Here is a 50,235-nt window from a genome sequence, read left to right on the forward strand (position 1 = left end):
ACCACCAGCGACTGGCCACGGCGCATGTCGCCCGCCGTGAACACCTTGTCGACCGACGTGTAGTACGCCTTGTCGCCTTCGGTCGAGGCGCGCACGTTGCCGCGCGCATCCTTGTCCACGCCGAACGCCTCGAGCACCGGCGAAACCGGCTGCGTGAAGCCCATCGCGAGCAGCACGAGGTCGGCCTTCATTTCGAATTCCGAGCCCGGCACTTCGACCATCTTGCCGTCCTTCCACTCGACGCGCGCGGCGATCAGCTTCTCGACCTTGCCGTTCTTGCCTTCGAGACGCTTGGTCGCGACAGCCCAGTCACGCGAGCAGCCTTCCTCGTGCGACGACGAGGTGCGCAGCTTGACCGGCCAGTACGGCCACACGAGCGGCTTGTTCTCGACTTCCGGCGGCTGCGGCAGCAGTTCGAACTGCGTGACGCTCTTCGCGCCATGACGATTCGACGTGCCCACGCAGTCCGAGCCCGTATCGCCGCCGCCGATCACGACGACGTGCTTGCCCTTCGCCACCAGCTGGTCCGCCAGCTTGTCGCCCGCGTTGACCTTGTTCTGCTGCGGCAGGAACTCCATCGCGTAGTACACGCCTTCGAGTTCGCGGCCCGGCACCGGCAGATCGCGCGGCGTTTCCGAACCGCCTGCGATCACCACGGCGTCGAACTGGTCCTTCAGCTCGTCCGGCGAAATGGTTTCCTTCGCCGTGTTGCCGATGTAAGCCGGCAGCTCGCCCTTGCCGATGAACACGCTGGTGCGGAACGTCACGCCTTCGGCTTCCATCTGGCGCATGCGGCGGTCGATCAGCCACTTTTCCAGCTTGAAGTCGGGGATGCCGTAGCGCAGCAGGCCACCGACGCGGTCGTTCTTTTCGAACACGGTTACGTCGTGACCGGCGCGCGCCAGTTGCTGCGCCGTGGCCAGACCCGCGGGGCCCGAACCGACGACCGCGACCTTCTTGCCCGTCTTGTGCTTCGCGACTTGCGGCGCAACCCAGCCTTCGGCCCAGGCCTTGTCGATGATCGCGTGCTCGATCGACTTGATGCCGACCGGGTCGTTGTTGATGCCGAGCGTACACGCCGCTTCGCAGGGCGCCGGGCAGATGCGGCCCGTGAACTCGGGGAAGTTGTTGGTCGAGTGCAGGACGTCGATCGCGCTCTTCCAGTCCTGGCGGAACACGAGGTCGTTGAAGTCCGGAATGATGTTGTTGACCGGGCAGCCGTTGTTGCAGAACGGGATGCCGCAGTCCATGCAGCGAGCGCCCTGGACCTTCGCGTCGGCGTCCGTAAGCGCCGCGACGAATTCCTTGTAGTGCTTCACACGCGTGAGCGGTGCTTCGTACGCCTCATGCTGGCGCTCGAACTCGAGAAAACCGGTTGCCTTACCCATGTGGTTCTCGTCTATCTAATCTATTCAGTGAGGGGGACCGCGCCCGCCGCCGCATCAGGTGCGCGGCGGGCGAATCATCGTCTTGGAGTCGTCTTCGCGGGATTAAGCGGCCAGTTCTTCCTGGTTCGCCTTCTTCGCGCCGATTTCGCCCAGTGCGCGCTTGTATTCCGTCGGGAACACCTTCACGAACTGGCGGCGTGCCGCGTCCCAGTTTTCCAGCAGCGCCTTTGCACGCGGCGAGCCGGTGAACTGGAAGTGACGCTCGACGAGTCCCTTGAGCAGCGCTTCGTCGGTCTGGCCGGCGTGCCACAGTGCGCGGTCGACCGTGCGTTCCTGCTCGGCCTGTTGCAGCACCGGTTCGAGCGTGACCATCGCCTTGTTGCACTTGCCGGCGAACGTGCCTTCCGGATCGAACACGTAGGCGATACCGCCCGACATGCCCGCCGCGAAGTTACGGCCCGTTTCGCCGAGCACGACCACCGTGCCGCCCGTCATGTATTCGCAGCCGTGGTCGCCCGTGCCTTCGACGATCGCCGTCGCGCCCGAGTTACGCACCGCGAAACGCTCGCCCGCCACGCCACGCAGGAAGGCTTCGCCTTCGAGCGCGCCGTACATCACCGTGTTGCCGCAGATGATGTTTTCTTCGGACTTGCCGCGGAAGTCGTTGGTCGGACGGATGATGATGCGGCCGCCCGAGAGACCCTTGCCCACGTAGTCGTTGCCGTCGCCGACGAGATCCAGCGTGATGCCGCGTGCGAGGAACGCGCCGAAGCTCTGACCCGCCGTGCCCTTGAGCTGGATGTGGATCGAGTCTTCCGGCAGGCCGTCGTGGCCGTACTGCTTCGCCACCACGCCCGAGAGCATCGCGCCGACCGTACGGTTGACGTTGCGCACCGGCTGGATGAACGAGACGTGCTCGCCCTTCTCGATCGCGGCCTTCGCCTTCTCGATCAGCGTGTGATCGAGCGCGCGGTCCAGACCGTGATCCTGCGTGTCGACGTGCTTGCGTGCCACTTCGTCGCCGACTTGCGGCTGATAGAACACGCGCGAGAAGTCGAGACCCTTCGCCTTCCAGTGTTCCACGCCACGGCGCGTGTCGAGCAGATCCGCGCGGCCAACCAGATCGTCGAACTTGCGGATGCCGAGTTGCGCCATGATTTCGCGCACTTCTTCAGCGATGAAGAAGAAGAAGTTGACGACGTGCTCGGGCTGGCCCGAGAACTTCGCGCGCAGCACCGGATCTTGCGTCGCGACGCCGACCGGGCAGGTGTTCAGATGGCACTTGCGCATCATGATGCAGCCCTGCACGACGAGCGGCGCCGTCGCGAAGCCGAATTCGTCGGCGCCGAGCAGCGCGCCGATCACCACGTCGCGGCCCGTCTTCATCTGACCGTCGGCCTGCACGCGGATACGGCCGCGCAGCTGGTTCAGCACCAGGGTTTGCTGCGTTTCCGCGAGACCGAGTTCCCACGGCGTGCCGGCGTGCTTGAGCGACGACAGCGGCGAAGCGCCCGTGCCGCCGTCGTGGCCCGCGATCACGACGTGGTCGGCCTTGGCCTTCGCCACGCCTGCCGCCACCGTGCCCACGCCCACTTCCGACACCAGCTTCACCGAAATCGACGACACCGGGTTCACGTTCTTCAGATCGTGAATCAGCTGCGCCAGATCTTCGATCGAGTAGATGTCATGGTGCGGCGGCGGCGAGATGAGGCCCACGCCCGGCACCGAGTAACGCAGCTTGCCGATGTATTCCGACACCTTGTGGCCCGGCAGCTGACCGCCTTCGCCCGGCTTCGCGCCCTGCGCCATCTTGATCTGGATCTGGTCCGCCGACGACAGGTATTCCGCCGACACGCCGAAGCGGCCCGACGCGACCTGCTTGATCTTCGAACGCAGCGAGTCGCCATCCTTCAGCGGGATGTCCTTGACGACTTCCGGCCCGATGATCGACTGCATCGTGTCGCCGTTCTTGATCGGAATGCCGCGCAGTTCGTTGCGATAACGCTTCTCGTCTTCGCCGCCTTCACCCGTGTTCGACTTGCCGCCGATGCGGTTCATCGCGACCGCCAGCGTGGCGTGCGCTTCCGTCGAGATCGAGCCGAGCGACATCGCGCCCGTGGCGAAGCGCTTGACGATTTCCTTGGCCGGCTCGACGTCGTCGATCGAGATCGCGCGCGCCGGGTCGAGGCGGAATTCGAACAGACCGCGGAAGGTCATGTGGCGCTTGGTCTGATCGTTGATCAGGTGCGCGTATTCCTTGTACGTCTGATACGAGTTGCTGCGCGCCGAGTGCTGGAGCTTGGCGATCGCGTCCGGCGTCCACATGTGGTCTTCGCCGCGCACGCGGTACGCGTACTCGCCGCCCGCGTCGAGCATGTTCGCGAGGATCGGGTTGTCGCCGAACGCGTCGCGGTGCATGCGGATCGCTTCTTCCGCGACGTCGAACAGGCCGATGCCGCCGACCTTCGAGGCCGTGCCCTTGAAGTACTTGGCGATCAGTTCGTCGGCGAGGCCGACTGCTTCGAAGATCTGCGCGCCCGTGTACGACATGTACGTGGAGATGCCCATCTTCGACATCACCTTGAGCAGGCCCTTGCCCACTGCCTTGGTGAAGTTGTAGACCGCCTTGTCCGCCGACAGGTCGCCCTTCAGGCCCTGCGCCATCTGCGCGAGCGTTTCCATCGCGAGGTACGGGTGAACGGCTTCCGCGCCGAAGCCCGCGAGCAGCGCGAAGTGGTGCGTTTCACGCGCCGAACCCGTTTCCACGACGAGACCCGTGCTCGTGCGCAGACCGTGCTGCACGAGGTGCGAGTGGATCGCCGAGGTGGCGAGCAGCGCGGGAATAGCGACGTTGTCGCGGTCCGCGCGGCGGTCCGACACGATCAGGATGTTGTAGCCCGACTTGACTGCGTCGACGGCTTCCGCGCACAGCGACGCGAGGCGCGCCTCGATGCCTTCCTTGCCCCACGACACCGGATAGCAGATGTTCAGCTCGTAGCTGCTGAACTTGCCGCCCGTGTACTGCTCGATCGCGCGGATCTTCGCGATGTCCTTGAAGTCGAGCACCGGCTGCGACACTTCGAGACGCATCGGCGGGTTGATGTTGTTGGTGTCGAGCAGGTTCGGCTTCGGGCCGATGAACGACACGAGCGACATCACCATGTTTTCGCGGATCGGGTCGATCGGCGGGTTGGTGACCTGCGCGAACAGCTGCTTGAAGTAGTTGTAGAGCGTCTTGTTCTTGTTGGACATGACCGCCAGCGGCGAGTCGTTGCCCATCGAACCGACAGCCTCTTCACCCGACATCGCCATCGGCGCCATCAGGAACTTCAGGTCTTCCTGCGTGTAGCCGAACGCCTGCTGACGGTCGAGCAGCGCGGCGGCTTCGGCGCGCGCGGTCGCGACGTCTTCCGCCTTCGGCTCGATCTCGTCGAGCTTGATGCGCACGGCGTCGATCCAGCTCTTGTACGGCTTGGCGTTGGCGAGGTTGTCCTTCAGTTCCTTGTCGTCGATGATGCGGCCGTGTTCCATGTCGATCAGGAACATCTTGCCCGGCTGCAGACGCCACTTCTTGACGATCTTCGACTCGGGGATCGGCAGCGTGCCGGCTTCCGACGCCATGATGACCAGGTCGTCGTCGGTGACGATGTAGCGCGCCGGACGCAGACCGTTACGGTCGAGCGTCGCGCCGATCTGGCGGCCGTCGGTGAAGGCGATCGCGGCGGGGCCGTCCCACGGCTCCATCATCGCTGCGTGGTATTCGTAGAACGCCTTGCGGTTCTCGTCCATCAGCGTGTGCTGTTCCCAGGCTTCCGGGATCATCATCATCATCGCGTGGACGAGCGGGTAACCGGCCATCACCAGCAGTTCGAGGCAGTTGTCGAACGATGCCGTGTCCGACTGGCCCGGATAGATCAGCGGCCAGAGCTTGGGCAGGTCGTCGCCGAGGACGTGCGAGGCGATCGCGCCGGTACGGGCGTTCAGCCAGTTCACGTTGCCCTTCACGGTGTTGATTTCACCGTTGTGGGCAATCATGCGGTACGGGTGAGCCAGTTCCCACGCCGGGAACGTGTTGGTTGAGAAGCGCTGGTGCACGAGCGCCAGTGCCGACACCACGCGCTCGTCTTGCAGGTCGCGGTAGTACACGCCGACCTGACCGGCCAGCAGCAGGCCCTTGTAGACGACCGTGCGCGCCGAGCACGACGGCACGAAGTATTCCTTGCCGTGCTTGAGCTTGAGCGCCTGGATGCGGTGGCTCGCGGTCTTGCGGATGATGTACAGCTTGCGCTCGAGCGCGTCCGTGACCATCACGTCCTTGCCGCGGCCGATGAAGATCTGGCGGATCAGCGGCTCGCTGGCCTTGACCGTGGGCGAGATCGGCATGGCGTGATCGACCGGCACGTCGCGCCAGCCGAGCACCACCTGGCCTTCGGCGCGCACCGTGCGCTCGAGTTCCTGTTCGCAGGCGAGACGCGAAGCGTGTTCCTTCGGCAGGAAGATCATGCCGACGCCATATTCGCCAGCCGGCGGCAACGTCACGCCTTGCTTGGCCATTTCCTCGCGGTAGAACGCGTCCGGAATCTGGATCAGGATGCCCGCGCCGTCGCCCATCAGCGGATCGGCGCCGACGGCGCCCCGATGGTCGAGGTTTTCGAGAATCTTCAGCCCTTGCTGAATGATTTCGTGACTTTTCTTGCCCTTGATATGGGCGACGAAGCCGACGCCGCATGCGTCGTGTTCGTTTTGCGGGTCATAGAGACCTTGCGCGGCGGGCACCGCGGCGCGCTGCTGGTGATCGTTCATGGGGACACCGTCCTAGAGGGGCCAGGGGAATGGCCGTTGATTCCGTACTTTGTTTTCCCGCCGCTTGCGTGACCGCTGTACGGCGTTGCGCGGGCGATGCTGGCTTCCCGCGTTGTGCGTCCAGGAGAGCCGAAAGGCGAATATACGCGACGAATCAAGGGCATGCAAATAAAACCGTGTGGTTAGACCCCAATTATCAAGTTGGTGCATTGCACCGTAATTTTATTGGTGCCATATCAAAATCTGACAAAAGAAAACGGCGCTCGCGGACGCCGTTTTCAGAAGTAAGTCGTTGATCCGTAATGGATCGATTGCGGGTTCAGTGCGTACCGGTGCCCGGTTTGCGCTCCTCGTGCGCCGACGACGGACTGGAGACGCTACCGCTGCCCGACGCCGGCGAGGTGCCGGAATGGCCGGCAGAACCACCCGGATTTGTACCTGGCGTTGCGCCGGAACCACTGCTTCCGTGCGTGCCGCCGTGGCTGCCGGCGTGGTCGGAGCCCGTCGATCCCGAATTAGGGACCGATTGATGCTCGCCCGCAGCCGAAGCCGGACCGCCGGCCTGACCACTCGCGGCGGGCGCCGACGTGGCCGCGGCGGGCACCGCCGTCCCGGCAGCGCCGAGCGCACCCGATGCACCCGATGCAGCGCCCGCAGGCGTCGCTCCCGGCGCTTCGCGCACCTTGCGCGGCCGACCGCGCGGCAACGGCGAAACGCGCCGGTTGGCCGTACGCCCCGCCCATTCGCGATACGTGTCGCCGCCGAGCACCCAGCCCTTGAGCGTCGCCTGCATCAGCTGATTGGTTTCGCGCTCGTCGAGCGACTGCTCGCAGAGTTCGCGATACGCGCGCTGCCGCTCGAACGGCGTGTTGCCGAGCGCCCAGTACAGCGGATGGTCGGTGATCAGACTGTCGACGGTGAGCCCGATGTGATGCCGGTAGCTCGACCAGCGGTAATCCTCCGGCGCCGCGACAAGGTGATTGCGCACCGGCGCGAGTTCGACCACGCGGCTCGCGAGCAGGAAGAAACGCTCGCCCTCGATGACGGTCGCTCGGTAGCGCCCTTCCCACAACGTGCCGCGCCGCGCGTAACGCCGGTTGAAGTGCGCGACGTAACGCCGGCCGACCGCCTGCATCGCCTTGGGAAGGCTCGATTCGTCGGAGGGAGTGACGAGCAGCTGCACCGCGCCGGGCATCAAGACCCACGCATGCACCGCCAGGTGGTGATCGCGCGCCGCTGCCTTCAGGCAGTCGATGAACAGTTCGTAGTCCTGGTCGTCGACGAAAGCGGGCTGCTGATCCAGTCCGCGCAGAATCACATGCTGCGGCTGGTCAGGAACATAAAGACGTGCAAGCCGTGCCATGCTCGATTTTCCTGGTACGTTGGTGAATACCCGCATGCCCGCCAGGCCGCGCCGGCGCTCGCTCTCGCGGGCATGCGGCTCGGGCGGAAAGCGCGCGGCGCTTAGGGAGAAACTTCTAACGACTGCATATGGTTTGTTGCAAACGTTGTGTACATAATGTGCGGGCCTTTAATGGAGGAGCACATATGAAATTAAAACAGGCGCTGGTAGCGATTTTCGCGGTCGCCGGCATGTCGGGGGCATACGCGCAATCGGCCAACACGTTCTACGTAACAACGGGGTGGTTCCGTCTCATGCCGCAAGACTCGAGCGATCCGCTCAAGATCGACAGCGTGGGCGGCACAACGGTCAACCAGGCTTTCCCGGGCACCGGCGCTAGCGTCGGCTCCGCGGACACGCTGGGCTTCTCGCTCGGTTACTTCATCACCGACAGCCTCGCGACCGAAGCCGAGCTTGGCATTCCGCCGAAGTTCGACATCTCGGGTGGCGGCAGCCTCAACCAGTTCGGCAAGGTTGGCTCTGCACGCCAGTGGAGCCCGGCGCTGCTTCTTAAGTACTACTTCAACAAACCGGACGCCAAATTCCGTCCGTACCTCGGCCTCGGCGCGACCTACGTCTGGTTCTCCGACGCGAAGATCACCAACGCCGCGTTCGAACAAAGCGTACTTGGGGGTCCGACCAGCGTTTCGACGAATCGTTCCTGGGCGCCCGTATTTAACGTCGGCTTCAACTACAACTTCACAAAGCACTGGTTCGCCGGTTTCTCGCTGTCGTACATCCCCGTCAACGTGACGGCGACGTACACGAGCACCACCGAACTCGGCACCACGCGCAAGGCGGAATCGAAGATCCACCTGAATCCGCTCGTGACGTACCTGAAGGTCGGCTACATGTTCTGAGCGCCGTTCGGTGCGACAGGCAACACCAGCAAGATCGGCAAGACAGGCGACATCGGCAACAACGCCGGCATGCGTGGAAACATCCACGGAAAAGTCAGCGGAAACATCAGCAACGTTTGCAACGTATGCAGCAGCTCTCCGTCCCGCCGTTACGGCGTCCGACGGAGAGCGGCATGCTTCAGCCGTGTCTCGCCTCCCACGCATCTCCCCTCCTACGCCAGCACCAGATGTTCCTGACAATTCGATTGGCTTTTCTTGATTCTATGCCTCTCGGAAAAAGCGTGCTGTCCCCGTAATCATTTATCTGCACCCCGCCGCAACAGGATGCCGCCGAGCCCCGCCGGACGGGCCTGTGCGTCGATTCGACCGGACACGCTCGCGCGCCGGGCACCGGATTTGCGCAATACTTCGACTCCAGCCCTCGACCGCGCAGCCCTTTTTCGTGCACGCGGCGCGAGCCTCTTACCTGTTTTCCAAGACGGAGCCATTCATGAGCGCATTTCCGAACACGCGTGACGCCCTCGGAGAATCCTGGACGCGCACGGGCCGCCACGCGCGCCGCATCGCGCGACGCGGCCGCAGCGCGGCGTCCGATATCGCAGACGAGCTGCGTGACCTGCTCGCCGAACTGGAAACCACGCTAGGCGACGGCACCCAGGCCGACGCCGCGGCGTTGCGCGCGGACGTTCGCAAACGCCTCGACGCCGCGCGCGAGCGACTCGAAGTGGCGCGCGCCGCCACGCGCGAGCGCGCCGGCCAGGCGATGGATAACGCCGACGACTACGTGCACGCCAACCCGTGGCAAGCGATTGCGATCGTGGGCGGCGTGGCGCTGGTCGCGGGCGCGATTCTCGCGCGCTGCCGCTAGGCGGGCCGGGCCGCACGAACCTGAGAGCACGGCGCCACGTGCATGACCTGCAACGCGCGCCGCGACAGACTGCGCAACGACAGCGAAATAGCTGGAATAGTTGTCGGATAAGTGCGCAGTGAACACGCCCTGACGATGCTCGCCAGGCGCCCGGCGTTTCGGGCGTCAGTCGAGCGCGTGCGGGCCGATCAGATCGATGCGGTCCGTGCAAACGGTATCGACGCCCCAGCGCACTAGGCGCTGCGCGGTGTCGAGGTCGTTCACCGTATAGGCGAGGATAAACAGGCCCGCTTCCTTGATGCGGGCCACGAGCGCTTCGTCGAGATGACGATAGCTCGCGTGCAGCGAGACACAGCCGAGCGCGGCCGTCTGCTCGCGCCAGTCGTCGGGCACACGCTCGACCAGCAAGCCGCGCGGCACATCCGGCGCGGCCTCGCGCGCCGCTATCAGGGCTTCGACCGAGAACGACGACAGCAGCGGCGGCAACGCGCCCGCCGCCATCGGCTTCGCCCACAGACGCGCGGTTTCGGCGGCGACGAGACGACCCGTTTGCGCATCGCGCCCCGGACACGGCTTGATCTCCACATTCGCCGCGAGCCCTTCCTCGCGGCAGCACTGCGCGGCTTCCGCGAGCGTGGGCATGTGCTCGTCCTCGAAACGCGCGTCGAGCCAGCTGCCCGCATCGAACGCCGCGATCTGCCGATAACGCAGTTGCGCCGCCGCGCCCTGCCCGTTCGAGGTGCGATCGAGCGTGTCGTCGTGCAGCAGGAACGTGACGTCGTCGGCGGAAAGTTTGACGTCGAACTCCGCCATCGTATGCCCGAAAGCCGCGCCGACGCACAGCCCGGCGAGCGTGTTCTCCGGCGCGAGCGTGCCGCCGCCGCGATGCGCGACCACGCGCGGATAAGGCCAGGTTTTCATCGGTTGCATGCGTGTGCTCGGTGCGGTTTGCGCGGGGCGCGGTCGTTCGTCAGACGTCGTCGGCGACGACAAACAGACGGCGGTATTCCTTCAGCGCGTAGCGATCGGTCATGCCCGCGATGTAATGCGCGATCTGACGCGGCTGCGTGGTCTCGTCGTGCATCTGGTACGCGGGCGGCAGCAGGCGCGGATCGTCGGTGAACGCGTCGAAAAGTCCCTTCACGACGCGCCGCGCCTTGTTCGCCATGCGCATCACGCGATAGTGGCGATACAGGTTGCGATAGAGAAAACGCTTGAGCGCGGCCGCCTGCGTCGCGACGCGTTCGCTGTGCGCGACGAGCGGCGGCGCGGCGCGCACTTCGTCGAGCGAGCGCGGCGCGTGCTCGGCGAGATTGCGGCTCGTCTGCCCGATCAAATCGACGATCAGCGTATTGATGATGCGCCGCACGGTCTCGTGAATCAGCCGCCGCCCGTCGATCTGCGGATACTCGGCGCGCGCGGCCTCGTAATGGGTCTGCCAGAGTTCGACTTCGGCGAGCTGCTCGATCGTCAGGAGACCGGAACGCAGCCCGTCGTCGACGTCGTGATTGTTGTAGGCGATTTCGTCGGCGATATTCGCGATTTGCGCCTCGATGGACGGCTGGCGTCCGAGCAGGAAGCGCTCGCCCAGTTCGCCCAGACGCCGCGCGTTCTCGCGCGAGCAATGCTTGAGAATGCCCTCGCGCGTCTCGAAACAGAGATTGAGGCCGTCGAACGCGCCGTAGTGCTCCTCCAGTTCGTCGACGACCGCGAGACTTTGCAGGTTGTGCTCGAAGCCGCCGTGCTCGCCCATGCACTCGTTGAGCGCGTCCTGGCCCGCATGGCCGAACGGCGTATGACCGAGGTCGTGCGCAAGCGAAATCGCCTCGACGAGATCCTCGTTCACGCGCAGTTGCCGCGCGACCGAACGCGCGATCTGCGCGACTTCGAGGCTGTGCGTCAGCCGCGTGCGGAACAGATCGCCTTCGTGATTCACGAAGACCTGGGTCTTGTATTCGAGCCGGCGAAACGCCGTGGAATGGACGATGCGGTCGCGGTCGCGCTGGAATTCGCTGCGCGCGGCGGGCGGCGCTTCGGCGTGACGGCGGCCGCGCGACTGCGAGGCGTGTGCCGCGTAAGGGGCAAGCCCCGCGTCGGGCGAGGCGCTCAGCGCGTCGGCGAAAGGCGCGCCAGGATTGCTGCGGGTGTCGCTCAACGGTTCCTCCGCAAGGATCGCGACGCGTGCGCCGGACGACACGTCAATCGAGTCGCCAGCCGCGTCGCAGGAAAAGCCGCCACGGCGGCGCGAGCCGCGCGCGGCGACGCGCTCAGCGCGCGACGGTGGCGGCCAGCGTGGCCTGCACGGCTTCGTCGGGCGCGCGGCCGATATGCGTTTCGCCGAAGCGCTTGAGCAGGATGAACTTGATCGCGCCGCCCTCGGCCTTCTTGTCGACCTGCATCAGATCGACGTAACGCTCAGCGCCGAGCGCCGGCGCGACGACCGGCAGATGCGCGGCTTCCACCACGCGCACGAGCCGCTCGCGCGAAGCCTCGTCGAGCATGCCGACGCGCACCGACAGATCGGCCGCCATCACCATGCCGCAGCCCACGGCCTCGCCGTGCAGCCACTCCCCGTAACCGAGGCCCGCTTCAATCGCGTGACCGAAGGTGTGGCCGAAATTGAGAATCGCGCGCAGACCGCCTTCGCGTTCGTCGGCGGCGACCACCGACGCCTTGATCTCGCACGAGCGCTTGACCGCGTGCGCGAGCGCCTCGGGCTCGCAGCGGTTGAGCGCTTCGACGTTCGCTTCGATCCACTCGAAGAATTCGGCGTCGGCGATCGCGCCCGTCTTGATGACTTCGGCCACGCCCGCCGCCAGCTCGCGCGGCGGCAGCGTGCGCAGCGCGCCGATGTCGGCGATCACGGCTTGCGGCTGGTAGAACGCGCCGATCATGTTCTTGCCGAGCGGATGATTGATGCCAGTCTTGCCGCCGACCGACGAATCGACCTGCGAGAGCAGCGTCGTGGGCACCTGGATGAACGGCACGCCGCGCATGTAGCAGGCCGCCGCGAAACCGGTCATGTCGCCCGTCACGCCGCCGCCGAGTGCGATCAGCGTAGTCTTGCGGTCGGCGCGCGACGTGAGCAGCGCGTCGAAGATCTGATTGAGCGTTTCCCAGTTCTTGTGCGCCTCGCCGTCGGGCAGCACGACCGTGTTGACGTCCTTGCCGAGCGGCGCGAGCGCGGCGCGCAGCGTCTCGCCGTAAAGCGGATCGACGACGGTATTGGTGACGATCGTCACCGACTTGCCGGCGATGTGCGGCGCGAACAGCGCCGTCTGGCCGATGAGGTCGGAGCCGATGTGGATGGGGTAGGCGCGGTCGCCCAGTTCGACGTTGACGGTAATCATGCCAGGCAATAGTTCAGTGATGAGGCGCTGATGGGGAACGCGGGCGACTTGCGTGACGCGCTACTACTCGCGCGCCGGCGCGCGCAGCACGCCGGCCATGTCGAGCTGCATCAGCACCATGTTGACGAGCCCGTTGACCGAAGGCCGGCCGGTCTCGATCACGAAATCGGCGACCTCGCGGTAGAGCGGATCGCGTTGCTCGTAGAGCGCTTCGAGTCGCCCTTTCGGGTCTTCGGTCTGCAGCAGCGGGCGATTCTTGTCGCGCCGCGTGCGCAGCCACAGATCGTGCGGGTGGGCGCGCAGATACACGACGAAACCGCGCTCCTTGAGCGCCGCGCGGTTTTCCGGGCGCAGCACGGCGCCGCCGCCGGTCGCGAGCACGATGCCCTCGCGCGCGCTCAGCTCGTCGATCATCTGCGCTTCGCGGTCGCGAAAGCCCGCTTCACCTTCCATTTCGAAGATCACGGGGATGCGCGCGCCGGTGCGCGCTTCGACCTCGTGATCGGAATCGAAAAACGGACGCTCAAGCCGGCGCGCGACCGCCCGGCCCACGGTCGTCTTCCCGGCGCCCATGAGCCCTACGAAAAATACATTGGCGTTAGCGTCCCGCACTTGCAGCGTTTCCTACGAAAGGTTGGTGCCGCAGCTTACTGGCAAAGCAGCGGCGTTGTCGAGCCTGCGGGCCGCACGATCCGGCCCCGAAGCGGATAAACCCGCTTTTTCGCGCGAATTTCCGCCGATTTGGGGCCGGTTCGTGCGCGATCTGCGCACGCGACACGATCCGCGTGGGGCCGCCGCAAACCGGAGGAAGGCTCAGTGCGATCACCGCGCGATCACCGCGTAGTCACCCGCGTAGTCACCCGCGTAGTCACCCGCGTAGTCACCCGCGTGGTCACCCGCGTGGTCACCCGCGTGGTCACCCGCGTGGTCACCCGCGTAGTCACCCGCGTAGTCACCCGCGTGGTCACCCGCGTGGTCACCCGTTAATCGCCGGTGACCACGCGCGGCGTGATGAACACCACCAGTTCGCTGCGTTTGTCCCAATGCGCGCGATGCGAAAAAAGCGCGCCCAAAAGCGGTATTTTGCCCAGGAGCGGCACGCGCGTCACATCATCGCGGTCGTCGGTCGCATCGATCCCCCCGATCGAGACCGTCCCGCCATCCTCGATTTCGACGCGCGTCTGCACATGTTTCGTGTTGATCGCGGGCCCCGCGGCGGTCTGCTCGCCCACGCTGTCCTTCGCGACGTCGAGGTCGAGAATCACGCGGCCGTCCGGCGTGATCTGCGGCTCGACCTCCAGTTTCAGGCTTGCGCGCCGAAACTGCACGCCCGATACACCTTGCCCGACCTTGGCCTGATACGGCAGCTCGGTGCCCTGCTCGACCACAGCCTTGGTGCGATCCGCCGTCACCACGCGCGGACTCGACACCACGCGCCCGCGCCCCTGCGCCTCCAGCGCGCTCAATTCGATGTCGAGCAGCCGGGTCGCGCGGGCGGCGAGCAACGTCAGGCCGAGTTGCGCGGCCGCGAAACCGTTGATCGCTCCCGCCCCCAGATCATAGAGCGTGCCGTCGGCGGCGCTGCCGCGCACGCCGCGCGCCGTGCCTTCGACCGCGTTCGGCGTCACGCCGAGCCGCACGCCCAGTTCGCGCGACAAGCCCTCGTCGCCTTCGACGATACGCGCTTCGATCAGCACCTGTCGCGCGGGCGCGTCCAGCCGCCGGATCAGGTCGGCGATCTGATCGAGCCGCCCCGCCAGATCGGTGACGAACAGCAGGTTCGTGCGCGCGTCCGCGACTGCCGCGCCGCGTTTGGACAGCGCGCGCTGCGTGCCGGAACCGCTCAACAGCCGCCGCAGATCCTCGGCGCGCGCGTAGTGCAGCTCGAACGCACGGCTCGCGAGCGGTTCGAGCTCGGCGGCGCGCGCATGCGCCTCGAAACGCAGCCGCTCGCGCGCGGCGAGATCCGCGGCGGGCGCGACCCAAAGCACGCCGCCGTGCCGCTCCATCGCGAGGCCGTTCGACTCCAGCAGCAGATCGAAGGCCGCGCGCCACGGCACGCGGTCGAGGCGTAGCGTGATCTGGCCGCGCACGCGCTCGCTCGCGACGATGTTCAGCCGCGTGAACTGCGCGAAGGCATGCAGCACGGCGGTAAGTTCCGCGCGCTGGAAGTTGAGCGAGATCGGACGGTCGGGCGGCAGGCCGTCGCTCCCGGACGCTGTGTCGGCAAGACGCGACGGCGCGGGCAGCGGCACCGGCGGCCCTTCGAGCGGCTCGGGCGCGGCGGCGGGCACTGCGGTGGGCACTGCGTCCGCGCCATTCGTGGACGGCGGCGCGGCCGGTCGCTCGTCAGCAGGATCGGCAGGCGTGTCCTGCGTCGTCGAAAATGGGTTGGCGGTCCAGCCCGCGGGCGCGTCGGCCTGCTCGCCTTCGGGCAAGGGCGGCACTTCGTGGCGCGCGATCATCTGCGCCGCCGTACGCCACGCGGGCGTCGGCAACGGTGGCGGCGCCGGCGGCAACGCGGCGTGCGCGCCCAGCGCGAACGCGAGCATCGGCCACGCAAGCGAGCGGGATAGCGGCTGAATTGAGCGAACGCGTTTCATCGGTGCGCCTCCGCCCAGTTCAGCACCTGCGTCGCGCCCTCGACGGACAGGACGACCCGCTCCGGACCCACGCCCGTCACGCGTCCGCCCGCGAGCGGCGCGCCTGGCTGAACGGCGAGCGTGCCGTCGGCGGTTTCGATCAGCGCGAGCACGCGTCCACGCTCGCTCAGCGTGCCGACGAGCCGCAGCGCGCCATCGCCCTGCACGCCCGACGCAGCGCCGCCGCCCGCTGCGAGCGCAAACCGGCTCGCGAACGGATCGCGCGCGGCATCGGTCCGTTCTTCGATTGCGGCGACTTCGGCGACGTCGGCCGCTTCGATCGCGACGGCGGGCAAACCGCCGAAAACGTGCAGCGTGGCCGCGATGGCAAGCGCGCTGCCGTTGCGCCGAACGACGATGTCCGCAGGCACCGCGAGTTCGGGCCACTCGGCGAGGCCTGCGAGAAAGGCGCGAAGCTGGGCGAAACCGCCCCGTGCCGCAAGTTTGGTCGCGCGGAACGCCTGCGCTTTCGCGCCGCCCGGCGCGGCAGGTTCCAGCGCGATCAAGACAAGTCCGGCGTCTGCCGCCAGCCGGGAAACGCTGCGGATGTCGTCGGCGCTCGTGTTCGCTTGCTCCGATTCCGCCGATCCCGTCAGTCTTGCGTCGCGCGGCCAGCCTTCGGCTTCGCGGCGCAGCGCGGGCAATCGCGCGAGCGTCCGCCGGGCGTCCGCGAGCCGCGCCTCGCCTTGGGCCAGCGCGCTTCGGGCCGCCTGCGCGCCGCCGGCATCGGTGAGAAAACACGCGATACCGCTCAGCAACGCGGCAAGCATCGCGAGCGTCGCGGCGACCAGCGCGCGCCGTCTTCGCGTCCATGTGTGTAGCGGCCGCCAGCCGCGCAACGTCGACATGGCGTTCATTTCGCCTCCTTCGCCGGCGCAGTCGAGACCGAATCCGAAGCCGGTGCAGTCGCGCCTTTCCAGACGAGCCGCGCAGCCACGCGAATCGGCTCGACGCGATGCGGGACGCTCGCGCCTGATCCACCGCGCGAACGTGCGCCGCCCGCCTCCTGCGCGCGCTTCATCTCCTGCACGCTCACGGCCTCGACCTCGGGCAGCGCGCGCAGGCGTTCGAGCCACGCCGCCGCCGCGATCTCGTCGGCGGCGTTGGCCAGCAACTCGGTGGCGTCGCCGTGCTGGGCCAGTTGTTCGAGCGCGACGCCTTCGGTGCGCGCCCGCGCCAGGCCGTCGACGAGCGCGAACAACCGCTGGAAAGGGCGCGCCCGCTCGCGCGCTTCACTCGAGGCAAGCTGCCGCGCGCGTGTCTCCCGAGCGAGCCGTTGCGCCTCGGCGAGCGGCGCGCCCAGTTGCGCGAGTTGCCGCTCCAGCGCCGCGTGCCGCGTCGCCAGGCGTGTCTGCTCGACGTGCTGCCAGCCCGCGACCGCGCAGCCGCACACGCCACCTAAAACCGCCGCCGCGAGCCATTCGAGCGCGCGACGCCGACGCACGCGCCGCACCGCCCCCGGCCGCCACGGCAGTAGATTGAAACCCTCGCGCGCGCCAGCCATCTTCGCGCGCCGCCTCATTCGCTCACCCCACGCAGTGCGAGGCCGAAGGCGACCACGCACGACGGGTCGTGCAGCAGGCCGACGTCGAGCGGTTGTTCGGTGTCGGCATCGGCGAGTGGCGCGCATTCGAACGGCAGCACCGGACTGCCGAGCACGTCGCCAATATCCGCGAGCGAAAACTGCACGCCCGCCAGCATCGAGAGATCGCCCGACACCAGCGTGCAGCCGACCTGCGCGCCGCTCGCCAGATCGCGCAACGCCTCGACGAGATCGGCGTACTCGAGCGCGGGAAAACGCATGCGGCGGGTGACGGATTCGTCGGCGACGAGCCAGCCGTGAATGCCGTCGGCGCCGATCCAGAGCGCGGCCCAGGTCTCGTGCGGCGGCAACTCGAACGCCGCCGCGTGGCGCATCGCACGCAGCGCCGCGTGCGCTTCGTCGTCCAGCGCGCAGAGCGTGATGCCCGCCATCGCCGCGCACTCGATACGCGTTTCGAGATGCGCGCGCGCCGTGGCCGCGATCGTCACGCGCGCCTCGCGCAGCACAGCCGTGCCGAGGGCCGACGCACCCGACGCACCCGACGAGCCAGGCGAATCGGGCGAATCGGGCGAATCGCACGAGCCGAGCGAATAGATGGACCCGAACGGACCCACCTGCCAGTCGACCGCCAGCTCATGCCGCTCGATGCCCGCCACGCGCTCGGCCTCGGCCAGCACCAGCGGTTCGAGCTCCGTATAAAGCCCCGACACGTCCGCGCGCCACGCAGGCGACCCGGCCTCCGGCACGAGCCGCGCGAGCGGCACCGTGGCCAGCAGCGTCGCGCCCGTGGGCAAGGCCATCGCACAGCGCAGACCGGCCTGGGCGCACGCCCGAGGCAGCCCGCCGAACAGCGCGCGCAACGCCGCCGCCAGCGCCGTGCGGTCAGCGATCTCCGCGCCCGACAGCACCTCGCGCCCCAGCGGCGCACGCGCCAGCCACTCGATGCGCAGCGGACCGCCGCCGAACAGCGGCTCGCTGAGCACGACCAGCGTGATGCCGCGCGCGCTCACGTCGACGCCAGCGGCATGACGGCGAGCATTCAACAACAGCGGATTGAGCAGGCTCATCGCATTTCTCCCGTGTGCTTTGCGCCGCGAACCGTTCGTGGCGCGTTGCTGGGATTGTGCGAAGCGTCCGCTCGCGCGAACACTCGGCCAGATGGCCAATCTCGCAGCGAATCCGATCGGGATGCTTCTCCGCGCCATGAGACGCGGCTAGAGTGAGCACTCTGTCGTGCGTCATCTGTCCCGCTAGCGTCCGCCCTGCACCTGCGCCATACACCGGCCGAGACGCTGCACGACCCGCCTCAAGCCGTGCGTAAGCTTTCCGAAAGCACGCGAGGCGGGCGGCTATAATCGCGGGACTGTTTTTCCGGTAACCGTATGCAAGACGTCCAGCCTCCCTCGTCCGCTCCGTCCACCCCGCCGGAGCCGCCCGCCTCGACCCGGCGCAAGCGGCCCTGGTGGGTCAAGCTGCTGATCGGTTTTGTCGTGCTGATCGCGGGCGCCGCCGCGTGCGTCGCGCTCGTGCTCGGCTACGCGCTGATCGTCGCCACGCCGAATCTGCCGTCGCTCGAGGCGCTCACTGACTACCGGCCCAAGGTGCCGCTGCGCATCTACACGCGCGACCACGTGCTGATCGGCGAATTCGGCGAGGAGCGGCGCGACATCGTCCATTTCCAGGACGTGCCGGACAATCTGAAGAAAGCCATCCTCGCCATCGAAGACGCGCGCTTCTACGAGCACGGCGGCGTCGACCTCACGGGCATCGCGCGCGCGGGCTTCGTCGCCCTGACGAACGGCCATGCGTCGCAGGGCGCGAGCACGATCACCATGCAGGTGGCGCGCAACTTCTTCCTGTCGAGCGAAAAGACCTATACGCGCAAGATCTACGAAATGCTGCTCGCCTACAAGATCGAGTCGAAGCTCTCGAAGGACCAGATCCTCGAGGTCTACATGAACCAGATCTATCTGGGGCAGCGCGCCTACGGCTTCGCGAGCGCCGCGCGCGTGTACTTCGGCAAGGATCTGAAGGACCTCACGCTCGCCGAATGCGCGATGCTCGCGGGGCTGCCGAAGGCGCCGTCGGCGTATAACCCGGTCGTCAATCCGAAGCGCGCGAAGGTGCGTCAGGAATACATCCTCGAACGCATGCTGGAGCTGCATTACATCACCCAGCAGCAGTACGACGACGCCGCCGCGCAACCGCTCGTCGTGAAGGGCCAGGGCAAGGAATTCAGCGTGCACGCGGAGTACGTGGCGGAAATGGTGCGTCAGATGATGTACGCGCAGTACCACGAAGAGGCCTACACGCGTGGTCTGAACGTGGTCACGACCATCGATTCCGCCGACCAGGACGTGGCCTACCGCGCGCTGCGCAAGGGGCTGATGGATTACGAGCGGCGTCACGGCTATCGCGGCCCGGAAGCTTTCATCGACCTGCCCGCCGACGCCGACGACCGCGAACAGGCCATCGACGACGCTTTGATCGAGCATCCGGACAACGGCGAACTCGTGGCGGCCGTGGTCACCTCGGCGAGCCCGAAGGAAGTGCAGGCCACCTTCATGGACGGCAACACGGCCAGCATCACCGGCGACGGCCTGCGCTTCGCGCAGTACAACCTCTCCGCGCGCGCGCAGCCGAGCCAGAAGATCCGCCCGGGCGCGATCATCCGCGTGGCGCGCAACAACGCGGGCGAATGGTCGATTACGCAGTTGCCGCAGATCGAGGGCGCGTTCGTCTCGGTGGTGCCGCAGGACGGCGCGATCCGCGCGCTGGTGGGCGGCTTCGACTTCAACAAGAACAAGTTCAACCACGTCACGCAGGCGTGGCGTCAGCCGGGTTCGAGCTTCAAGCCGTTCATCTATTCGGCGTCGCTCGACAAGGGGCTCGGGCCGGCCACGATCATCAACGACGCGCCGCTCTTCTTCAGCGCGGCGGAAACCGGCGGCCAGGCGTGGGAGCCGAAGAACTACGGCGGCGGCTTCGACGGCCCCATGACCATGCGCACGGCGCTCATGAAGTCGAAGAACCTCGTGTCGATCCGCATCCTCAACCACATCGGCACGAAGTACGCGCAGCAGTACATCACGCACTTCGGCTTCGACGCCGAGCGTCATCCGGCCTATCTGCCGATGGCGCTGGGCGCCGGCCTCGTCACGCCGCTGCAGATGGCGGGCGGTTACGCCGTGTTCGCGAACGGCGGCTATCGCGTGAATCCGTATCTGATCGCCGAAGTCACCGATCAGCGCGGCATGGTGGTCGCGCAGGCGCAGCCGCTCGTCGCGGAGCAGAACGCGCCGCGCGCGATCGATCCGCGCAACGCCTACATCATGAACAGCCTGCTGCAGAGCGTGGCGCAGCGCGGCACGGGCGCGAAGTCGAACGTCCTCAAGCGCACCGACCTCGGCGGCAAGACCGGTACGACCAACGATTCGCGCGACGCCTGGTTCGCGGGCTACCAGCACACGCTCGCGGCCATCGCGTGGATCGGCTACGACAATCCGCGCAGCCTCGGGGACCGCGAAACCGGCGGCGGCCTTTCGCTGCCCGTGTGGATCGACTACATGCAGAAAGCGCTCAACGGCGTGCCCGAGTACAAGATGCCGATGCCCGACGGCATCGTCACGCTCGGCGACGAGCTGTATTACGCCGACGCCACGCCGGGCCACGGTTTCGTTTCCACCGTGGGCATCAGCCAGGCGGCGCTCGACGCGGCGGCGAGCGGCGAACAGGGCGCGCAGGGTTCGTCCGAGAGCGAGCCCGCGCACGTCAACGCGCAGGAGAAGGAAGACATCATGAATCTGTTCCGCAAGCACTGATTCACCGATGCTGCAAACGCAAAACGGGCACCCGAGGGGTGCCCGTTTTTCATGCTGCGGCCGCGTTAGCGGGACTTCACGGCGTGAACGTCACCGTCTCGCCCGCCTGCTCCGTCGCGTACGCGGTGAGCGCCGAGAAGAACTCGGTGCCCGTGCGCGTGTCGAGCCATTGCTCGTCGATGAAGCGGTAATGGAAACCGCCCGCTTTCGCCGCGATCCAGATCTCCTTCATCGGCGGCTGCAGATTCACGATGATCTTCGAGCGGTTCTCGAATTCGAGTGTCAGAACGTTGCCGCTGCGCTCGAGCTCGATATCGGCTCCGCTCGCGTCGACACCGCGCTCGACGGCCGCCAGCACGGCCTCCGCGCGGCTCAGGTAGTCACTATCTGCCATGCTAAACTCCAGCGGTTAATCATTCAGGGACAATTATGCGTGTCAATTCCAGGATGCGCGCACTGGCATCCCGCATCTCGGCGTCCGGCGCGATTCTAACGGCTTTCGCGATCGGCGCCGCGTCACTCGCGGGTTGCGGCCAGAAAGGGCCGCTCTACATGCCCACGGTGCCGCCGCTCCCGCAGAAACCGAATTTCGAAACGCAGCCCGACGACAACGCGCAAACCCTGCCGAACGCGGCCTCGGGCGCGCAGGCCGGCTCGGTGCCCGATACCACCGGCACGCCGCTGTCGCTGTCGACCGACCCTGAACTGAATTCCGCGCCCGCGGCCGCCAGCGGCGCGCAAGCGGCCTCGGCCGCCGCGCCCGCTCAATAGCACCGACTCAACCAGACGCTCGCATGACCCAGCCCGCTTTTCATCGTGTCGACGGCACGCTTTTCGTCGAAGGCATGTCCGCCGCCGACCTCGCCGCGCAGTACGGCACCCCGCTCTACGTCTACTCGCGCGCCGCGCTCAGCAGCGCATGGCACGCCTACGCCGACGCCTGCGCGGGCCGCCGCGCGAGCGTGCACGTCGCCGTGAAGGCCAACAGCAATCTCGCCGTGCTGAACGTATTCGCGCGCGAAGGCGCGGGCTTCGACATCGTGTCGGGCGGCGAACTGGCGCGCGTGCTGGCCGCCGGCGGCAAGGCGCAGAACACGGTGTTCTCGGGCGTGGGCAAGCATGCCGACGAAATGCGCGTCGCGCTCGAAGCGGGCGTGAAGTGCTTCAACGTCGAATCGATTCCCGAACTCGACCGCCTGAACGCCGTCGCGGGCGAACTGGGCAAGAAGGCGCCGGTCTCGCTGCGCGTGAACCCGGACGTCGACGCAAAAACGCATCCGTACATTTCCACGGGCCTGAAGTCGAACAAGTTCGGCATCGCCTTCGAAGACGCGCGCGCCACCTATCGCGCGGCCGCGGCCATGCCGAATCTGCAGGTCGTGGGCATCGACTGCCATATCGGCTCGCAGATCACCGAAGTCGCGCCGTATCTCGACGCCATCGACAAGGTGCTCGAACTCGTCGACCAGATCGAGTCGGACGGCATCGCAATTCATCACATCGACGTGGGCGGCGGTCTCGGCATCCGCTACGACGATGAAACGCCGCCGGACATCGGCGCGTTCGTGCGCACCGTGCTCGACCGCATCGAGGCGCATGGCGCGAAGACCGGCAAGTCGCGCGAAGTCTGGTTCGAGCCGGGCCGCTCGCTGGTCGGCAATGCAGGCATCCTGCTGACGACCGTCGAATTCCTCAAGCCCGGCGCGGAAAAGAACTTCGCGATCGTCGACGCGGCCATGAACGATCTGGCACGCCCCGCGATGTACGAGGCGTATCACGCGATCGAGACGGTCGCAACGCCGGCGGGCGAAGCCAAAACGTGGGACATCGTCGGTCCGGTGTGCGAGAGCGGCGACTGGCTGGGCCGCGAACGCACGCTCGCGATCGAGCCGGGCGACGTGCTGGCGATCCGCTCGGCGGGCGCGTACGGCTTCGCGATGAGCTCGAACTACAACACGCGTCCGCGTGCCGCCGAAATCATGGTCGACGGTGCTCGCACGCACGTCGCGCGCGAGCGCGAAACGGTGCCGCAACTGTTCGCGGGCGAGCATCTGCTGCCGGATTGATTGGACTGACCTGATCGTCGGGCTGTGTTGCCGACCGCATGAAACGAAAAAGCGACGCCGCGTGCGTCGCTTTTTTATTGCGCGGGCGGAGAACCCACGGCGCTCAAGCGGCGCGCGTCGGCCCGCCCGCCTTGAAGCGCGCGACTAGCCACGCGCCGATCCGCCAGCCGAGCAGCACGAGCATGATCGCGCCGTAGAGCTTCGGCAGCGCGAGATCGTGCTTGCCGGCCTTCATCCACCAGAAATGCAGAATCGCGAGCACGCCGATCGCATAGATCAGCCGGTGCAGCGTCTGCCAGCGGCGGCCGAGCTTGCGCGCCATCGCGCGCGTCGAGGTGACGGCAAGCGGAATCAGCAGCACGAAGGCCGCGAAACCCACCGTGATGAAGGGCCGCTTGCCGACGTCCTTGAGCATCGCGGCCACGTCGAACCATTTGTCGAACCAGATATAAGTCGTGAAGTGCAGCGCCGCGTAGAAAAACGCGTAGAGGCCCAGCATGCGCCGCAAGCGCACGAGCGCGGTCCAGCCCGTGAGACGGCGCAGCGGCGTGACGGCCAGCGTGATGCAGAGGAACACGAGCGTCCAGAGTCCCGTCGAGCGCGTGATGAATTCGATCGGATTCGCGCCCAGCCGGTCGGTGAAGCCGAACAGCACGATACGCGCGAGCGGATACAGCGAAGCGACGAACACCGCGCCCTTCAGCCATGGCAGCCAGCGCGGACCGCTCGCGGCGCGTGCTTTCGCCTGCGCGGACGGCGCGCCGCCGACACGTCGCCCGGTCGCGTCCGTCGCTTCGTTGGCCTCGCGGGTCGAATTCACATTGTGCTCCATCGCATGCTCAGAAGTTCTTGCGCAGATCCATGCCCTGATACATCGACGCCACCAGATCGCCGTAGCCGTTGTACATCAGCGTCTTGCGCTTGGGCGTGAAAAAGCCGTCCTCGCCGATCCGCCGCTCGGTCGCCTGGCTCCAGCGCGGGTGATCGACGTTCGGATTCACGTTCGAAAAGAAGCCGTACTCGTTGGACGCGTAGGTGTTCCAGCTCGTCGGCGGCTGCTTCTCGACGAAGCGGATCTTCACCAGCGACTTCGCGCTCTTGAAGCCGTACTTCCACGGAATCACCACGCGCACCGGCGCGCCGTTCTGGTTCGGCAGCACCTGCCCGTAGAGCCCGACGGTGAGCAGCGTGAGCGGATTCATCGCTTCGTCCATGCGCAGGCCTTCGGAATACGGCCAGTCGAGAATCGGCTCGGCGAGGCCCGGCATCTGCGAGCGGTCGGCGAGCGTGATGAATTGCACGTATTTCGCGTTGCCGGTCGGCTGCGCACGCTTGACCAGCTCGGACAGCGAAATGCCGATCCACGGAATCACCATCGACCAGCCTTCCACGCAGCGGTGGCGGTACACGCGCTCCTCAAGCGGCGCGATCTTGAGGATGTCGTCGATGTCCCAGACCTTCGCGTTCTTCACCTCGCCTTCCACGCTCACCTTCCACGGACGCGGACGCAGCGTGCCGGCGTTCTGCGCCGGATCGCCCTTGTCGGTGCCGAACTCGTAGAAGTTGTTATAGGTCGTCACGTCCTTGTACGGCGTGGCCTTGTCGGGCGCGACGAACTTCGGGTTGGTCTTCGCGGCCAGCTTGATCGCTTTCGGGTCGCCCGGCGCGTATTCCGCGAACGCCTCGCGCGCGCCACCCAACAAGCCGAACGCGCCGACACCGCCCGTCATGCCGCCAAGCGCCAGCGCGCCGGCCGCCTTCATCACTCGCCGGCGCTGTTCGAACACCTTTTGCGGCGTGATCTCGCTTGCGGCGATGTCGTCGCCGGTGAGGATGATCCTGCTGCTGCGCTTCGTCCACATGATGTTGCCCTCGTCTGCTTTCCACCGCCTGCCTGGGTGTTTCCTGACTGTCGACCGGCTCCGCACACGATGGTTCGGAGCCCTGTAACACGGCAAACGCACGCGCCGCGCAATCCTTCCCATCCGACGAAAAAAAACCGCCGGAGCGCGTGGCGTCCGGCGGTGAGTTCGTTGTGCGGCGCAGACCGGTTACAGCTTGCCGTAACTATGCAGCCCCGAGAGGAACATGTTCACGCCGAGGAACGCGAAGGTCGTGACCAGCAGGCCCGTGAGCGCCCACCAGGCAGCCACGCCGCCGCGCAGGCCCTTCATGAGGCGCATGTGCAGCCAGGCAGCGTAGTTCAGCCAGACGATCAGCGCCCAGGTTTCCTTCGGGTCCCAGCTCCAGTAGCCGCCCCATGCCTGCGCGGCCCACAGCGCGCCGAGAATCGTGGCGATGGTGAAGAACGCGAAGCCGACGGCGATCGACTTGTACATGACGTCGTCGAGCACCTCCAGCGCGGGCAGGCGGTCCGCCAGCATGCCGCGCTCCTTCATGATGTAGGCCACGCCCACCATCGCCGACAACGCGAAGCTGCCGTAGCCGATGAAGTTCGCCGGCACGTGGATCTTCATCCACCAGCTTTGCAGCGCGGGCACGAGCGGCTGGATCTGCTGCGCGTCGCGCGAGATCGAGTACCACATCAGGAAGCCCACGGCCGCGCTGATCACGAGCAGCACGAAGGCGCCGAGCGCGCGCGTGTTGTAGTGCTTTTCGTAATACAGGTAGAACAGCGCCGTGATCAGGCTGAACAGCACGAACACTTCGTAGAGGTTCGAGATGGGAATATGGCCGACGTCCGCGCCGATCAGGTAGGACTCGTACCAGCGCACCATCAGACCCGTGAAGCCCATCAACACGGCCGCCCAGGTCAGCTTCGAGCCGATCGAGCCGCCCGAGGGCGAGCGCGAGAGCAGGCCGATCCAGTAGAACAGCGTGGCGAGCACGAACAGCGCGCTCATCCACAGAATGGCCGACTGGCTGGAGAGGAAGTACTTGAGGAAGAACGCCTGGTCGGCGCGCGCGAGGTCGCCCTGATAGATCTGGATCGCGCCGATCGACATCACGGCGATGCCCGCCATCAGCAGACGCGCCGGTTTCCAGCGCCAGCCGAGCACGACGAGCGCCGGCACCGTGCCGCACATCACGAGCTTGTCGTAGTAGTTCATGTGCGCGTGGTAGCGCGACAGCGCGAAGCCCGCGCCCGCCACCAGCACCAGCGCGAACAGCCAGTCGACCAGCGTCAGGCGGCGCAGGAAGGGGCGTTCGTCGAAGAAGTCGTCGGCGGGCAAATCGTGCGCCGCCGTCTGCACCGCGGCGCGGTCTGCGCGGCGGGCCTTTGCGGATGAGGAAACCTGAGTCAAGTCCATGGGCTTACCGGTGTTGATCGTGAATGTCCGTGAAGCGCGCGCAAAACGTGAAAAGCGCGCAAGGATCGCGAGGATCAAGGTGCACGGTCCGTCCCGCCTTCGTTTGCGTTGCGGTCCGCCTTGGCGTGAGCGTCGGCGTCGGCAGAGTCTTCGGCGGCCTGCGCTTTCGCGCCGAGCGCGCGCGCGACAGCTTCGCGGGTACGGGCAAATTCCTTCTCGAAGTCGAGTGTACGGCGCGCGGTTGACATCGCCATGATGACGTTCACGCCGCCGCCTGCTTCGCCATTCCGGTCCTTCAGCCAGAACCACAGACGCCGCTCGCGCACGTAGAACATCGAGAAGATGCCGAGCACGAGCAACAGGCTGCCAAGATACACGACTTTTTTGCCCGGTGCGCGCGTCAACTGAAATACCGAAGCTTGCACCTGCTTGAATGAATCGAGCTGTAGATAGACAGGCGATCCATACAGAAAGCTGTCGGATACCGCGTTGATCGCGTCCTGAACGAAGCGCGCCGAGTCGGCGTCCGGCTTCAGATCGGGCTCGCCGGCCTGCTCGCGCGCGAGCTGCCAGAGATCCCACGTCGCGCCTTCGAGCATGCGCAGCAAGAGGCCCGCGGCCTTCTCCTGCTGGTCTTTCGGCACCGACTTGTCGATGAACGCCGCCACCGCCTGGAAGCCGCCCTGCTGCGCTTTCGGCGCGGCCTGGGTCGAATCGTCGGCGCCCGCGAACAGGGTCAGCACGCGCAGCGCGCTGTCTTCGAGGTGCTGCTGAAGCTCGCGATTCGCTTCGGGGACCGAACGCAGGGCGAAGCGGTGCGCCGCCTGGGCGCGCAGCGCCGGGTCCTCGTAGGCCGCGCGCAGCATCATCCATTCCTTCATGGTGCCGCCGCTGTCGGCCGGAATGCGCAGGTAACGGAACGGATCGTCGGGGTTCTCGCGCATGCCCGCGAGGAACATGCGCTCGCCGTTCACGTCGACGGGCAGCATATAGTTGTTGTACTCGCGCGCCTGGCCGTCCTTGTCGCGCACCTTGTATTGCACCGACGGCCCGACGTTATGCAGATCGAGCGGCTTCGAACTCTTCGCGCCCGAACCGAGGCGCTCGTCGAACGCTTCCTTGAGCGTCTGGTGCGCGACGCCGCGCGCGTCGGTCTGACCGCTGCCGTTCGAGATGTTCTCGACGTTGATGGCGCGGAAATCGGCGAACTCGATGGTCTGGCCGTCCACGCCCGGCACGCTTTGGCCCGCGGGCAGTTTGAGCGGCGCCGAGTTGCCGATCGTGCCGCCGAACGGGAAACTCTTCGCGCTCGCACCGTTCATCGGCCAGGCGGTCATCTGCATCTGCGAGCCGCCGTCCTGGAAGCTCGACTGGTAGATCGACACGCCGTCGTACGTGAACGGCTCGTTCACCTCGATGCGCGCCGGAATGCGCTTGCCGGTCTGGTGATCGATCACGACGATGTCGCTCGCGAACAGCTTGGGCATGCCGGTCGAGTAGTAGTCGACGATGAACTTGTTGAGCTGGATCGAGAACGGCAGGTCCTGAATCAGCGAGCCGTCGGGCTGGTTCAGGATGGCCGTGGAAACGAACTGGCCTTCGGGCACCCACGCGTAGCCGCGGAAGGTGGGGTTCGAGGCCGAGAGGCGATGTTCGGCCGAGATGTCGTTGATGACCGCGTTGCTGCGGATCGGCGATTTGTCGAACAGCCACATCTGGAATTTGATCGGCAGGTTGCTGTCGAGCAGGCCGCCGATGCAGATCACCACAATCGCGAGGTGGGCGAAGATATAGCCGATCTTCGTGAGCGCGCCGCGCTTGGCCGCGATCAGCGTGGCGCCGTCGGTCTCGCGCGTGACGAAGCGGTAGCCGAGGCGGCCCGCCAGCTTGCTGAGCGTGGCGGCGGTGTGCTCGCGCGTCGCGCCGTCGAGCGCGAACTCGCCCTTGTGGTGGAAGGCGCGCAGGCTGCCTTCGCGCACCTTGTCCTTCCAGCTTTTCATGTCGGCGATCATCTTCGGGCCGTTGCGGATCACGCACAGCGAGATCGACACGACGAGAAAGCCGAGGATCGTCATGAACCACCACGCGCTGTAGACCGTGTAGAGGCTCAGCGAGCGGAAGATGTCGGCCCAGAACGGGCCGAACTGATTCACATAGTTGGGATAGGGGTCGTCCTGCGTGAGCACCGTGCCGATGATGCTCGCGATGGCCAGCACGACCAGCAGCGCAATGGCAAAACGCATCGAACTGAGCAGCTCGATGGCGCTTCTCACCGCCTTCTGGCGGACATTCAACTGCAGACCCTGCGTGGTGACGCTCATTCAAACTCCGCTTCGAGTGCGCACGACGTGCGCGCTTACAGCAAAAAAGGGTGCAGGACCGCCGCATGCGCGCGGTGCCCACACCCTTTTCTTGTTCTTCGACTCCGGCGAAACGGTCAATGCAGACCGGCCGCGTAATCCGCCACCGCCTTGATTTCGTCGTCCGACAGACGGTGCGAGATCGTGTGCATCGGCTCGTTGTTGTTGCGCGTGCCCTGCTGGAAAGCGGTGAGCTGCGTAACGAGATACTCCGACCACTGGCCCGACAGTCGCGGATACTGGATCGGAATGCCCTGCCCGGTCGGGCCGTGGCAGGCAGCGCAGGCGGGCACGCCTTTGTCGGCGATACCGCCGCGCCAGATCTTCTGGCCGAGCGGCACGGTCTTCGCGTCGTGGGCGAAACCGGGCTTGGGCGTCTGCGACGCGAACCAGGCGGCGACGTTGATCATATCCTGATCGGACAGCGCCGATGCGAAGCCCGCCATAATCGCATTATTTCGCACGGGGGGCTTGCCGCCGGGTTGCGGCTTGAAATCCTTGAGCTGTTTGACGAGGTAGTCGGCGTGCTGGCCGGCGAGCTTCGGATAGGCGCCGCCCGCACTGTTGCCATCGGCCGCGTGACAGGCCGCGCACACCTGCGCCGCGATCGCCTGCCCCCGCGCAAGGTCTGGTTTCGCCGGGGTTGCCGGGTCCGCCGCCATCGCTATCATCGACACCCCTGCTGCAAGACCTGCCGTTATCGTAACAATCGCAAAATTGAGTACTTTCAGGGACTTGCACAGTCGATTCATTCGCGCACCTTGTTTCGTCTTGTGGGAATCAGGTTCTGCAATGTACGACAGCGACCGATCTCGCTCGAAAGGCCCGCGCCGGCCTCACGGGTATTCAGTAAACCGTCGCATTGTACAATAGCGCGCAAGGCGCAACCGCGCCAATCGGGCCTCTCCCCGATATCTCAATATCGTTCCCGGGCGCCTCCGGGCGAGGCAGGCCAGCCGCCTCGTTATTTCATAATGTGGTCCTACAGATGGCCTTCCTGCTGCATCAAGCCCGTTTCTTCACGACGGTGAATCACCTGCGCGACCTGCCCGCCACGGCGCGGCCGGAAGTGGCGTTCGCCGGCCGCTCGAACGCGGGCAAATCGACCGCGATCAATCTGCTGTGCAACCAGAAGCGCCTCGCCTTCGCGTCGAAGACGCCTGGCCGCACGCAGCACATCAACTATTTCTCGGTGGGTCCGGCCGACGAACCGTCCGGCTATCTGGTCGACCTGCCCGGCTACGGCTATGCGGAAGTGCCGGAAGCGGCGAAGCAGCACTGGCAGCATCTGCTGTCGGTCTATCTGCAAACGCGCGCGCAACTGAGCGGTCTCGTGCTGATGATGGACGCGCGCCGCCCACTGACCGAACTGGACCGCCGCATGATCGAGTGGTTTGCGCCCACCGGTAAGCCGATTCACGCACTCCTGACGAAATGCGACAAATTGACGCGTCAGGAGAGCGTGCTCGCGCTGCGTTCGACGAACAAGGCGTTCGACGAATACCGGCAACAGGGCTATCAGGGCAAGCTGAGCGCGCAGCTCTTTTCGGCGCTCAAGCGTGTGGGGCTCGATGAGGCCCATGCCGTCATCGAAAGCTGGATCGTGCCCCCGGACAACGCGGCCGAGGCCGGCGAAACCGCCCCCAAAGCCGGCGCGTAAGCGCGTATCGGTCACTTCGTCGTTCCGGCGCAAGCCCCGCGCATCAATGCCGCGGGGCGCGCCGCCGCCATCCGGCGGCACCCTCCCGAACTTTCTTCGTGCCAACGTGCGGCAGCCCACACAAGGTCTGCCCGCAACCGCATGCGCGACGTCGAAAATATGCGCAATGCACGATTCTGGCTGCGCATAAAAAAACCCGCCGTAATTGCCGGCGGGCTAAACAGCCTTATCGAAAAACGACAGGCACCCGCTCAGGGAGGAGAAGCGGGGAGTCTGGCGCAAGGCGCCTCGCTCGATCGGTATGATATACCATTGTCCTGAAAAGTTTCCTGCGCCCAGAGGCGTGGTTCCATTTCAAGCAATTGCAGACGCTTGACCCAGGCGTTGCCACCGCGCGAGCCGCGCAATTGCCGCAGCTTTGCAGCCCCGATTCGAGATATCCGCCGACATGAGCTTCTATCCGCATCACCGTCCGCGCCGCATGCGCCGTGACGACTTCTCGCGCCGCCTGATGCGCGAAAACCTCCTCACCACCAACGATCTGATCTATCCGGTGTTCGTCATCGCGGGCGAGAACGTGCGCGAAGCCGTGCCGTCGATGCCCGGCGTCGAGCGCGTGTCGATCGATCTGCTGATGGGCGTGGCCGAGCAATGCGTCGAGCTGGGCATTCCGGTGCTTTCGCTCTTCCCCGTGGTCGACCCGTCGCTCAAGACGCCCGACGGCATCGAAGCGACCAATCCCGACGGCGTGATTCCGCGCGCCGTGCGCGAACTCAAGAAACGCTTCCCCGATCTGGGCGTGCTCTGCGACGTCGCGCTCGATCCGTACACGAGCCACGGCCAGGACGGCGTGCTCGACGAGAACGGCTACGTCATCAACGACCAGACCATCGAGATCCTCGTCGCGCAGGCGCGCGCGCAGGCCGAGGCGGGCGTCGATATCGTCGCGCCGTCGGACATGATGGACGGCCGCATCGGCGCGATCCGCGAGATGCTCGAGAGCGAGAACCACGTCCACACGAAGATCATGGCCTACTCGGCCAAGTACGCGTCGGCGTTCTACGGCCCGTTCCGCGACGCGGTGGGTTCGGCGTCGAATCTGGGCAAGAGCAACAAGATGACCTACCAGATGGACCCGTCGAACTCGGACGAGGCGCTGCGCGAAGTGCGTCTCGACATCGAGGAAGGCGCGGACATGGTGATGGTCAAGCCCGGCATGCCGTACCTCGACATCGTGCGCCGCGTGAAGGACGAGTTCCGTTTCCCGACCTACGTCTATCAGGTGAGCGGCGAATACGCGATGCTCAAGGCCGCCGCGCAAAACGGCTGGCTCGATCACGACAAGGTGATGATGGAATCGCTGCTCGCGTTCAAGCGCGCGGGCGCGGACGGCATCCTGACGTACTTCGCGCTCGACGCCGCGCGACTGTTGCGCGCGCAGAAGTAAGCGACAGAAATAAGCGACGCTCGCGCAGCGTTCAGATGCGAAAAAGCCCCGGAAAACCGGGGCTTTTTTCATATGCGCGGCGCGGTGAGCGTTGTCGATTCGACCGCTTCGAGCACGCTTAGGTACTCGCCGCCGGCACGACGCGATCGAGGCGCGCGAGGAATTTATCGGCGTTCTCGTAGCCGACCACGCGCAATACTTCGTTACCCTGAGCATCGAAGAAGATGATGCCGGGCGGCCCGAACAGACCGAAGCGCTTGAGCAGCGCCTGATCGTCGGGACTATTCGCGGTCACGTCGGCGCGCAGGAGGCCGAGTTGCGCGAGGCGTGCCTGCACGCGCGCGTCGCTGAACGTGAACTTCTCCATCTCCTTGCAGCTCACGCACCAGTCCGCGTAGAAGTCGAGCATCGCAGGCTTGCCCGCCGACTTGAGCGCCGCGTCGAGTTGCGCCGACGAACGCACGGGCGCGAACACCAGCGCATCCGCGCCGTTCGCGGGCGCGCCCGATGCCGCACCGGCGACCGCGTCACTTGCACCACCCGCGCCGCCCGTGCGCGCGGCGAGCACGGCGAGCGGACGCAGCGGATCGGCCGAGCCCGCCGCCAGACCGACCATCAAGGTCGCGGCCCAGATCGCGAACGCCGCGCCGAGACCACGGCCAAGGCGTCGCCACACGTTGGTTGCGCCCGCATTCGGGGTGAACAGGCCGAGCGCGGCCGCGGCGAGCAGCAGCCAGAGCGCGGCGAGCAGCATCTGCGCCGTCGCGCCCAGCACCGGCCAGACGATCCACAACGCGGCGGCCAGCAGCACGACGCCGAAAAACACCTTCACGCCGTCCATCCACGTGCCCGCGCGCGGCAGCAGCGTGCCCGCGCCGAGGCCGAGAATCATCAGCGGCACGCCGAGACCGATCCCCATCGCGAACAGCGCCGCGCCGCCGAGCACCGCGTTGCCCGTGTGCGCGATGAACGCGAGCACGGCGAACAGCGGCGCGGTCATGCACGCGCCCACCACGAGCGCGGACAGCGCGCCCATCACGGCGACGGCCGCGAACTTGCCGCCCGAGCGGCCCTGCGACGCGCGCGAGGCGCCGTCCTGCCAGCGCTGCGGCAGCGCGATGTCGTAGCCTGCGATCAGCATTACGGCAAAGGCGGTGAGCAGCACGGCGAACACGCCGAGCACCCACGGGTTCTGCAGCCACGCGCCCAGACTCTGGCCGACCAGCGCCGCCGCGATGCCGAGCACCGTATAGACGAGCGCCATGCCGAGCACGTAGACGAACGAAAGCGCGAAGCCGCGCGAGCGCGTCACCTGCGCGCCCTCGCCGACGATGATCGCCGAGAGGATCGGGATCATCGGATACGAACAGGGCAGCAGGCTCAGTACCATGCCCGCGACGAAGTACAAACCGATCACCGCGAAGAAGCCGCCGCCTTGCAGCAGCGACTGCGCGTAGTCGGCGCTCGTGGCGCGTTCGTACCAGGGTTCTTCGGCGCTGCCGGTGTTGGTGGATGCCACAGCGGCTGCGTTGGCGTTGGCGTTGGCGTTGGCGTTGGCGTTGGCGTTGGCGTTGGCGTTGGCGTTGGCGTTGGCGTTTGCAGCGGCGGTGGTCGACGCAACCGCCGTCTGCGCGGGCGCGGCATTCGCCGCTTGCAGCGCCGCACCGCTCACGTGATAGACGTGCTGCGCGGGCGGATAGCAGATGCCCGCATCGGCGCAACCCTGCGACGTCACCGTGAGATCGAACGGGCCGCTCGCCTGCTTCACCGGCACGCGGATCGTCAGTTCCTTGCGATAGGTCTCGACGTTCTTGTTGAACGTCGGATCGAATTTCACGTGGCCGGGCGGAATCTGCGCATCGCCGAGCGTGGCGCCGTTCTGCGCGTCGAACGCGAAGCGCTCGCGGTACATGTAGTAGCCGTCGGCGATCTTGAAGTGGACGTCGACCATGCCCGGCTCTTCGCTCGCACTGAACGTGAAGGCCTGATCGGGCGGCAGGAAGTCGTCGTCGGCATGCGCGGGCGCGGCGCCGAACAGCAGCGGCAGCACGCAGACCACGAACGCGAAAAAGGCCAGCAGCGAAGCGTACGGCGCGGCGCGCAGACGCCGATCGAAGCGGTTAGACATGGAGGGGACGCTGGGTTTCGGTGTTGACCCACTGCCCGTAAGCGGTCGACGCCATCGCCTGCCAGGCGAGGATTTCGGGCGTCTCGTAGGGATGTTGGGTCTGGATGAACTGTTCGAGTTCGGCCGTGCGGGCGAGACTCGTCTTGAAAAGCAGCTGGATTTCGCTGCCGGACTCGATCTTGCCCTGCCAGTGAAAGTCCGAATGCACGGCGCCGAGCCGCGTCACGCAGGCGGCCAGCCGCGCCGCGAGGACGGCGGAAGCGAGCTTGTCGGCGGTGTCCTCGTCGGGCACCGTGGTCAGCATCAGGGTCACATTGAGTGTCACGGCGAACTCCGGCTGGGTGTCCCGCACGCACCACCGCCTGCATGCGCAGGCGAAAGGTCGGGGACTCGAGGCAGGACGTTATCGTACCACCGCCGCCGTCGGCCTTCGTCCGTGCGCCCTGCGGCAACGATGACCCACCGCAGCCGCGAGGGCGCGTTCAGGGAGCAAACGTCACGCCACGCCGTTTATTCCGCGCTCAAAACAAAAAAGCCAGGCTAGGCCTGGCTTTTTCGCGTGCCGCTCGATCCGGGGATCTCGCGACTGAAAGCTTATTCCGCTTCCTGGATGTTCTCTTCCGTGACTTCCGGACGGTCGAGCAGTTCGACCAGTGCCATCGGTGCGTTGTCGCCAACACGGAAACCGAACTTCAGGATGCGCAGGTAGCCGCCCGGACGGTTCGCGAAACGCGGACCGAGCACGTCGAACAGCTTCGTGACCGAGTCACGATCGCGCAGGCGGTTGAACGCCAGACGACGGTTTGCCAGCGACGGCTTCTTGCCCAGCGTGATGAGGGGCTCGACAACCTTACGGAGTTCCTTCGCCTTCGGCAGCGTCGTCTTGATGACTTCGTGCTCGATGAGCGAGTTGGACATGTTACGGAGCATTGCCAGACGGTGGCTGCTCGTGCGGTTCAGTTTCCGCAGACCATGACGGTGACGCATTTCAATTTCCTTGAAACAAAGTTTTGGTCCAGCTCTTCTATCGCCGCACAACAACGTGAAGCACGGGCCGGTACGTGAAAAAGGCAAGACGCGGATTTTAAAGGAAAATCCGCGTCCGTGCCAGACTTCTTACTTGTCGAGACCAGCCGGCGGCCAGTTTTCGAGCTTCATGCCGAGCGTGAGACCGCGCGAAGCGAGCACTTCCTTGATCTCGTTGAGCGACTTGCGACCCAGATTCGGGGTCTTGAGCAGCTCGTTCTCGGTACGCTGGATGAGGTCGCCGATGTAGTAGATATTCTCGGCCTTCAGGCAGTTCGCCGAGCGAACCGTGAGTTCGAGATCGTCCACCGGACGCAGCAGGATCGGATCGATCTGCGGTGCGCGCGACGGGGCTTCCGCCGCCGTTTCCGTGCCTTCCAGTGCAGCGAACACCGACAGCTGATCCACGAGGATGCGCGCCGACTGGCGAATCGCTTCCTCAGGCGAGATCACGCCGTTGGTTTCGATGTTCATCACGAGCTTGTCGAGGTCGGTACGCTGTTCGACACGCGCGCTTTCCACTGCGTAGCTCACGCGGCGAACCGGCGAGAACGAAGCGTCCAGCACGATGCGGCCGATGATCTTGGCCGACTCGTCGCCGTAACGGCGCACGTTGCCCGGCACGTAGCCGCGGCCCTTCTCGATCTTGATCTGGACGTCGAGCTTGCCGCCCTTCGTCAGATGCGCAACGACGTGTTCCGGGTTGATGACTTCGCAGTCGTGCGAGAGTTCGATGTCGCCAGCGGTGACAACGCCCTCGCCTTCCTTGCGCAGCGTAACCGTCACTTCGTCACGGTTATGCAGCTTGAAGACCACGCCCTTGAGGTTCAACAGCAGGTTGACCACATCCTCTTGCACACCATCGAGCGTCGAGTATTCGTGCACGACGCCTGCGATCGTCACTTCGGTCGGCGCGTAGCCCACCATCGACGACAGCAGCACGCGCCGAAGCGCGTTACCCAAGGTATGGCCATAACCGCGTTCGAACGGCTCCATGACCACTTTCGCGTGGTTGTCGCCGAGCGATTCCACAGCGATGATCTTGGGTTTCAACAAACTGGTTTGCATAGGTTTTCCTTTTCAATACCCTCGGCTCGTTACACCGATAAGGCTGAGATGGCCACAACCTGAAAAAAACAGCCGAGGCTTCCTCCTGCGCGAAGCACAGAGGTTACCCCGGCCGTCAATTCGATTAACGCGAATACAATTCGACGATCAGGCTTTCGTTGATGTCGCCAGCGATGTCGCTGCGCTCCGGCACGCCCTTGAACGTACCTTCGAACTTCTTCGCGTCGACTGCGACCCAACCTGCGATGCCGCCTTGCTCTGCCAGCGAGAGGGCTTCAGCGATACGCGCCTGCTTCTTCGCCTTTTCGCGAATTGCGACGACGTCGCCTGCCTTCACTTGCATCGACGGGATGTTCGCGACGACGCCGTTCAGCGTGAGAGCCTTGTGGCTCACGAGCTGACGCGCTTCAGCGCGGGTCGATGCGAAGCCCATGCGGTACACGACGTTGTCGAGACGCGATTCGAGCAGTTGCAGCAGGTTTTCGCCGGTGTTGCCCTTGATACGATCAGCTTCCGCGAAGTAGCGGCGGAACTGACGCTCGAGCACGCCGTAGATACGCTTCACTTTTTGCTTCTCGCGCAGCTGCGTGCCGTAGTCGGACGTGCGCGCACCCGAGGTGCGGCCGTGCTGACCCGGCTTGCTGTCGAGCTTGCACTTGTCGGCGAGCGAGCGGCGTGCGCTCTTCAGGAAGAGGTCGGTGCCTTCACGGCGGGACAGCTTGGCCTTCGGGCCGATATAACGTGCCACGTTGCTTTCCTTCGATAATTGATCACGCGAAGCCTGAAACGGGGAGACCCCGCGACTCGCGCTAGTCCGGCCCTTTGGACCGAACGGTGGGCTTAGTCAATTCAATAGCGCCGAGAGCCTGGGACGCCGTTACCGGCGGCTCAGGCAGTCGGCAAGCGCGACGCCTTAGATACGACGGCGCTTCGGCGGACGGCAGCCGTTGTGCGGGACCGGCGTCACGTCGGAGATCGCGGTGATCTTGATGCCAAGACCATGCAGCGCGCGCACCGCCGATTCGCGACCCGGGCCGGGGCCCTTGATACGCACTTCGAGGTTCTTGACGCCGTATTCCATTGCAACACGGCCAGCCGATTCAGCTGCGACCTGAGCTGCGAAGGGCGTCGACTTACGCGAACCCTTGAAGCCCTGACCGCCCGACGTTGCCCAGGCGAGTGCATTGCCTTGACGGTCGGTGATCGTGATGATCGTGTTGTTGAACGACGCGTGAACGTGAACCACGCCCTCGGCGACGTTCTTCTTAACCTTCTTGCGAACGCGTTGCGCCGCGGAGTTGTTCGAAGCCTTAGCCATTACGTTTTCCTGTAACTGTCAGAACCGCTTACTTCTTCAGCGACTGTGCTGCGCGGCGCGGACCCTTGCGCGTACGTGCGTTGGTGCGCGTACGCTGGCCACGCAGGGGCAGGCCCTTGCGATGGCGCACGCCGCGGTAGCAGCCGAGATCCATCAGGCGCTTGATGTTCATCGTCGTTTCACGGCGAAGATCGCCTTCGACGACAAACTTGCCCACTTCATCACGCAGCTTTTCCAGATCCGCGTCGTTCAGGTCCTTGACCTTCTTGTCAAACGGGACACCAGCAGCGACGCAGATGTTGCGCGAACGCGTGCGGCCGATACCGAAGATCGCCGTCAGGCCGATTTCCGTGTGCTGGTGGTTCGGGATGTTAACCCCTGCGATACGAGCCATTGTTTTTCCTCAAACAAAAAGCGCAAGCAAAAAGCGCGCTGATCAGCCTTGACGCTGCTTGTGGCGCGGGTCCGTGCTGCAGATCACGCGAACGACGCCGTTGCGCTTGATGATTTTGCAGTTACGGCACATGCGCTTTACCGATGCCATCACTTTCATGATATTACCCTTTTTCTAAATCACTTCGCCCGGAACACGATCCGCGCACGCGACAGATCGTAAGGCGTCAACTCAACTGTCACCTTGTCGCCAGGAAGAATACGGATGTAGTGCATCCGCATCTTCCCGGAAATATGCCCAAGGACCACATGGCCGTTTTCCAGTTTTACCCGGAAGGTGGCGTTAGGGAGGTTTTCTATGACCTCACCTTGCATCTGGATCACATCGTCTTTGGCCATATGTCCTTCAGCGCATCGGGACTCCGCCACCCTTGAAGTTCGCCTTCTTGAGCAGCGATTCGTATTGTTGCGACATGACGTACGACTGCACCTGCGCCATGAAGTCCATTGTGACGACGACAATGATCAGCAGCGACGTGCCACCAAAATAAAACGGCACATTCCAGCGCAGCACCAGAAACTCCGGCAGCAGACAGACAAACACGATATAGATCGCACCGGCCAGCGTCAGACGCGTGAGGATGCGGTCGATATAGCGAGCCGTCTGATCGCCCGGGCGGATGCCAGGAACGAACGCGCCACTCTTCTTCAGGTTGTCGGCCGTTTCCCTGCTGTTGAACACCAGTGCGGTGTAGAAGAAGCAGAAGAAGACGATCGCCAACGCATACAGCAACACGTACACCGGTTGGCCAGGCTTGAGAGCTTCAGCCACGTTGTGCAGCGTGTCTGCGAACCAGTTGGATCGCGAACCCGAGCTGAACCAATTCAGAATCGTTGCCGGGAACAGGATGATCGACGATGCGAAGATCGGCGGAATCACGCCCGACATGTTCAGCTTGAGCGGCAGGTGGGACGACTGCCCGCCGTAAATCTTGTTACCGACCTGACGCTTCGCATAGTTCACGAGGATCTTGCGCTGGCCGCGTTCGATGAACACCACCAGGTACGTCACAGCCGCGATCAGTGCCACGATGATGATCGCCGAGACGGGGCCCATCGAGCCGGTGCGAACCAGTTCAAACAGACCGCCGATTGCATTCGGGAAACCCGCTGCAATCCCGCCGAAGATGATGATCGAAATGCCGTTGCCGAGACCGCGTTCCGTGATCTGCTCACCAAGCCACATCAGGAACATCGTGCCCGTCACGAGCGTTACGACCGTCGTCAGGCGAAACACCATGCCCGGATCGATCACGAGGCCAGGCTGGTTTTCCAGCGCGACCGCGATGCCGAACGCCTGAAACGTCGCCAGCACCACCGTGAAGATCCGCGTGTACTGCGTGATCTTGCGTTGCCCGGCTTGCCCTTCCTTCTTCAACGCTTCCAGCTGCGGCGAGACGATCGCCATCAGCTGCAGGATGATCGACGCCGAAATATACGGCATCACACCCAGCGCGAAGATCGTGAAGCGAGACAGCGCGCCACCCGAGAACATGTTGAACATGCCAAGGATGCCGCCCGACTGGCTTTGAAAGAGCTTCGCCAGCTGGTCAGGGTCGATACCCGGAACCGGAATGTGCGCACCGATACGATAAACGACCAGCGCCAGCAGCAAGAACATTGCACGCCGACGCAGGTCGCCGAACTTCGGAGCGCTGCGACCGGTTTTTGCGAGACTCGGGCTAGTAGCCAAGTAGCTTCTCCGATGCAGATGCTAGTGACGGCGGGCGAACCCGCACGTCCCACTCACAATCACTCGGCAAAAGAACCGCCTGCTGCTTCAATCGCAGCACGCGCGTTCTTCGTCGCACCCAGACCCTTAACGACGACCTTACGCTTGATCTCGCCAGTAGCGATGATCTTTGCGCTGCGGGTCAGTTCGCCAACGAGGCCTGCCTGCTTGAGAGCCAGCAGATCGATTTCGTCGACCGGCAGCTTCTCGATGTCGGCGAGGCGCACTTCACCGACGAATTCCTTCGTCAGCGAGGTGAAGCCACGCTTCGGCAGACGACGCTGCAGAGGCATTTGACCGCCTTCGAAGCCAACCTTGTGGAAGCCGCCCGAACGCGATTTCTGACCCTTGTGACCACGGCCAGCGGTCTTGCCGAGGCCGGAGCCGATGCCGCGACCGACGCGACGCTTTGCGTGCTTCGCGCCTTCTGCCGGCTTCAGGTTATTCAATTCCATTTTCAACTCCTGGAGTCTTGGTCGACCGCTTAGCCGATGACCTTAACGAGGTACGAGACCTTGTTGATCATGCCGCGCACAGCCGGCGTGTCCTGAAGCTCGGAGACCGAGTTCAGGCGGCGCAGGCCGAGACCGCGCACGGTGGCACGGTGCGTTTCGCGGGTCCCAATCAGGCTCTTGACGAGCTGAACCTTGACAGTTTTTTCAGACATGGTGCCCACCCTTAGCCCAGAATTTCTTCGACGGACTTGCCGCGCTTCGCCGCGATGTCGGCCGGGGTCGACTGCTTGCGCAGACCGTCCAGCGTTGCACGAACGAGGTTGTACGGGTTCGTCGAACCGTGGCTCTTGGCCACGACGTTCTGCACGCCCATCACGTCGAACACTGCGCGCATCGGGCCGCCGGCGATCACGCCCGTACCAGCCTTCGCCGGAGCGAGGAGGACGACCGATGCGCCATGCTTGCCGTGCACTTCGTGTTGCAGGGTGCCGTTCTTCAGGGGCACCTTGAACATGTTGCGACGAGCTTGTTCCATCGCCTTCTGGACAGCGACGGGCACTTCTTTCGACTTGCCCTTGCCCATACCGACGCGGCCATCACCATCGCCAACCACGGTCAGTGCGGCGAAGCCGAGAATACGGCCACCCTTCACGACCTTGGTCACGCGATTGACCGAAATCATTTTTTCACGAAGGCCGTCGTCGCGTTCGTCAGCCTGAACTTTCGCTTGCATCTTTGCCATGACGAATTCCTTCCTTAGAACTTGAGCCCGGCTTCGCGCGCAGCATCAGCCAGCGCCTTGACGCGGCCGTGATAGCGGAAACCCGAGCGGTCAAAGGCGACGGATTCGATGCCGGCGGCCTTAGCCTTTTCTGCGATACGCTTGCCGATCAGCGAGGCAGCGGCGACATTGCCACCCTTGCCCGACTGGTCAGCCAGTTGCGCACGCACTTCGGCTTCAAGCGTCGACGCGCTGGCCAGCACCTTGGTGCCGCAGGGCGAGAACACTTGCGCATAAATGTGCGTGTTCGTGCGATGCACGGCCAGGCGCGCGACTTGCAGCTCAGCGATCTTGAGACGCGTCTGACGAGCGCGGCGCAGGCGAGATTGAGTCTTATCCATGATTGCGCACCCTTACTTCTTCTTCGTTTCTTTGAGGATCACAACCTCGTCGGCGTAACGCACACCCTTGCCCTTGTAGGGCTCAGGCGGGCGATAACCGCGCACTTCGGCTGCGGTTTGGCCGACTTTCTGCTTGTCGATCCCCTTGATCACGATTTCCGTTTGCGACGGGGTTTCGGCCTTCACGCCTTCCGGCATCTGGTGCACCACCGGGTGCGAGAAACCCAGCGACAGGTTCAGCTTGTCGCCTTGCGCTTGAGCACGGTAACCGACGCCAACCAGCGTCAGCTTGCGCTCAAAACCCTTCGTCACGCCTTGCACCATGTTCGCGACGATCGCGCGCATCGTGCCAGACATCGCGTTTGCTTCGCGGCTGTCGTCGGCCGGCTCGAACTTGAGCGTGCCGTTGTCGTTCACCACCTTCACGAGGCGGTTCGCAGCTTGCGAAATCGTACCCAGCGCGCCCTTGACGGTAATCTTCTCGTCGCTGAGCGTCGCTTCTGCGCCTTGCAGCGCGACCGGGCTCTTACCTACTCGAGACATGTTTCTTCTCCTTAGGCCTTAAGCGACGTAGCAGATAACTTCGCCGCCGACGCCAGTAGCGCGTGCCTTGCGGTCCGTCATCACACCCTTGGGCGTCGACACGATCGCAACGCCGAGGCCATTCATGACCTGCGGGATGTCGTTGCGGCCGCGGTACACGCGCAGACCCGGCTTCGAGACGCGTTCGATGCGCTCGATAACGGGACGGCCAGCGTAGTACTTCAACGCGATGTTCAATTCCGACTTCGCACCTTCGGTTTTCACCGCGAAGTCATCGATATAACCTTCGTCCTTCAGAACCTGCGCAATCGCAATCTTCACTTTCGACGAGGGCATAGCAACCGAAACTTTCTCGACCATCTGCGCATTGCGGATGCGAGTCAGCATATCGGCGATAGGATCACTCATGCTCATTTATGTTTCTCCTATTACCAGCTCGCCTTGGTGATGCCAGGGATCTCACCACGGAACGCGATTTCACGAATCTTGTTACGTGCGAGACCGAATTTGCGGAACGTGCCACGCGGACGGCCCGTGATCGCGCAGCGGTTACGCTTGCGAGTCGGGTTCGAGTTGCGGGGCAGTTGTTGCAGTTCCAGGCGAGCTGCGTAGCGCTCTTCTTCCGACTTGCTTTGGTCGTCGATGATCGCCTTCAGCTCTGCGCGCTTCGGCGCAAATTTCGCTGCCAGACGAGCGCGCTTCTTTTCACGTTCGATCAGTGCCAGTTTAGCCACGGTAACCTCAGTTTCTGAACGGGAACTTGAAGCTGGCGAGCAGTGCCTTTGCTTCTTCGTCGGTCTTCGCGGTCGTCGTGATGCTGATGTTCAGCCCACGCAGCGCGTCGATCTTGTCGTAGTCAATTTCGGGGAAAATGATCTGCTCTTTCACACCGATGTTGTAGTTACCACGGCCATCGAACGCCTTGCCCGACACGCCACGGAAGTCGCGCACGCGGGGGAGCGCAACCGTCACGAAACGGTCCAGGAATTCGTACATTGCCTGGCCACGCAGCGTGACCATCGTGCCGATCGGGTAGCCTTCACGGATCTTGAAACCGGCGATTGCCTTGCGCGACTTCGTCACGACAGGCTTTTGACCGGCGATCTTCGTGAGGTCGCCCACGGCGTGCTCAAGCACTTTCTTGTCAGCAACGGCTTCACCGACACCCATGTTCAGGGTGATCTTGGTGAGGCGCGGCACTTCCATGATCGACTTGTAACCGAACTTCTCGATCAGGCCGGGAACGACCTTCTCTTTATAAAATTCTTGCAAACGTGCCATTTTTTACTCCGCAGCGTCAGGCGCTCAGAACAGCACCGGTCGTCTTAAGGAAACGAACCTTCTTGTCCCCTTCGACCTTGATGCCCACGCGCGACGGCTTGCCGTTCGCGTCGACCAATGCGACGTTCGAGATAGCCAGCGGCATTGCCTTGGCTTCAACGCCACCCGTCGTACCCTTCATGGGGTTCGGCTTAACATGCTTCTTCGCGATGTTGATGCCTTCGACGGTCACGCGGTCTGCGCCGATACCTACCACGACGCCGCGCTTGCCCTTGTCTTTGCCAGTGACGACGATAACTTCGTCACCCTTGCGAATCTTGTTCATCGCGACTCCTTACAGCACTTCCGGCGCCAGCGAAACGATCTTCATGAATCGTTCGCTACGCAGCTCACGCGTGACCGGCCCGAAAATACGGGTGCCGATCGGCTCAAGCTTGGTGTTCAAAAGCACGGCGGCGTTGCCATCGAACTTGATCAGCGAGCCGTCTTGACGGCGCACGCCCTTCGCGGTGCGAACCACAACAGCGTTGTAGATTTCGCCCTTTTTCACGCGCCCACGCGGCGTTGCTTCCTTGACGGTCACCTTGATGATGTCGCCAATGCTGGCATAACGACGCTTCGAGCCGCCGAGCACCTTGATGCACATGACTTCACGCGCACCCGTGTTGTCGGCTACTTCAAGCCGAGTTTCGGTCTGGATCATGGTTTATCTATCCCAACTTAATCCGGTCGCGCCACCATGGCACATCCGGTCAGTCTTGGTCCCGTCAGCCGCGCCGCCACTAGAACGACCGCTCAGCTGCTTGGGTATGAACAGCAGCGACGGCAAACGAAACCGGCCATCGCATTCCGGTGAATCTTGCTAACCCGGACTGGCGCCCGGATTTTGCTTCCCCTTTCATGTTTACCCGCTGCTTTGCCAACAGCGCGCCCATAAAGAGGGAAGACCAAGACTATAACTCGATAATCTTGGTCTAGCAAGCGAAATCTTCTGCGATTTCAACTACTTCTGCACCCCGGGGAGAGACCCCCGGGATGTTTCATCATCTGAAACGGGCGTTTTAGATGACGCGTGCTGCTTCTACAAGCTTCGACACGGTCCAGGCCTTCGTCTTCGACAGCGGACGGGTCTCCTGGATTTCAACGAGGTCACCCTCGTTGTACGTGTTCGATTCGTCGTGAGCGTGGTACTTCTTCGACTGCACGACGTACTTGCCGTAGATCGGGTGCTTGACGCGGCGCTCGACCAGGACGGTGACCGTCTTGTCCATCTTGTTGCTGACGACCTTGCCGACCAGCGTCCGCTTAAGCGAGGTTTTCACGCTTTCGTTCATTTCTGGTTCGCCTTCTGAGTCAGGACGGTCCGCACACGTGCGATGTCGCGACGAACCTTCTTCAGCTGGCTCGTGTTCGTGAGCTGCTGGGTCGCGAGTTGCATGCGCAGGCCGAATTGCGCCTTCAAGAGGTCCGACAGCTCTTGATCGAGCGCGGCCTTGTCTTTCTGAAGAAGTTCAGATGCCTTCATCATTAACTCCTTAGGCGCCGAGCTGGCGAACCATGAAGACCGTCTTCAGCGGCAGCTTCGCTGCAGCCAGACGGAACGCTTCACGAGCCAGTTCTTCGGACACACCATCCATTTCGTACAGCATCTTGCCCGGTTGAATCTCTGCGACGTAGTACTCAGGGTTACCCTTACCGTTACCCATACGCACTTCCGCCGGCTTTTGCGAGATCGGCTTGTCCGGGAAGATACGGATCCAGATGCGGCCGCCACGCTTGATGTGACGCGTCATTGCACGACGCGCCGCTTCAATCTGACGTGCGGTCAGGCGACCACGACCGATAGCCTTCAGACCGTATTCACCGAACGAAACTGCGTTGCCGCGCGTTGCGACGCCGGTGTTACGACCCTTCTGCTCTTTGCGATACTTCCTGCGTTTCGGTTGCAGCATCGTTATTCTCCACTCTTGCCGTCACCGCCGGCAGCGCCACGGCGCGGTGCGCCACGGCGTGCGCCCGGTGCACCTTCGCCATCACGGCGCGGACGACGATCGCCCGGGCGCGCGTTGCGGCGCGGACGCTTTTCTTCGGCGACTTCTTCCACCACCGGTGCGTCGTTGCGGCCGAGCGTGTCGCCCTTGTAGACCCAAACCTTCACGCCGATGATGCCGTACGTCGTCTTCGCTTCCGAGGTTGCGTAGTCGATGTCAGCACGCAGCGTGTGAAGCGGCACTCGACCTTCGCGGTACCACTCGGTACGTGCGATTTCGATACCGTTCAGACGGCCGGCGCTCATGATCTTGATGCCCTGGGCACCCAGACGCATCGCGTTCTGCATCGCGCGCTTCATTGCGCGACGGAACATGATGCGGCGCTCGAGCTGCTGCGTGATCGAGTCGGCGATCAGCTGCGCGTCGGTTTCCGGCTTGCGGATTTCTTCGATGTTCACATGAACCGGAACGCCCATGCGCTTCTGGAGTTCGGCCTTGAGGAGTTCGATGTCCTCGCCCTTCTTGCCGATCACCACACCCGGGCGCGAGCTGTAAATCGTGATGCGAGCGTTCTTAGCCGGACGCTCGATCACAACACGGCCCACCGAAGCGTTCTTCAGCTTCTTCTTCAGGTATTCACGAACACCGATGTCTTCCTTCAACATCGCCGCGAAATTGTTGTTGTTCGCGTACCAACGCGAAGCCCAATTGCGGCTGACGGCCAAACGGAAGCCAGTCGGATGAATTTTCTGTCCCATCGTATGGCTCCTTAATTCCCGACCGTCACAGTGATGTGACAGGATTGCTTCTCGATGCGGTTGCCGCGGCCCTTGGCGCGCGCGGTGAAACGCTTCAGCGAAGCCGCCTTGTCGACGTAGATGCTCTTGATCTTGAGCTCGTCGATGTCCGCGCCTTCGTTGTGTTCCGCGTTTGCGATCGCCGAGAGCACAACCTTTTTCACGATGCCAGCCGCTTTCTTCGGCGAGAACGTCAGAACGTTCAGTGCCTTGTCAACCGGCAGACCGCGGATCTGGTCAGCCACAAGACGCGTCTTCTGCGCCGAGATGCGGGCACCGCGATGAATTGCCTTCACTTCCATCTTGATTGCCCCTTATTTCTTGGCCTTCTTGTCGGCCGCGTGACCCTTGAACGTACGGGTCAGTGCGAACTCGCCAAGCTTGTGGCCGACCATGTTTTCCGTGACATACACCGGAACGTGTTGACGGCCGTTATGCACGGCGATCGTCAGGCCGATGAAGTCCGGCAGGATCGTCGAACGACGCGACCAGGTCTTGATCGGTTTCTTGTCGCGCGTAGCTGCAGCCGCCTCAACCTTCTTCAGCAAATGGGCGTCGCAGAACGGACCTTTCTTAATAGAACGTGCCATTGCCTACTCCTTAGCGCTTGTGACGGCGCTGGACGATCATGCTCGTCGTGCGCTTGTTGCTGCGGGTGCGGTAGCCCTTAGCCGGCGTGCCCCACGGGCTAACCGGATCGCGACCAGCAGCAGTCTTGCCTTCACCACCACCGTGCGGGTGGTCAACCGGGTTCATTGCAACGCCGCGGACCGTCGGGCGGATGCCGCGCCAGCGGTTCGCACCAGCCTTACCGATTTGACGGAGGCTGTGTTCTTCGTTGCCCACTTCACCGATCGTTGCGCGGCACTCAACGTGGACGCGGCGGATTTCGCCCGAACGCAGACGAACCTGCGCGTAGACGCCTTCGCGTGCCAGCAGCATTGCCGACGTACCAGCCGAACGCGCGATCTGCGCGCCCTTGCCCGGCAGCATTTCGATGCAGTGGATCGTCGTACCGACCGGGATGTTGCGGATCGGCAGAGCGTTACCCGACTTGATCGGCGCTTCCGAACCCGACATCAGCGGCTGGCCAACCACCGCGCCCTTCGGGGCGATGATGTAGCGACGCTCACCGTCTGCGTACAGAACCAGCGCGATGTTCGCGCTACGGTTCGGGTCGTATTCCAGGCGTTCGATCTTTGCCGGAATGCCGTCCTTCGTACGACGGAAGTCGATCACGCGGTAGTGCTGCTTGTGACCACCACCCTTGTGACGGGTCGTGATACGACCATTGTTGTTACGGCCAGCCGTCTTGGATTGCGTGTCGAGCAGCGCCGCGAACGGCTTGCCCGTGTGCAGATCCTTGTTGACGATCTTGACCATCGCGCGGCGACCCGGCGAAGTCGGCTTAACTTTCACGATTGCCATGATTACTTGGCCTCCGCTTCAAAGTTGATTTCCTGGCCGGGCTTCAGGCAGACGTACGCCTTCTTCACGTCCTTGCGCTTGCCGTTGAAGCGGCCAAAGCGCTTGGCTTTACCCTTCTGGACCAGCACGTTGACGGAGTCAACTTCCACCTTGAACATCAGCTCGACAGCAGCCTTGACTTCCTGCTTCGTCGCATCCGGGGCGACTTCGAAGACGACTTGTTCGTTCTTCTCCGCCACCAGCGTCGCCTTTTCGGAGATCACCGGCGCGAGCAGGACCTGCATCAAACGATGATCGTTCTTGCGAATCTCGCTCATGACAGCAACTCCTCGATCTGGGCGACCGCTGCCTTCGTGATCAGGATCTTCTTGAAGTAGATCAGCGAGAGGGGGTCGGCAAAACGCGGCTCAACGACTGCCACGTGGGGCAGGTTGCGCGACGCGAGAAACAGGTTCTCGTCGACCGTGTCGGTAATGACCAGCACGGATTCGAGACCCATGGCCTTGAACTTTTCGGCCAGCAGCTTCGTCTTCGGCGCTTCGAGCGACAGCTCTTCGACGACCGAGATGCGGCCTTCGCGGGCCAGCTGCGAGAAGATCGAGCAGAGGCCTGCGCGATGCATCTTCTTGTTGACCTTGTGAGCGAAGTTTTCTTCCGGCGAATTCGGGAAGATGCGACCACCGCCACGCCACAGCGGGCTCGACGACATACCGGCACGAGCGCGACCCGTACCCTTCTGACGCCACGGCTTCTTGGTGGTGTGCTTGACCTGTTCACGGTCCTTCTGCGCGCGGTTACCGCTGCGCGCGTTCGCCTGATAGGCGACAACGATCTGATGGATCAGCGCTTCGTTGTAGTCACGGCCGAACACGACGTCCGACGCGTTAACTGCTGCGCCTTCCTGACCATTAGCGTTCAGGAGCTTCAGTTCCATTATTGCGCTCCTTTCTTGACGCGTGCCTTGACAGCCGGCGTCACGAAAACCTTGCCGCCCTTTGCACCAGGAACGGCACCCTTGACCAACAGCAGGCTGCGCTCTGCGTCGATACGGGCGATTTCGAGGTTTTGCACCGTCACGGTTTCGTCACCCATGTGACCGGTCATGCGCTTACCCGGGAAAACACGACCCGGATCCTGCGCCATACCGATCGAGCCCGGCACATTGTGCGAGCGCGAGTTACCGTGCGAAGCACGACCCGAAGCAAAGTTGTAACGCTTGATGGTACCGGCGTAGCCCTTACCGATCGAGGTGCCTTGCACGTCGACCTTCTGGCCTTCCGAGAAGAGATCCACACCGATCACGGCGCCATTCGACAGCTCGGCAGCCTTGGCGGCGTCGATCTGGAATTCCTTGAGGATTTCACCGGCTTGAACACCGGCTTTGGCGAGATGACCTGCGATCGGCTTCGTCACGCGCGAAGCGCGGCGCGTACCGAACGCAACCTGCACGGCCGTGTAGCCGTCGGTTTCAACAGTCTTGATCTGCGTCACGCGGTTGTCGGACACGTCCAGCACGGTCACGGGAATCGAATCCCCTTCGGCCGTGAAGATACGGGTCATGCCAACCTTGCGACCTACGAGTCCAAGGCTCATCGTTTTCTCCATTCCCGACTGCGATTGGTCGGGGCTAATTTACAAAGTACCGGCACGTTTCCGGGGTAAAGGCCCGCAAGACACACCGATTTTTTTGCGCGAATGCGCGAAAAGACGTCAAGTATAACGTCCTCCCACGATTTCCGCAAGCAATCAAAGACTTAGCGCGATCAGGTCATCCTGGCCGCGCTCGAGACTCTTACTGCAGCTTGATTTCGACGTCCACACCAGCCGGGAGGTCCAGCTTCATCAGCGCGTCGACGGTCTTGTCCGTCGGGTCGACGATGTCCATCAGGCGCAGGTGGGTACGGATTTCGAGCTGGTCGCGCGACGTCTTGTTGACGTGCGGCGAACGCAGGATGTCGAAACGCTGGATACGCGTCGGCAGCGGCACCGGACCGCGGACGATTGCGCCCGTGCGCTTCGCCGTATCGACGATTTCAGCAGCCGACTGGTCGATCAGGCGGTAGTCGAATGCTTTCAGGCGGATACGGATTTTTTGGTTCTGCATGACAATTCCTTAAAAAGAGCGAGGCGGACTTGCGCCGCCAGACAATATAAAGAGCGTAGGTCCGCCCCGCGACAAGACGCCGCGGGGCGGACCCAGGGTACATCAACTACTCAAGCAAGCCGAGTATTGTACTCGAATTACTCGATGATCTTCGCGACGACGCCGGCGCCGACGGTACGGCCACCTTCGCGGATTGCGAAGCGCAGACCTTCTTCCATCGCGATCGGAGCGATCAGCTTCACCGTGATCGACACGTTGTCGCCCGGCATGACCATTTCCTTGTCCTTCGGCAGCTCGATCGAGCCCGTCACGTCCGTCGTACGGAAGTAGAACTGCGGACGGTAGTTGTTGAAGAACGGCGTGTGACGGCCGCCTTCGTCCTTGCTCAGCACGTACACTTCAGCCGTGAAGTGCGTGTGCGGCGTGATCGAACCCGGCTTGGCCAGAACCTGGCCGCGCTCGACGTCTTCACGCTTCGTGCCGCGCAGCAGGATACCGACGTTGTCGCCTGCCTGACCTTGATCGAGCAGCTTGCGGAACATTTCCACGCCCGTGCAGGTCGTCTTCACCGTCGGCTTGATACCGACGATTTCGATTTCTTCGCCGACCTTGACGATGCCGCGCTCGACGCGACCCGTCACCACCGTGCCACGACCCGAGATCGAGAACACGTCTTCCACCGGCATCAGGAACGCGCCGTCAACTGCACGCTCCGGCGTCGGGATGTACGTGTCCAGCGCGTCGGCCAGGCTCATGATCGCCACTTCACCCAGCTCGCCCGTGTCGCCTTCCAGCGCCAGCTTGGCCGAACCCTTGACGATCGGCGTGTCGTCGCCCGGGAAGTCGTACTTCGACAGAAGTTCGCGCACTTCCATTTCGACCAGCTCGAGCAGCTCGGCGTCGTCGACCATGTCGCACTTGTTCAGGAAGACGATGATGTACGGAACGCCAACCTGACGTGCCAGCAGGATGTGCTCACGCGTTTGCGGCATCGGGCCGTCAGCAGCCGAGCAAACCAGGATCGCGCCGTCCATCTGTGCCGCGCCCGTGATCATGTTCTTCACGTAGTCAGCGTGGCCCGGGCAGTCGACGTGTGCGTAGTGGCGGTTAGCCGTTTCGTACTCGACGTGCGCGGTGTTGATGGTAATACCACGTGCCTTTTCTTCCGGTGCCGCGTCGATCTGGTCGTACGCCTTGGCTTCGCCACCGAACTTCTTGGTCAGAACCGTCGTGATAGCTGCCGTCAGCGTGGTCTTGCCGTGGTCAACGTGACCGATCGTGCCCACGTTCACGTGCGGCTTGGTCCG

Annotated in this window: 55 protein-coding genes and 1 pseudogene; 7 read left to right on the forward strand and 49 right to left on the reverse strand. The window is 64.1% G+C overall.

What is annotated here, in order from left to right:
• The 3 genes and pseudogenes from BMY06_RS32435 to BMY06_RS32445 all read right to left on the reverse strand — a co-directional run.
• Window positions 1-1,388: glutamate synthase subunit beta (locus BMY06_RS32435; RefSeq protein WP_074987175.1), on the reverse strand; the 1,388-nt coding region annotated here is incomplete at its 3' end.
• 102 nt (window positions 1,389-1,490) lie between these two features.
• On the reverse strand, window positions 1,491-6,191 hold the full coding sequence (locus BMY06_RS32440; protein ID WP_065062732.1) for a glutamate synthase-related protein: 4,701 nt from the start codon (window positions 6,189-6,191) through the stop codon (window positions 1,491-1,493).
• A 667-nt stretch (window positions 6,192-6,858) separates the two neighbouring features.
• Window positions 6,859-7,554: pseudogene (locus BMY06_RS32445) on the reverse strand (transposase); the annotation flags it as partial.
• A 185-nt stretch (window positions 7,555-7,739) separates the two neighbouring features.
• Between BMY06_RS32445 and BMY06_RS32450 the strand changes: the two are divergent.
• Together BMY06_RS32450 and BMY06_RS32455 are read left to right on the forward strand one after the other, a co-directional pair.
• The gene (locus tag BMY06_RS32450; protein ID WP_074987159.1) at window positions 7,740-8,453 is read left to right on the forward strand and encodes an OmpW/AlkL family protein; all 714 of its coding nucleotides are present in this window, start codon (window positions 7,740-7,742) and stop codon (window positions 8,451-8,453) included.
• A 490-nt stretch (window positions 8,454-8,943) separates the two neighbouring features.
• Window positions 8,944-9,321, forward strand: coding sequence for an ElaB/YgaM/YqjD family protein (locus BMY06_RS32455; protein WP_065062735.1), 378 nt, complete (start codon window positions 8,944-8,946; stop codon window positions 9,319-9,321).
• 165 nt (window positions 9,322-9,486) lie between these two features.
• Here BMY06_RS32455 and ugpQ read toward each other — a convergent pair whose 3' ends face one another.
• The 8 genes from ugpQ to BMY06_RS32495 form a co-directional block, all read right to left on the reverse strand.
• A complete protein-coding gene (ugpQ, locus tag BMY06_RS32460; RefSeq protein ID WP_074987160.1) occupies window positions 9,487-10,251 on the reverse strand; it encodes a glycerophosphodiester phosphodiesterase in 765 nt (254 codons plus the stop codon).
• Window positions 10,252-10,291: 40 nt separating this feature from the next.
• Complete coding sequence (locus BMY06_RS32465) at window positions 10,292-11,476, reverse strand: deoxyguanosinetriphosphate triphosphohydrolase (RefSeq protein WP_074987176.1); 1,185 nt, start codon at window positions 11,474-11,476, stop codon at window positions 10,292-10,294.
• A 112-nt stretch (window positions 11,477-11,588) separates the two neighbouring features.
• Entirely contained in the window at window positions 11,589-12,671 is a 1,083-nt protein-coding gene (gene aroB, locus BMY06_RS32470; RefSeq protein WP_074987161.1) for a 3-dehydroquinate synthase, read from the reverse strand.
• Between the two features lie 63 nt (window positions 12,672-12,734).
• Complete coding sequence (locus tag BMY06_RS40345; protein WP_065062741.1) at window positions 12,735-13,289, reverse strand: shikimate kinase; 555 nt, start codon at window positions 13,287-13,289, stop codon at window positions 12,735-12,737.
• 365 nt (window positions 13,290-13,654) lie between these two features.
• Window positions 13,655-15,274 (reverse strand): type IV pilus secretin PilQ, encoded by a 1,620-nt coding sequence (locus BMY06_RS32480; protein WP_074987162.1) that lies wholly within the window; start codon window positions 15,272-15,274, stop codon window positions 13,655-13,657.
• The gene (locus tag BMY06_RS39160; protein WP_074987163.1) at window positions 15,271-16,170 is read right to left on the reverse strand and encodes a hypothetical protein; all 900 of its coding nucleotides are present in this window, start codon (window positions 16,168-16,170) and stop codon (window positions 15,271-15,273) included. Before BMY06_RS39160 ends, BMY06_RS32480 begins: the two co-directional genes overlap by 4 nt.
• Complete coding sequence (locus BMY06_RS32490) at window positions 16,167-16,757, reverse strand: PilN domain-containing protein (protein WP_143064452.1); 591 nt, start codon at window positions 16,755-16,757, stop codon at window positions 16,167-16,169. The genes BMY06_RS39160 and BMY06_RS32490 overlap by 4 nt, the downstream gene beginning before the upstream one ends.
• A 74-nt stretch (window positions 16,758-16,831) precedes the next feature.
• The gene (locus tag BMY06_RS32495; RefSeq protein ID WP_074987165.1) at window positions 16,832-17,923 is read right to left on the reverse strand and encodes a type IV pilus biogenesis protein PilM; all 1,092 of its coding nucleotides are present in this window, start codon (window positions 17,921-17,923) and stop codon (window positions 16,832-16,834) included.
• A 315-nt stretch (window positions 17,924-18,238) separates the two neighbouring features.
• On the opposite strand from BMY06_RS32495, the gene BMY06_RS32500 reads away from it, so the two are divergent.
• Window positions 18,239-20,677: a penicillin-binding protein 1A gene (locus BMY06_RS32500; protein WP_074987166.1), complete on the forward strand. Its 2,439-nt coding sequence runs from the start codon at window positions 18,239-18,241 to the stop codon at window positions 20,675-20,677.
• Window positions 20,678-20,753: 76 nt separating this feature from the next.
• Here the strand turns inward: BMY06_RS32500 and cyaY are convergent, their stop codons facing one another.
• The gene (gene cyaY / locus BMY06_RS32505; RefSeq protein WP_065062754.1) at window positions 20,754-21,071 is read right to left on the reverse strand and encodes an iron donor protein CyaY; all 318 of its coding nucleotides are present in this window, start codon (window positions 21,069-21,071) and stop codon (window positions 20,754-20,756) included.
• Window positions 21,072-21,124: 53 nt separating this feature from the next.
• Between cyaY and lptM the strand changes: the two genes are divergently transcribed.
• Together lptM and lysA are read left to right on the forward strand one after the other, a co-directional pair.
• Window positions 21,125-21,448, forward strand: coding sequence for an LPS translocon maturation chaperone LptM (gene lptM / locus BMY06_RS32510; protein WP_065062757.1), 324 nt, complete (start codon window positions 21,125-21,127; stop codon window positions 21,446-21,448).
• Between the two features lie 23 nt (window positions 21,449-21,471).
• Complete coding sequence (gene lysA, locus BMY06_RS32515) at window positions 21,472-22,743, forward strand: diaminopimelate decarboxylase (protein ID WP_074987167.1); 1,272 nt, start codon at window positions 21,472-21,474, stop codon at window positions 22,741-22,743.
• A 103-nt stretch (window positions 22,744-22,846) separates the two neighbouring features.
• On the opposite strand, the gene msrQ is transcribed toward lysA, so the two are convergent.
• The 5 genes from msrQ to BMY06_RS32540 form a co-directional block, all read right to left on the reverse strand.
• Window positions 22,847-23,575, reverse strand: a complete 729-nt coding sequence (gene msrQ / locus BMY06_RS32520; RefSeq protein ID WP_080180419.1) for a protein-methionine-sulfoxide reductase heme-binding subunit MsrQ — start codon at window positions 23,573-23,575, stop codon at window positions 22,847-22,849.
• A 7-nt stretch (window positions 23,576-23,582) separates the two neighbouring features.
• Window positions 23,583-24,605 carry a protein-methionine-sulfoxide reductase catalytic subunit MsrP gene (gene msrP / locus BMY06_RS32525; RefSeq protein WP_065062763.1) on the reverse strand — a complete coding sequence of 341 codons (1,023 nt, stop codon included), beginning with the start codon at window positions 24,603-24,605 and terminating at the stop codon, window positions 23,583-23,585.
• A 189-nt stretch (window positions 24,606-24,794) separates the two neighbouring features.
• A complete protein-coding gene (gene ccsB / locus BMY06_RS32530; RefSeq protein WP_065062765.1) occupies window positions 24,795-26,015 on the reverse strand; it encodes a c-type cytochrome biogenesis protein CcsB in 1,221 nt (406 codons plus the stop codon).
• Window positions 26,016-26,089: 74 nt separating this feature from the next.
• Window positions 26,090-28,336 (reverse strand): cytochrome c biogenesis protein ResB, encoded by a 2,247-nt coding sequence (locus tag BMY06_RS32535; protein ID WP_074987168.1) that lies wholly within the window; start codon window positions 28,334-28,336, stop codon window positions 26,090-26,092.
• Between the two features lie 116 nt (window positions 28,337-28,452).
• Window positions 28,453-29,127 (reverse strand): c-type cytochrome, encoded by a 675-nt coding sequence (locus tag BMY06_RS32540; protein ID WP_065062769.1) that lies wholly within the window; start codon window positions 29,125-29,127, stop codon window positions 28,453-28,455.
• A 236-nt stretch (window positions 29,128-29,363) separates the two neighbouring features.
• Between BMY06_RS32540 and yihA the strand changes: the two genes are divergently transcribed.
• Together yihA and hemB are read left to right on the forward strand one after the other, a co-directional pair.
• Window positions 29,364-30,035: a ribosome biogenesis GTP-binding protein YihA/YsxC gene (yihA, locus tag BMY06_RS32545; protein WP_065062770.1), complete on the forward strand. Its 672-nt coding sequence runs from the start codon at window positions 29,364-29,366 to the stop codon at window positions 30,033-30,035.
• Window positions 30,036-30,483: 448 nt separating this feature from the next.
• On the forward strand, window positions 30,484-31,482 hold the full coding sequence (hemB, locus tag BMY06_RS32550; RefSeq protein WP_065062772.1) for a porphobilinogen synthase: 999 nt from the start codon (window positions 30,484-30,486) through the stop codon (window positions 31,480-31,482).
• A 118-nt stretch (window positions 31,483-31,600) separates the two neighbouring features.
• Here hemB and dsbD read toward each other — a convergent pair whose 3' ends face one another.
• The 32 genes from dsbD to tuf all read right to left on the reverse strand — a co-directional run.
• Entirely contained in the window at window positions 31,601-33,610 is a 2,010-nt protein-coding gene (gene dsbD, locus BMY06_RS32555) for a protein-disulfide reductase DsbD (RefSeq protein WP_074987169.1), read from the reverse strand.
• Window positions 33,603-33,935: a divalent-cation tolerance protein CutA gene (cutA, locus tag BMY06_RS32560; protein WP_065062776.1), complete on the reverse strand. Its 333-nt coding sequence runs from the start codon at window positions 33,933-33,935 to the stop codon at window positions 33,603-33,605. The genes dsbD and cutA overlap by 8 nt, the downstream gene beginning before the upstream one ends.
• Window positions 33,936-34,204: 269 nt before the next feature.
• Complete coding sequence (rplQ, locus tag BMY06_RS32565) at window positions 34,205-34,597, reverse strand: 50S ribosomal protein L17 (protein WP_027819334.1); 393 nt, start codon at window positions 34,595-34,597, stop codon at window positions 34,205-34,207.
• A 129-nt stretch (window positions 34,598-34,726) separates the two neighbouring features.
• Window positions 34,727-35,704 (reverse strand): DNA-directed RNA polymerase subunit alpha, encoded by a 978-nt coding sequence (locus tag BMY06_RS32570; RefSeq protein WP_027819335.1) that lies wholly within the window; start codon window positions 35,702-35,704, stop codon window positions 34,727-34,729.
• Between the two features lie 124 nt (window positions 35,705-35,828).
• Window positions 35,829-36,452: a 30S ribosomal protein S4 gene (gene rpsD / locus BMY06_RS32575; protein ID WP_065062778.1), complete on the reverse strand. Its 624-nt coding sequence runs from the start codon at window positions 36,450-36,452 to the stop codon at window positions 35,829-35,831.
• Window positions 36,453-36,617: 165 nt separating this feature from the next.
• Window positions 36,618-37,022 (reverse strand): 30S ribosomal protein S11, encoded by a 405-nt coding sequence (gene rpsK, locus BMY06_RS32580; RefSeq protein ID WP_006052224.1) that lies wholly within the window; start codon window positions 37,020-37,022, stop codon window positions 36,618-36,620.
• Window positions 37,023-37,050: 28 nt separating this feature from the next.
• A complete protein-coding gene (gene rpsM / locus BMY06_RS32585; RefSeq protein WP_065062780.1) occupies window positions 37,051-37,416 on the reverse strand; it encodes a 30S ribosomal protein S13 in 366 nt (121 codons plus the stop codon).
• Between the two features lie 42 nt (window positions 37,417-37,458).
• Window positions 37,459-37,575 (reverse strand): 50S ribosomal protein L36, encoded by a 117-nt coding sequence (gene rpmJ / locus BMY06_RS32590; protein ID WP_027797300.1) that lies wholly within the window; start codon window positions 37,573-37,575, stop codon window positions 37,459-37,461.
• 20 nt (window positions 37,576-37,595) lie between these two features.
• Window positions 37,596-37,814 (reverse strand): translation initiation factor IF-1, encoded by a 219-nt coding sequence (gene infA, locus BMY06_RS32595; protein WP_004521905.1) that lies wholly within the window; start codon window positions 37,812-37,814, stop codon window positions 37,596-37,598.
• Between the two features lie 7 nt (window positions 37,815-37,821).
• Window positions 37,822-39,168: a preprotein translocase subunit SecY gene (gene secY / locus BMY06_RS32600; protein WP_065062782.1), complete on the reverse strand. Its 1,347-nt coding sequence runs from the start codon at window positions 39,166-39,168 to the stop codon at window positions 37,822-37,824.
• Between the two features lie 59 nt (window positions 39,169-39,227).
• Complete coding sequence (rplO, locus tag BMY06_RS32605) at window positions 39,228-39,662, reverse strand: 50S ribosomal protein L15 (protein WP_028206523.1); 435 nt, start codon at window positions 39,660-39,662, stop codon at window positions 39,228-39,230.
• 29 nt (window positions 39,663-39,691) lie between these two features.
• Window positions 39,692-39,874, reverse strand: coding sequence for a 50S ribosomal protein L30 (rpmD, locus tag BMY06_RS32610; protein WP_010106952.1), 183 nt, complete (start codon window positions 39,872-39,874; stop codon window positions 39,692-39,694).
• An 11-nt stretch (window positions 39,875-39,885) separates the two neighbouring features.
• On the reverse strand, window positions 39,886-40,404 hold the full coding sequence (gene rpsE, locus BMY06_RS32615; protein WP_027819342.1) for a 30S ribosomal protein S5: 519 nt from the start codon (window positions 40,402-40,404) through the stop codon (window positions 39,886-39,888).
• Window positions 40,405-40,418: 14 nt separating this feature from the next.
• Entirely contained in the window at window positions 40,419-40,784 is a 366-nt protein-coding gene (rplR, locus tag BMY06_RS32620; RefSeq protein WP_027819343.1) for a 50S ribosomal protein L18, read from the reverse strand.
• Between the two features lie 12 nt (window positions 40,785-40,796).
• Window positions 40,797-41,327 carry a 50S ribosomal protein L6 gene (gene rplF, locus BMY06_RS32625; RefSeq protein WP_065062784.1) on the reverse strand — a complete coding sequence of 177 codons (531 nt, stop codon included), beginning with the start codon at window positions 41,325-41,327 and terminating at the stop codon, window positions 40,797-40,799.
• Window positions 41,328-41,345: 18 nt separating this feature from the next.
• The gene (rpsH, locus tag BMY06_RS32630; protein ID WP_027819345.1) at window positions 41,346-41,741 is read right to left on the reverse strand and encodes a 30S ribosomal protein S8; all 396 of its coding nucleotides are present in this window, start codon (window positions 41,739-41,741) and stop codon (window positions 41,346-41,348) included.
• A gap of 14 nt (window positions 41,742-41,755) precedes the next feature.
• Window positions 41,756-42,061 carry a 30S ribosomal protein S14 gene (rpsN, locus tag BMY06_RS32635; protein WP_027819346.1) on the reverse strand — a complete coding sequence of 102 codons (306 nt, stop codon included), beginning with the start codon at window positions 42,059-42,061 and terminating at the stop codon, window positions 41,756-41,758.
• A gap of 7 nt (window positions 42,062-42,068) precedes the next feature.
• Window positions 42,069-42,608, reverse strand: a complete 540-nt coding sequence (gene rplE, locus BMY06_RS32640) for a 50S ribosomal protein L5 (RefSeq protein ID WP_065062786.1) — start codon at window positions 42,606-42,608, stop codon at window positions 42,069-42,071.
• Window positions 42,609-42,624: 16 nt separating this feature from the next.
• On the reverse strand, window positions 42,625-42,933 hold the full coding sequence (gene rplX, locus BMY06_RS32645) for a 50S ribosomal protein L24 (RefSeq protein WP_065062788.1): 309 nt from the start codon (window positions 42,931-42,933) through the stop codon (window positions 42,625-42,627).
• Window positions 42,934-42,942: 9 nt separating this feature from the next.
• Window positions 42,943-43,311 carry a 50S ribosomal protein L14 gene (gene rplN / locus BMY06_RS32650; protein ID WP_006998478.1) on the reverse strand — a complete coding sequence of 123 codons (369 nt, stop codon included), beginning with the start codon at window positions 43,309-43,311 and terminating at the stop codon, window positions 42,943-42,945.
• Between the two features lie 358 nt (window positions 43,312-43,669).
• Window positions 43,670-43,942, reverse strand: coding sequence for a 30S ribosomal protein S17 (gene rpsQ, locus BMY06_RS32655; protein WP_065062790.1), 273 nt, complete (start codon window positions 43,940-43,942; stop codon window positions 43,670-43,672).
• Window positions 43,939-44,133: a 50S ribosomal protein L29 gene (gene rpmC, locus BMY06_RS32660; RefSeq protein ID WP_027819350.1), complete on the reverse strand. Its 195-nt coding sequence runs from the start codon at window positions 44,131-44,133 to the stop codon at window positions 43,939-43,941. The genes rpsQ and rpmC overlap by 4 nt, the downstream gene beginning before the upstream one ends.
• Window positions 44,134-44,143: 10 nt before the next feature.
• Complete coding sequence (gene rplP, locus BMY06_RS32665) at window positions 44,144-44,560, reverse strand: 50S ribosomal protein L16 (RefSeq protein ID WP_027797288.1); 417 nt, start codon at window positions 44,558-44,560, stop codon at window positions 44,144-44,146.
• 2 nt (window positions 44,561-44,562) lie between these two features.
• Entirely contained in the window at window positions 44,563-45,357 is a 795-nt protein-coding gene (gene rpsC / locus BMY06_RS32670) for a 30S ribosomal protein S3 (protein WP_028213348.1), read from the reverse strand.
• A gap of 11 nt (window positions 45,358-45,368) precedes the next feature.
• Window positions 45,369-45,698, reverse strand: coding sequence for a 50S ribosomal protein L22 (gene rplV, locus BMY06_RS32675; protein ID WP_004199272.1), 330 nt, complete (start codon window positions 45,696-45,698; stop codon window positions 45,369-45,371).
• A gap of 12 nt (window positions 45,699-45,710) precedes the next feature.
• On the reverse strand, window positions 45,711-45,986 hold the full coding sequence (gene rpsS, locus BMY06_RS32680) for a 30S ribosomal protein S19 (protein ID WP_027797286.1): 276 nt from the start codon (window positions 45,984-45,986) through the stop codon (window positions 45,711-45,713).
• Window positions 45,987-45,996: 10 nt separating this feature from the next.
• Entirely contained in the window at window positions 45,997-46,824 is an 828-nt protein-coding gene (gene rplB / locus BMY06_RS32685; RefSeq protein ID WP_065062792.1) for a 50S ribosomal protein L2, read from the reverse strand.
• A 2-nt stretch (window positions 46,825-46,826) separates the two neighbouring features.
• The gene (gene rplW / locus BMY06_RS32690) at window positions 46,827-47,141 is read right to left on the reverse strand and encodes a 50S ribosomal protein L23 (RefSeq protein ID WP_065062794.1); all 315 of its coding nucleotides are present in this window, start codon (window positions 47,139-47,141) and stop codon (window positions 46,827-46,829) included.
• The gene (gene rplD, locus BMY06_RS32695; protein WP_065062797.1) at window positions 47,138-47,758 is read right to left on the reverse strand and encodes a 50S ribosomal protein L4; all 621 of its coding nucleotides are present in this window, start codon (window positions 47,756-47,758) and stop codon (window positions 47,138-47,140) included. Before rplD ends, rplW begins: the two co-directional genes overlap by 4 nt.
• Complete coding sequence (gene rplC / locus BMY06_RS32700; protein WP_065062826.1) at window positions 47,758-48,417, reverse strand: 50S ribosomal protein L3; 660 nt, start codon at window positions 48,415-48,417, stop codon at window positions 47,758-47,760. The genes rplD and rplC overlap by 1 nt, the downstream gene beginning before the upstream one ends.
• 199 nt (window positions 48,418-48,616) lie before the next feature.
• The gene (gene rpsJ, locus BMY06_RS32705) at window positions 48,617-48,928 is read right to left on the reverse strand and encodes a 30S ribosomal protein S10 (RefSeq protein WP_017777154.1); all 312 of its coding nucleotides are present in this window, start codon (window positions 48,926-48,928) and stop codon (window positions 48,617-48,619) included.
• Window positions 48,929-49,065: 137 nt separating this feature from the next.
• Window positions 49,066-50,235: elongation factor Tu (gene tuf, locus BMY06_RS32710; RefSeq protein ID WP_244174732.1), on the reverse strand; the 1,170-nt coding region annotated here is incomplete at its 5' end.

The organism is Paraburkholderia tropica, from assembly GCF_900109265.1.
GTDB lineage: Bacteria > Pseudomonadota > Gammaproteobacteria > Burkholderiales > Burkholderiaceae > Paraburkholderia > Paraburkholderia tropica.

Excerpts from the sequence above, each read along its gene's own strand:
- BMY06_RS32440 (WP_065062732.1), bottom strand. The coding sequence starts at position 6,191 with ATGAACGATCACCAGCAGCGCGCCGCGGTGCCCGCCGCGCAAGGTCTC.
- BMY06_RS32450 (WP_074987159.1), top strand. The coding sequence starts at position 7,740 with ATGAAATTAAAACAGGCGCTGGTAGCGATTTTCGCGGTCGCCGGCATG.
- BMY06_RS32455 (WP_065062735.1), top strand. The coding sequence starts at position 8,944 with ATGAGCGCATTTCCGAACACGCGTGACGCCCTCGGAGAATCCTGGACG.
- ugpQ (WP_074987160.1), bottom strand. The coding sequence starts at position 10,251 with ATGCAACCGATGAAAACCTGGCCTTATCCGCGCGTGGTCGCGCATCGC.
- aroB (WP_074987161.1), bottom strand. The coding sequence starts at position 12,671 with ATGATTACCGTCAACGTCGAACTGGGCGACCGCGCCTACCCCATCCAC.
- BMY06_RS32480 (WP_074987162.1), bottom strand. The coding sequence starts at position 15,274 with ATGAAACGCGTTCGCTCAATTCAGCCGCTATCCCGCTCGCTTGCGTGG.
- BMY06_RS39160 (WP_074987163.1), bottom strand. The coding sequence starts at position 16,170 with ATGAACGCCATGTCGACGTTGCGCGGCTGGCGGCCGCTACACACATGG.
- BMY06_RS32495 (WP_074987165.1), bottom strand. The coding sequence starts at position 17,923 with ATGAGCCTGCTCAATCCGCTGTTGTTGAATGCTCGCCGTCATGCCGCT.
- BMY06_RS32500 (WP_074987166.1), top strand. The coding sequence starts at position 18,239 with ATGCAAGACGTCCAGCCTCCCTCGTCCGCTCCGTCCACCCCGCCGGAG.
- cyaY (WP_065062754.1), bottom strand. The coding sequence starts at position 21,071 with ATGGCAGATAGTGACTACCTGAGCCGCGCGGAGGCCGTGCTGGCGGCC.
- lptM (WP_065062757.1), top strand. The coding sequence starts at position 21,125 with ATGCGCGCACTGGCATCCCGCATCTCGGCGTCCGGCGCGATTCTAACG.
- lysA (WP_074987167.1), top strand. The coding sequence starts at position 21,472 with ATGACCCAGCCCGCTTTTCATCGTGTCGACGGCACGCTTTTCGTCGAA.
- msrQ (WP_080180419.1), bottom strand. The coding sequence starts at position 23,575 with ATGGAGCACAATGTGAATTCGACCCGCGAGGCCAACGAAGCGACGGAC.
- msrP (WP_065062763.1), bottom strand. The coding sequence starts at position 24,605 with ATGTGGACGAAGCGCAGCAGCAGGATCATCCTCACCGGCGACGACATC.
- ccsB (WP_065062765.1), bottom strand. The coding sequence starts at position 26,015 with ATGGACTTGACTCAGGTTTCCTCATCCGCAAAGGCCCGCCGCGCAGAC.
- BMY06_RS32535 (WP_074987168.1), bottom strand. The coding sequence starts at position 28,336 with ATGAGCGTCACCACGCAGGGTCTGCAGTTGAATGTCCGCCAGAAGGCG.
- BMY06_RS32540 (WP_065062769.1), bottom strand. The coding sequence starts at position 29,127 with ATGAATCGACTGTGCAAGTCCCTGAAAGTACTCAATTTTGCGATTGTT.
- yihA (WP_065062770.1), top strand. The coding sequence starts at position 29,364 with ATGGCCTTCCTGCTGCATCAAGCCCGTTTCTTCACGACGGTGAATCAC.
- hemB (WP_065062772.1), top strand. The coding sequence starts at position 30,484 with ATGAGCTTCTATCCGCATCACCGTCCGCGCCGCATGCGCCGTGACGAC.
- dsbD (WP_074987169.1), bottom strand. The coding sequence starts at position 33,610 with ATGTCTAACCGCTTCGATCGGCGTCTGCGCGCCGCGCCGTACGCTTCG.
- rplQ (WP_027819334.1), bottom strand. The coding sequence starts at position 34,597 with ATGCGTCACCGTCATGGTCTGCGGAAACTGAACCGCACGAGCAGCCAC.
- BMY06_RS32570 (WP_027819335.1), bottom strand. The coding sequence starts at position 35,704 with ATGCAAACCAGTTTGTTGAAACCCAAGATCATCGCTGTGGAATCGCTC.
- rpsK (WP_006052224.1), bottom strand. The coding sequence starts at position 37,022 with ATGGCTAAGGCTTCGAACAACTCCGCGGCGCAACGCGTTCGCAAGAAG.
- rpsM (WP_065062780.1), bottom strand. The coding sequence starts at position 37,416 with ATGGCTCGTATCGCAGGGGTTAACATCCCGAACCACCAGCACACGGAA.
- rpmJ (WP_027797300.1), bottom strand. The coding sequence starts at position 37,575 with ATGAAAGTGATGGCATCGGTAAAGCGCATGTGCCGTAACTGCAAAATC.
- infA (WP_004521905.1), bottom strand. The coding sequence starts at position 37,814 with ATGGCCAAAGACGATGTGATCCAGATGCAAGGTGAGGTCATAGAAAAC.
- rplO (WP_028206523.1), bottom strand. The coding sequence starts at position 39,662 with ATGGAATTGAATAACCTGAAGCCGGCAGAAGGCGCGAAGCACGCAAAG.
- rpmD (WP_010106952.1), bottom strand. The coding sequence starts at position 39,874 with ATGTCTGAAAAAACTGTCAAGGTTCAGCTCGTCAAGAGCCTGATTGGG.
- rpsE (WP_027819342.1), bottom strand. The coding sequence starts at position 40,404 with ATGGCAAAGATGCAAGCGAAAGTTCAGGCTGACGAACGCGACGACGGC.
- rplR (WP_027819343.1), bottom strand. The coding sequence starts at position 40,784 with ATGGATAAGACTCAATCTCGCCTGCGCCGCGCTCGTCAGACGCGTCTC.
- rplF (WP_065062784.1), bottom strand. The coding sequence starts at position 41,327 with ATGTCTCGAGTAGGTAAGAGCCCGGTCGCGCTGCAAGGCGCAGAAGCG.
- rpsH (WP_027819345.1), bottom strand. The coding sequence starts at position 41,741 with ATGAGCATGAGTGATCCTATCGCCGATATGCTGACTCGCATCCGCAAT.
- rplE (WP_065062786.1), bottom strand. The coding sequence starts at position 42,608 with ATGGCACGTTTGCAAGAATTTTATAAAGAGAAGGTCGTTCCCGGCCTG.
- rplX (WP_065062788.1), bottom strand. The coding sequence starts at position 42,933 with ATGAACAAGATTCGCAAGGGTGACGAAGTTATCGTCGTCACTGGCAAA.
- rplN (WP_006998478.1), bottom strand. The coding sequence starts at position 43,311 with ATGATCCAGACCGAAACTCGGCTTGAAGTAGCCGACAACACGGGTGCG.
- rpsQ (WP_065062790.1), bottom strand. The coding sequence starts at position 43,942 with ATGAACGAAAGCGTGAAAACCTCGCTTAAGCGGACGCTGGTCGGCAAG.
- rpmC (WP_027819350.1), bottom strand. The coding sequence starts at position 44,133 with ATGAAGGCATCTGAACTTCTTCAGAAAGACAAGGCCGCGCTCGATCAA.
- rplP (WP_027797288.1), bottom strand. The coding sequence starts at position 44,560 with ATGCTGCAACCGAAACGCAGGAAGTATCGCAAAGAGCAGAAGGGTCGT.
- rpsC (WP_028213348.1), bottom strand. The coding sequence starts at position 45,357 with ATGGGACAGAAAATTCATCCGACTGGCTTCCGTTTGGCCGTCAGCCGC.
- rplV (WP_004199272.1), bottom strand. The coding sequence starts at position 45,698 with ATGGAAGTGAAGGCAATTCATCGCGGTGCCCGCATCTCGGCGCAGAAG.
- rpsS (WP_027797286.1), bottom strand. The coding sequence starts at position 45,986 with ATGGCACGTTCTATTAAGAAAGGTCCGTTCTGCGACGCCCATTTGCTG.
- rplB (WP_065062792.1), bottom strand. The coding sequence starts at position 46,824 with ATGGCAATCGTGAAAGTTAAGCCGACTTCGCCGGGTCGCCGCGCGATG.
- rplW (WP_065062794.1), bottom strand. The coding sequence starts at position 47,141 with ATGAGCGAGATTCGCAAGAACGATCATCGTTTGATGCAGGTCCTGCTC.
- rplD (WP_065062797.1), bottom strand. The coding sequence starts at position 47,758 with ATGGAACTGAAGCTCCTGAACGCTAATGGTCAGGAAGGCGCAGCAGTT.
- rplC (WP_065062826.1), bottom strand. The coding sequence starts at position 48,417 with ATGAGCCTTGGACTCGTAGGTCGCAAGGTTGGCATGACCCGTATCTTC.
- rpsJ (WP_017777154.1), bottom strand. The coding sequence starts at position 48,928 with ATGCAGAACCAAAAAATCCGTATCCGCCTGAAAGCATTCGACTACCGC.